The 57,671-nt window shown below is 60.9% G+C and carries 42 protein-coding genes, 3 tRNA genes and 1 pseudogene (2 of these 46 cut by a window edge); 28 read left to right on the forward strand and 18 right to left on the reverse strand.

Translation table 11 applies throughout. The features are described 5' to 3' along the window. Positions 1–1,596 carry the 3' portion of a bifunctional acyl-ACP--phospholipid O-acyltransferase/long-chain-fatty-acid--ACP ligase gene (aas, locus tag J0X03_RS04225; RefSeq protein ID WP_160204536.1) on the forward strand. It extends 558 nt beyond the left edge of the window, so only the last 1,596 of its 2,154 coding nucleotides appear in the window; the start codon falls outside the window, past its left edge; it ends in the stop codon at positions 1,594–1,596. After that, positions 1,596–2,780, forward strand: coding sequence for a lysophospholipid transporter LplT (gene lplT / locus J0X03_RS04230; protein WP_033644843.1), 1,185 nt, complete (start codon positions 1,596–1,598; stop codon positions 2,778–2,780). Before aas ends, lplT begins: the two co-directional genes overlap by 1 nt. Before the next feature lie 33 nt (positions 2,781–2,813). Here lplT and J0X03_RS04235 read toward each other — a convergent pair whose 3' ends face one another. The 4 genes from J0X03_RS04235 to mutH all read right to left on the reverse strand — a co-directional run bounded on the left by J0X03_RS04235 (position 2,814) and on the right by mutH (position 5,938). Further along, positions 2,814–3,854, reverse strand: a complete 1,041-nt coding sequence (locus J0X03_RS04235) for an NADP(H)-dependent aldo-keto reductase (protein WP_033644844.1) — start codon at positions 3,852–3,854, stop codon at positions 2,814–2,816. Positions 3,855–4,059: 205 nt separating this feature from the next. Continuing rightward, positions 4,060–4,278 (reverse strand): YgdI/YgdR family lipoprotein, encoded by a 219-nt coding sequence (locus J0X03_RS04240; protein ID WP_016929923.1) that lies wholly within the window; start codon positions 4,276–4,278, stop codon positions 4,060–4,062. A 156-nt stretch (positions 4,279–4,434) separates the two neighbouring features. Continuing rightward, complete coding sequence (locus J0X03_RS04245) at positions 4,435–5,151, reverse strand: TerC family protein (protein WP_042785275.1); 717 nt, start codon at positions 5,149–5,151, stop codon at positions 4,435–4,437. 100 nt (positions 5,152–5,251) lie between these two features. Continuing rightward, complete coding sequence (gene mutH / locus J0X03_RS04250) at positions 5,252–5,938, reverse strand: DNA mismatch repair endonuclease MutH (protein ID WP_033644848.1); 687 nt, start codon at positions 5,936–5,938, stop codon at positions 5,252–5,254. Between the two features lie 696 nt (positions 5,939–6,634). On the opposite strand from mutH, the gene rppH reads away from it, so the two are divergent. From rppH to recD, 12 genes and pseudogenes are all read left to right on the forward strand, one after another. Then, positions 6,635–7,162: an RNA pyrophosphohydrolase gene (gene rppH / locus J0X03_RS04255; RefSeq protein ID WP_004931849.1), complete on the forward strand. Its 528-nt coding sequence runs from the start codon at positions 6,635–6,637 to the stop codon at positions 7,160–7,162. A 12-nt stretch (positions 7,163–7,174) separates the two neighbouring features. After that, on the forward strand, positions 7,175–9,421 hold the full coding sequence (gene ptsP / locus J0X03_RS04260; RefSeq protein ID WP_033644849.1) for a phosphoenolpyruvate--protein phosphotransferase: 2,247 nt from the start codon (positions 7,175–7,177) through the stop codon (positions 9,419–9,421). Between the two features lie 222 nt (positions 9,422–9,643). Next, on the forward strand, positions 9,644–10,516 hold the full coding sequence (gene lgt, locus J0X03_RS04265) for a prolipoprotein diacylglyceryl transferase (RefSeq protein WP_160204535.1): 873 nt from the start codon (positions 9,644–9,646) through the stop codon (positions 10,514–10,516). 7 nt (positions 10,517–10,523) lie between these two features. Beyond that, complete coding sequence (gene thyA / locus J0X03_RS04270) at positions 10,524–11,318, forward strand: thymidylate synthase (RefSeq protein WP_015378919.1); 795 nt, start codon at positions 10,524–10,526, stop codon at positions 11,316–11,318. Positions 11,319–11,492: 174 nt separating this feature from the next. After that, entirely contained in the window at positions 11,493–11,996 is a 504-nt protein-coding gene (locus tag J0X03_RS04275) for a prepilin peptidase-dependent protein (protein ID WP_160204534.1), read from the forward strand. Next, positions 11,990–12,568: a prepilin peptidase-dependent protein gene (locus J0X03_RS04280; protein ID WP_047573881.1), complete on the forward strand. Its 579-nt coding sequence runs from the start codon at positions 11,990–11,992 to the stop codon at positions 12,566–12,568. The genes J0X03_RS04275 and J0X03_RS04280 overlap by 7 nt, the downstream gene beginning before the upstream one ends. Further along, a pseudogene (locus tag J0X03_RS04285) lies at positions 12,565–12,988 on the forward strand (YgdB family protein). The gene J0X03_RS04280 and the pseudogene J0X03_RS04285 overlap by 4 nt, the downstream one beginning before the upstream one ends. Next, the gene (locus tag J0X03_RS04290; protein ID WP_015378915.1) at positions 12,978–13,334 is read left to right on the forward strand and encodes a prepilin-type N-terminal cleavage/methylation domain-containing protein; all 357 of its coding nucleotides are present in this window, start codon (positions 12,978–12,980) and stop codon (positions 13,332–13,334) included. Before J0X03_RS04285 ends, J0X03_RS04290 begins: the two are co-directional and overlap by 11 nt. 32 nt (positions 13,335–13,366) lie before the next feature. After that, positions 13,367–16,738, forward strand: a complete 3,372-nt coding sequence (recC, locus tag J0X03_RS04295) for an exodeoxyribonuclease V subunit gamma (RefSeq protein ID WP_160204533.1) — start codon at positions 13,367–13,369, stop codon at positions 16,736–16,738. A gap of 232 nt (positions 16,739–16,970) precedes the next feature. Then, positions 16,971–19,859 carry a pitrilysin gene (gene ptrA / locus J0X03_RS04300; RefSeq protein WP_129993595.1) on the forward strand — a complete coding sequence of 963 codons (2,889 nt, stop codon included), beginning with the start codon at positions 16,971–16,973 and terminating at the stop codon, positions 19,857–19,859. After that, positions 19,856–23,407: an exodeoxyribonuclease V subunit beta gene (gene recB / locus J0X03_RS04305; protein ID WP_033644855.1), complete on the forward strand. Its 3,552-nt coding sequence runs from the start codon at positions 19,856–19,858 to the stop codon at positions 23,405–23,407. Before ptrA ends, recB begins: the two co-directional genes overlap by 4 nt. Next, positions 23,404–25,254, forward strand: coding sequence for an exodeoxyribonuclease V subunit alpha (gene recD, locus J0X03_RS04310; protein ID WP_160204532.1), 1,851 nt, complete (start codon positions 23,404–23,406; stop codon positions 25,252–25,254). The genes recB and recD overlap by 4 nt, the downstream gene beginning before the upstream one ends. A 38-nt stretch (positions 25,255–25,292) precedes the next feature. On the opposite strand, the gene argA is transcribed toward recD, so the two are convergent. After that, complete coding sequence (gene argA, locus J0X03_RS04315) at positions 25,293–26,618, reverse strand: amino-acid N-acetyltransferase (protein WP_015378910.1); 1,326 nt, start codon at positions 26,616–26,618, stop codon at positions 25,293–25,295. Between the two features lie 239 nt (positions 26,619–26,857). Here argA and amiC point away from each other — a divergent pair, with 239 nt between their 5' ends. Next, on the forward strand, positions 26,858–28,111 hold the full coding sequence (amiC, locus tag J0X03_RS04320) for an N-acetylmuramoyl-L-alanine amidase AmiC (RefSeq protein ID WP_033644859.1): 1,254 nt from the start codon (positions 26,858–26,860) through the stop codon (positions 28,109–28,111). 90 nt (positions 28,112–28,201) lie between these two features. On the opposite strand, the gene J0X03_RS04325 is transcribed toward amiC, so the two are convergent. The 3 genes from J0X03_RS04325 to J0X03_RS04335 form a co-directional block, all read right to left on the reverse strand. Beyond that, a tRNA-Met gene (locus J0X03_RS04325) sits at positions 28,202–28,278 on the reverse strand. Between the two features lie 65 nt (positions 28,279–28,343). Continuing rightward, positions 28,344–28,420: transfer RNA gene (locus J0X03_RS04330), tRNA-Met, on the reverse strand. Between the two features lie 58 nt (positions 28,421–28,478). Beyond that, a tRNA-Met gene (locus J0X03_RS04335) sits at positions 28,479–28,555 on the reverse strand. A gap of 216 nt (positions 28,556–28,771) precedes the next feature. Between J0X03_RS04335 and mltA the strand changes: the two genes are divergently transcribed. After that, positions 28,772–29,908, forward strand: coding sequence for a murein transglycosylase A (gene mltA, locus J0X03_RS04340; RefSeq protein ID WP_033644860.1), 1,137 nt, complete (start codon positions 28,772–28,774; stop codon positions 29,906–29,908). 84 nt (positions 29,909–29,992) lie between these two features. Beyond that, positions 29,993–30,799: a tRNA cyclic N6-threonylcarbamoyladenosine(37) synthase TcdA gene (gene tcdA, locus J0X03_RS04345; RefSeq protein WP_004931886.1), complete on the forward strand. Its 807-nt coding sequence runs from the start codon at positions 29,993–29,995 to the stop codon at positions 30,797–30,799. Here the strand turns inward: tcdA and csdE are convergent. Together csdE and csdA are read right to left on the reverse strand one after the other, a co-directional pair. Continuing rightward, entirely contained in the window at positions 30,790–31,224 is a 435-nt protein-coding gene (gene csdE, locus J0X03_RS04350; RefSeq protein WP_046687719.1) for a cysteine desulfurase sulfur acceptor subunit CsdE, read from the reverse strand. The two genes, tcdA and csdE, sit on opposite strands and share 10 nt — an antisense overlap. A 19-nt stretch (positions 31,225–31,243) precedes the next feature. Continuing rightward, on the reverse strand, positions 31,244–32,449 hold the full coding sequence (gene csdA / locus J0X03_RS04355; protein ID WP_103101964.1) for a cysteine desulfurase CsdA: 1,206 nt from the start codon (positions 32,447–32,449) through the stop codon (positions 31,244–31,246). A 196-nt stretch (positions 32,450–32,645) separates the two neighbouring features. Between csdA and J0X03_RS04360 the strand changes: the two genes are divergently transcribed. The 4 genes from J0X03_RS04360 (at position 32,646) to rlmM (ending at position 35,717) form a co-directional block, all read left to right on the forward strand. After that, positions 32,646–32,870, forward strand: a complete 225-nt coding sequence (locus J0X03_RS04360) for a YgdI/YgdR family lipoprotein (protein ID WP_025304050.1) — start codon at positions 32,646–32,648, stop codon at positions 32,868–32,870. Positions 32,871–33,256: 386 nt separating this feature from the next. Next, positions 33,257–34,174 (forward strand): transcriptional regulator GcvA, encoded by a 918-nt coding sequence (locus J0X03_RS04365; RefSeq protein WP_004931894.1) that lies wholly within the window; start codon positions 33,257–33,259, stop codon positions 34,172–34,174. A gap of 51 nt (positions 34,175–34,225) precedes the next feature. Next, positions 34,226–34,621 (forward strand): DUF423 domain-containing protein, encoded by a 396-nt coding sequence (locus J0X03_RS04370; protein ID WP_004931896.1) that lies wholly within the window; start codon positions 34,226–34,228, stop codon positions 34,619–34,621. Next, positions 34,614–35,717 carry a 23S rRNA (cytidine(2498)-2'-O)-methyltransferase RlmM gene (rlmM, locus tag J0X03_RS04375; RefSeq protein WP_033652492.1) on the forward strand — a complete coding sequence of 368 codons (1,104 nt, stop codon included), beginning with the start codon at positions 34,614–34,616 and terminating at the stop codon, positions 35,715–35,717. The genes J0X03_RS04370 and rlmM overlap by 8 nt, the downstream gene beginning before the upstream one ends. 39 nt (positions 35,718–35,756) lie before the next feature. Here the strand turns inward: rlmM and xni are convergent, their stop codons facing one another. From xni to queF, 3 genes are all read right to left on the reverse strand, one after another. Continuing rightward, positions 35,757–36,515, reverse strand: a complete 759-nt coding sequence (xni, locus tag J0X03_RS04380; RefSeq protein WP_033644942.1) for a flap endonuclease Xni — start codon at positions 36,513–36,515, stop codon at positions 35,757–35,759. A 54-nt stretch (positions 36,516–36,569) separates the two neighbouring features. Further along, on the reverse strand, positions 36,570–37,934 hold the full coding sequence (ppnN, locus tag J0X03_RS04385; protein ID WP_019455737.1) for a nucleotide 5'-monophosphate nucleosidase PpnN: 1,365 nt from the start codon (positions 37,932–37,934) through the stop codon (positions 36,570–36,572). 192 nt (positions 37,935–38,126) lie between these two features. After that, positions 38,127–38,972: an NADPH-dependent 7-cyano-7-deazaguanine reductase QueF gene (gene queF / locus J0X03_RS04390; protein WP_069100476.1), complete on the reverse strand. Its 846-nt coding sequence runs from the start codon at positions 38,970–38,972 to the stop codon at positions 38,127–38,129. Positions 38,973–39,035: 63 nt separating this feature from the next. Here queF and syd point away from each other — a divergent pair, with 63 nt between their 5' ends. Beyond that, positions 39,036–39,584, forward strand: a complete 549-nt coding sequence (gene syd / locus J0X03_RS04395; protein ID WP_033644866.1) for a SecY-interacting protein — start codon at positions 39,036–39,038, stop codon at positions 39,582–39,584. A gap of 609 nt (positions 39,585–40,193) precedes the next feature. Here syd and J0X03_RS04400 read toward each other — a convergent pair. Continuing rightward, entirely contained in the window at positions 40,194–41,432 is a 1,239-nt protein-coding gene (locus J0X03_RS04400; protein ID WP_033644867.1) for an MFS transporter, read from the reverse strand. Between the two features lie 178 nt (positions 41,433–41,610). Here J0X03_RS04400 and J0X03_RS04405 point away from each other — a divergent pair, with 178 nt between their 5' ends. From J0X03_RS04405 to J0X03_RS04425, 5 genes are all read left to right on the forward strand, one after another. After that, positions 41,611–41,937 carry a YqcC family protein gene (locus tag J0X03_RS04405; RefSeq protein ID WP_033644943.1) on the forward strand — a complete coding sequence of 109 codons (327 nt, stop codon included), beginning with the start codon at positions 41,611–41,613 and terminating at the stop codon, positions 41,935–41,937. A gap of 146 nt (positions 41,938–42,083) precedes the next feature. Then, positions 42,084–48,059: an alpha-2-macroglobulin gene (locus J0X03_RS04410; RefSeq protein ID WP_206975683.1), complete on the forward strand. Its 5,976-nt coding sequence runs from the start codon at positions 42,084–42,086 to the stop codon at positions 48,057–48,059. A 49-nt stretch (positions 48,060–48,108) separates the two neighbouring features. Beyond that, complete coding sequence (gene pbpC / locus J0X03_RS04415; protein WP_033644869.1) at positions 48,109–50,457, forward strand: penicillin-binding protein 1C; 2,349 nt, start codon at positions 48,109–48,111, stop codon at positions 50,455–50,457. A 60-nt stretch (positions 50,458–50,517) separates the two neighbouring features. Continuing rightward, positions 50,518–51,288 (forward strand): tRNA pseudouridine(65) synthase TruC, encoded by a 771-nt coding sequence (truC, locus tag J0X03_RS04420; protein WP_042785783.1) that lies wholly within the window; start codon positions 50,518–50,520, stop codon positions 51,286–51,288. A gap of 33 nt (positions 51,289–51,321) precedes the next feature. Further along, positions 51,322–51,774 (forward strand): flavodoxin, encoded by a 453-nt coding sequence (locus J0X03_RS04425; protein WP_033644870.1) that lies wholly within the window; start codon positions 51,322–51,324, stop codon positions 51,772–51,774. Between the two features lie 57 nt (positions 51,775–51,831). Here the strand turns inward: J0X03_RS04425 and J0X03_RS04430 are convergent, their stop codons facing one another. The 4 genes from J0X03_RS04430 to map form a co-directional block, all read right to left on the reverse strand. Continuing rightward, the gene (locus tag J0X03_RS04430; protein WP_004931929.1) at positions 51,832–52,221 is read right to left on the reverse strand and encodes a DUF3461 family protein; all 390 of its coding nucleotides are present in this window, start codon (positions 52,219–52,221) and stop codon (positions 51,832–51,834) included. Positions 52,222–52,350: 129 nt separating this feature from the next. Next, positions 52,351–53,175: a 2,3,4,5-tetrahydropyridine-2,6-dicarboxylate N-succinyltransferase gene (gene dapD / locus J0X03_RS04435; protein ID WP_004931932.1), complete on the reverse strand. Its 825-nt coding sequence runs from the start codon at positions 53,173–53,175 to the stop codon at positions 52,351–52,353. Between the two features lie 42 nt (positions 53,176–53,217). Then, a complete protein-coding gene (gene glnD, locus J0X03_RS04440) occupies positions 53,218–55,881 on the reverse strand; it encodes a bifunctional uridylyltransferase/uridylyl-removing protein GlnD (RefSeq protein WP_042785782.1) in 2,664 nt (887 codons plus the stop codon). 73 nt (positions 55,882–55,954) lie between these two features. Continuing rightward, a complete protein-coding gene (map, locus tag J0X03_RS04445; RefSeq protein ID WP_028127527.1) occupies positions 55,955–56,749 on the reverse strand; it encodes a type I methionyl aminopeptidase in 795 nt (264 codons plus the stop codon). A gap of 345 nt (positions 56,750–57,094) precedes the next feature. Here map and rpsB point away from each other — a divergent pair, with 345 nt between their 5' ends. Beyond that, positions 57,095–57,671, forward strand: the 5' portion of a protein-coding gene (gene rpsB, locus J0X03_RS04450) for a 30S ribosomal protein S2 (RefSeq protein WP_016929891.1). Its footprint extends 149 nt past the window's final position; the window shows 577 of its 726 coding nt (coding positions 1–577); its start codon is at positions 57,095–57,097; the stop codon falls past the right edge of the window.

Below are 57,671 nucleotides of genomic sequence, written 5' to 3' on the forward strand. Positions count from 1 at the left end.
GATCGGCTGATGCAGATCATGATGCGGGCGCGGATGGAGACGCGCGAGCCGCAAACGCTGTTCCATGCTTTGCTGGCGGCGCAGCACCGCTATGGGCGCCGCAAGCCTTGCATCGAAGACATCGCTTTCAAAGAGGACAGTTACCAGACGCTAGTCAAGAAATCGCTGGGCGTCAGCCGCATTTTGCAGCGCTTTACCGCCGAGGGGGAGCACGTTGGGCTGCTGTTGCCCAACGCCACCATTACCGCGGCGGCAATCTTCGGCGCTTCGCTGCGCAATCGCATCCCGGCGATGCTCAACTACACCGCAGGCGCCAACGGCCTGAACAGCGCGATGACGGCCGCCGGCATCAAGACCATCGTCACCTCGCGCCAGTTTCTGGAGAAAGGCAAGCTGACCCACCTGCCGGAACAGGTGCCGCAGGCTAACTGGGTGTATCTGGAAGATCTGAAAGAGACGGTCACGCTGGCGGATAAGCTGTGGATCCTGCGTCACTTGCTGCAGCCGCAGCGCGCGGCGTTGCCGCAACGTCCGGAGGATCCGGCGCTGATCCTGTTCACGTCCGGATCCGAAGGCCATCCCAAGGGCGTGGTGCATTCGCACGCCAGCCTGCTGGCCAACGTAGAACAAATCCGCACCATCGCCGATTTCACGCCGCGCGACCGCTTCATGTCGTCGCTGCCGCTGTTCCACTCGTTCGGCCTGACGGTGGGGCTGCTTACGCCGCTGATCACCGGCAGCCGCATTTTCCTCTACCCCAGCCCGCTGCACTATCGCGTGGTGCCGGAGCTGGTGTATGACCGTAACTGCACGGTGCTGTTCGGCACGGCGACCTTCCTTAACAACTATGCGCGCTTCGCGCATCCGTATGATTTTGCCCGCCTGCGCTATGTCGTGGCCGGCGCGGAGAAACTGGCGGACAGCACCAAACAGATCTACCAGGACAAATACGGTATCCGCATTCTGGAAGGCTATGGCGTGACCGAGTGCGCGCCGGTGGTCTCGATCAACGTGCCGCTGGCGACCAAGGTGGGCACCGTCGGCCGCATCATGCCGCAGATGGAGGCGCGTCTGATCGCGGTGCCGGGTATTGATAACGGCGGCCGTCTGCAGCTGAAGGGGCCGAATATCATGAAAGGTTATCTGCGGGTTGAACGCCCCGGCGAACTGGAGCCGCCGGCGGCGGAAGATGCGAACGGCGTGCTGCAGCCGGGCTGGTATGACACCGGCGATATCGTCAGCCTGGATGAGCAGGGTTACTGCACCATTCGCGGGCGCGTGAAGCGCTTCGCCAAGCTCGCGGGCGAGATGGTGTCGCTGGAGAGCGTCGAACTGCTGGCGCAACGGCTGTCGCCGGATAAACTGCATGCCGCCACGGTCAAAAGCGACAGCAGCAAAGGCGAGGCGTTGGTGCTGTTTACCACCGATTCCGCCATTACCCGCGAGGCATTGCTGCGGGTGGCGCGCGAACTGGGCAGCCCGGAGCTGGCGGTGCCGCGCGATATTCGCCTGTTGAAAACGCTGCCGGTGCTCGGCAGCGGCAAACCTGATTTCGTCACCCTGCGTCATATGGCCGAACAGCCGGAGAGTGCCTGATGAATCCTTCGACCGAATCCCCTTTGTTGTCACGCGGCATGATCGCGGTGATCAGCGCGCAGTTCCTTTCGGCGTTCGGCGACAATGCGTTGCTGTTCGCCACGCTGGCGTTGATCAAGCAGCAGCTGTATCCGGACTGGAGCCAGCCGATCCTGCAGATGGCCTTTGTCGCCACCTATATCATTCTGGCTCCGTTCGTCGGCCAGATCGCCGACAGCTTTGCCAAAGGGCGGGTGATGATGTTCGCCAACGCCCTGAAATTGGCGGGGGCATTGGTGATCTGTTTTGGGGGTAATCCGTTTCTGGGTTACAGCCTGGTCGGCGTGGGAGCCGCCGCGTATTCACCGGCTAAATACGGCATTCTGGGCGAGATCACCAGCGGCGAGAAACTGGTCAAGGCTAACGGCCTGATCGAGGCTTCGACCATTGCGGCCATTCTGACCGGTTCGGTGGCCGGTGGTATTCTGGCGGACTGGCACGTGGCGGCGGCGCTGGCGGCCTGCGCGTTGGTTTACGCGGGAGCGGTGGTCGCCAACCTGTATATTCCGCGTTTGGCGGCGGCGCGTCCTGGCGCTTCGTGGCGTCCGCAGGCCATGACGCACAGCTTCTTTGCTGCCTGCGTTACGCTGTGGCGCGATGGACAGACGCGTTTCTCATTGATTGGCACCAGCCTGTTTTGGGGGGCCGGCGTGACGCTGCGTTTTCTGCTGGTGCTGTGGGTACCGGTGGCGCTCGGCATCGCCGATAACGCCACGCCAACGCTGCTGAACGCCATGGTGGCCGTCGGCATCGTGGTGGGCGCGGGTGCCGCCGCGCGCTTCGTCACGCTTAAAACGGTGAAACGCTGTATGCCGGCCGGGATCCTGATCGGCGTCGCGGTCGCGGTGTTTGCGCTGCAAACGACCATGCTCAATGCCTACGTCTTGCTGGCGCTCATCGGCATGCTGGGGGGCTTCTTCGTCGTGCCGCTCAATGCGTTGCTGCAGGAGCGGGGCAAACATTCGGTCGGCGCCGGCAATGCGATCGCAGTGCAAAACCTGGGTGAAAACGCCGCGATGTTACTGATGCTGGGCCTGTATTCTTTGGTCGTGAAGCTGGGCGTGCCGGTGGTGGGCGTCGGCGTAGGGTTTGGCGTGGTGTTTGCGCTGGCGATTAGCGCGTTGTGGTGGTCGCAGCGGCGGTGAAACGGGGCGCAGCCAGGCTGCGCCCTCAGGCTATCAAGGCGCCGGAATGGTAAACCGGGTGTGGATTTCTTCGAGCGCCTGTAGCACGTCCTCATCCAGAATCACGTCGAGGCTGTCGAGGTTGATTTTCAACTGCTCCACCGAGGTGGCGCCCAGCAGGGTGCTGGCGACGAACGGCTGCTGACGCACGAAGGCCAACGCCATCTGCGAAGGATCCAGCCCGTGTTTTTTGGCCAGCGCCACGTATTCGGCGATCGCCCGTTGGGTTTGCTGCCCTGAATAACGGTTGAAGCGGGTGAACAGCGTATTGCGCGCACCGGCCGGTTTAGCGCCGTTGAGGTATTTACCGCTCAGCGTGCCGAACGCCAGGCTGGAATAGGCCAGCAGTTCTACCCCTTCGTGCTGGCTGATTTCGGCCAGGCCAATCTCAAAGCTGCGGTTCAGCAGGCTGTACGGGTTTTGAATCGACACGATGCGCGGCAGCTCGTGTTTCTCCGCCAGTTGCAGATAGCGCATCACGCCCCAGGGCGTTTCGTTGGAGACCCCGATATAGCGAATTTTACCGGCGCGCACCTGCTCGGTCAGCGCCTCCAGGGTTTCCAGCAGCGTGACCGTGGCTTTGTCATCGGTATATTGATAGTTGAGTTTGCCAAAGCAGTTGGTGGCGCGCTGCGGCCAGTGCAATTGGTAAAGATCGAGATAATCGGTGTTCAGCCGCTTGAGGCTGGCGTCCAGAGCGGCGCGGATGTTTTTGCGATCGAGCGCCTGCTGCGGGCGGATGCTGCTGTCAGTGCCGCGCACCGGGCCCGAGACTTTGCTGGCCAGGACGATTTTTTCGCGATTGCCGCGCGCTTTGATCCAACTGCCGATATAGCTTTCGGTCAGGCCCTGGGTTTCCGGGCGGGGCGGCACCGGGTACAGTTCGGCGGTATCTATCAGGTTCACGCCTGCGGCCAATGCATAGTCCAGTTGCGCATGGGCGTCGGCTTCGCTGTTCTGTTCGCCAAAGGTCATGGTGCCCAGTCCCAGCACGCTCACTTCTAAAGAACTGTGGGGAATACGGTGGTATTGCATTAACGGCCTTCCTTTCTTGTTAGCGCTGACGGACCGTGCGGCCCGGTGAAACAGGAGCCCAATTCAGAAGACGGCGCAAAGTCCGTCGGGCGGCGATGTCGCCTTTCCTGACTATAACCAAGCGGTGAAGATGGGGGAAGCGGATTCCGTGCGGACACGAATGAGGGCTACCGCGCTCGAGCGGGCGATAGCCGGCGTGCGGTGATTAGCGTTCGATAACCTGGGAAACCTGATCGCCGTTGATCTGGCGGTGATTGCCTTTCTCATCTTTATAACTGATGAGCCCGGTGTCTGTGTCGATCTCCGGTTTGCCTTGCGTCAGGATCATGTTGCCGTCTTTGGTCGCCATGACGTAGTCGCTGGAACATCCCGCCAAACCGGCGGCCATAACCAGCGCAGACACTGCCATTACCCACTTTTTCATCCTGCGGATCCTCGATTATGCAGAAAACAATGTTCTTTCAAGATTAGCAAACTCTTGGCAGAGAGCGTCTCAGATAAGTCTTTATCTGATAAGAAAAACTGAAATGAGGGGGGCAACGAAACGGCGGAAGCCGCCGATGGCGGCCTCCGCGTAGGGTTATTCCGGCGAACGGTTTTTCTTGCTGCGCATCAGATTGAGCGCCTCTACCGACATGGAGAAGAACATGGCGAAGTAGATGTAGCCTTTCGGCACGTGCACCTGGAAACTTTCCAGCATCAGCGTGAAGCCCACCAGGATCAGGAACGCCAGCGCCAGCATTTTCACCGACGGATGGCGATTGACGAACTCGCCGATCGGCCGTGCGGCGAACATCATCACGCCGACGGCAATCACCACCGCCGCCATCATGATGAACAGGTGATCGGAAAGGCCTACGGCGGTAATCACCGAATCCAGACTGAAGATGATATCCAACAGCATGATCTGTACGATCGCGCCGAAGAAGCTGTGCACCTTGGTGTGGTGCTCTTCTTCCGTGCCTTCGATGGTTTCGTGGATCTCTTTGCTGGCTTTCCAGATCAGGAACAATCCACCGAGCAGCAGGATCAGATCGCGGGCGGAAATGGCGTGATCCAGCACGGTGAACAGCGGGTGCGTCAAGCGGATCACCCAGGCGATGGAGGCCAGCAGCGCCAGACGCATAATCATGGCGGCGGCCAGCCCGAGCCGGCGAGCTTTGTTCTGTTGCGCTTTGGGCAGCTTGGCCACCACCAGCGACAGAAAAATGATGTTATCAATACCCAGTACGATCTCAAGAATGGTTAGCGTACCTAACGCTAACCAGGCATTGGGATCCATAATCCATTCGAACATTGCCCGACACACCTTAATACTTAATAAATGCAAAGCGTGAATTATACGCGTTTATCGTGGCGCTGACAGGGTTAGCTAAACCAGAGTTAAACGAAATCGCTTAGATTGAGAAATGTCTTGCCAGCAGCGCGCCGGTAAAACCCTTTTTCAGATAGAAACCGCGCGGCAGCGTCATGATAGGTTGCCCCTGTTCGCCGATGGCTTCGGTGAGCGCCTTGTTGTTGGCCGCTTTGGGGCGCAGTTGCAGCACTTCGCCGTGGCGTGCGGTGATGCGTTCTACGTGACCGAGCACAATCAGATCCATCAGCTCTTCCCAATCGCGGCGCAGCATCTCTTCTTCTGCAGCGCTCGGGCTCCACAGCAGCGGCGAACCGACGCGGCGCTGCGCCAGCGGGATTTGCCGTTCGCCCTCTACCGGTATCCACAACACGCGCGCCAGCTTGTGGCGAACGTGGCTGCTGGCCCAGGTGACGCCGCTGTTGCCGGTGAGCGGGGCCACGCAGACGAAAGTGGTCTCCAGCGGTTTGCCGGCGGCGTCGACAGGAATGGTTTTCAGCTCAATGCCCAGCTCAGGAAAATCCTGTTCCGGTTTGCTGCCGGCCATGGCACCGAGGTACAGCTCCAGCAGCATGCCCACCCAGCCTTTATCGCGTTTCAGATCCTTGGGGATCGGCAACTGCGCGCGGGCGGCCAGTTCGCCAAAACTGAAGCCGGCCAGCGCCTGAGCGCGCTCGAACAGCTGCCGTTCATTTTCCGGCGGGGGTGGCAGAGGGGATAAAAACGCCATAAATCAAGCCTGTCGAATTTGGTTGAAAAACGTACTGCAAAGATACACGGGAAACGGTAACCCCAGTCGCCTGGGGAAAAGAATAATAGTAGCATGATTTTACATGACTTTTTTTCTTTCCTTGCGCGGGCGACAATGCTCCCGCGAGGCTTGTTCACCTGAAGCCACCGACAATAAACAGGATCTTACACCTATTTATCCACAGATTTATGGGATAACCCAAATTTTTACCGATTACTGGTTCAATTTACAGCCTTGACTCGGGCGGTTTTTTACGAATTTGTCCGTTTTGTGCGTAACTTGCCCGGATAATCTGTGGATAAAAACGGCGTTGGTGGATCTTTCGCCAGGGTAAGATCCTTACCGTGCATAGATCACATTTTTGCCCTGTACATAACTGTGGGATATTGGTTAATTATATGTTTTTAGGAGTAATATTGTTTTTTCGGTGTGAGGAGGGATTTTCGGGGACGAGAGTTTTACCGGCTTATCCCTCGAGTTCTACACACACCTATCCACAGAAAAAGTGAATAAAACCGGTCTGAAATGCCGATGCATGTTTATAACTTTGCCTATATCTGTGAGTTATCCCAATGTTATCCGGCCCGCAGCGCCGTAAAGCAGTGGTTTACCGCCTGTAGCTTGTGTGAAACAATCAGGGCATCTATGCGAATTTAAGCTTATCGAGGTAGTCCGGTGATCGATGATGATGGCTACCGCCCGAATGTTGGTATCGTAATCTGTAATCGTCAGGGGCAGGTCTTATGGGCCCGCCGTTACGGTCAGCACTCCTGGCAGTTTCCCCAAGGTGGGATTAACCCTGGCGAAACTGCGGAGCAGGCGATGTACCGTGAGCTGTTCGAAGAAGTGGGGCTGAGTAAAAAGGATGTGCGCATCCTGGCTTCGACCCGCAACTGGTTGCGCTATAAATTGCCGAAACGTTTGGTGCGTTGGGACACAAAGCCGGTTTGTATCGGCCAAAAGCAAAAATGGTTTTTGTTGCAGCTACTGTGCAATGACGCTGATATCAACATGCAGCGCAGCAGCACACCGGAGTTCGACGGTTGGCGCTGGGTGAGCTTCTGGTATCCGGTGCGCCAGGTGGTGTCGTTTAAACGCGACGTCTACCGCCGGGTGATGAAAGAATTCGCCGTGACCGTGATGCCGATGCAAGAGCAGGCGGCGCCGCGGCAGGCCCCCGCTTATCGCCGAAAGAGAGGTTAAGTTAAGCCGACTATGCTCACGCGCTTGCGAGAAATTGTAGAGAAGGTGGCCGCGGCGGCCAGTCTGACGGATGCGCTGGATCTGCTGGTCAATGAAACCTGTCTGGCGATGGACACCGAAGTGTGCTCCATTTACCTGGCGGACAACGATCGCCGCTGTTACTACTTGATGGCCACGCGCGGGCTGAAAAAGCCGCGCGGGCGCACTATCGCATTGGCGTTTGACGAAGGTGTCGTCGGGTTGGTCGGCCGCCGGGCCGAACCCATCAACCTGGCCGATGCCCAAAGCCATCCCAGCTTCAAGTACGTTCCGCAGGTCAAAGAGGATCGTTTCCGATCCTTCCTCGGGGTACCGATCATTCACCGGCGCCAGCTGTTGGGGGTGTTGGTGGTGCAGCAGCGCGAGCTGCGCCAGTTCGACGAAAGCGAAGAGTCGTTCATGGTCACCCTGGCCACGCAGATGGCCGGGATCCTTTCACAGTCGCAGCTTAATGCCATTTTCGGCCAGTATCGCCAAACGCGCGTGCGCGCGCTGGCGGCCTCGCCCGGCGTAGCGGTGGCGGAAGGGTGGCAGGACAGCAGCCAGCCTTCGCTCGATCAGGTTTACCGCGCGTCGACGCTGGACACCGCCAGCGAGCGCGAGCGCCTGACGTTGGCGTTGGAAGAGGCCGGCGCGGAATTTCGCCGCTTCAGCAAGCGTTTTGCCGCCAGCTCGCAAAAAGAGAGCGCGGCGATCTTCGATCTTTATTCTCACCTGCTAAACGACGCCCGCCTCAAGCGCGAATTGTTCGCCGAAATTGACAACGGCTCGGTGGCGGAATGGGCGGTGAAGCAGGTGATAGAAGCCTTTGCCGAACAGTTCGCCAAACTGCAGGACACCTATATGCGCGAGCGCGGCAGCGATCTGCGCGCGCTGGGTCAGCGCCTGCTGTTCCACCTCGACGACACCACTCAGGGCGCCACCCAGTGGCCGGCGCGTTTTGTGCTGGTGGCGGATGAACTGACCGCGACATTGCTGGCCGAAGTGCCGCAGGATCGCCTGGTCGGCGTGGTCGTGCGCGACGGCGCCGCCAACTCGCATGCGGCGATTTTGGTGCGGGCGATGGGGGTGCCGACGGTGATGGGCGCCGACATCCAGCCTTCTCTGCTCAGCCAGCGGCTGCTGATCGTTGATGGGTATCGCGGCGAACTGCTGGTCGATCCTGAGCCGGTGCTGGTGCAGGAATACCAACGGCTGATCAGCGAAGAACAGGAACTGAGCAAGCTGGCGGAAGACGACGTCGAACAGCCGGCGCAGTTGAAAAGCGGCGAACGCGTTCAGGTGATGTTGAACGCTGGCCTCAGCCCGGAACATGAACAGCTGTTGGGCGGCCGGGTGGACGGCGTGGGGTTGTACCGCACTGAAATTCCGTTCATGTTGCAAAGCGGTTTCCCTTCTGAAGAAGAACAGGTCGCGCAGTATCAAGGCATGCTGCAGCTTTACCCCAACAAACCGGTCACGCTGCGCACGCTGGACATCGGCGCCGACAAGCAACTGCCCTACATGCCGATCAGCGAAGAAAATCCCTGCCTGGGCTGGCGCGGCATTCGCATCACTCTGGACCAGCCGGAGATTTTTTTGATACAGGTGCGCGCCATGCTGCGCGCCAATGCCGGCACCGGCAACCTGGGCATTTTGCTGCCGATGGTCACCAGCCTGGAAGAGGTCGATGAGGCCAAGCGCTTGATTGACCGCGCCGGGCGCGAGGTGGAAGAGGTGCTTGGCTACGCGATCCCGAAACCGAAAATCGGCGTGATGCTGGAAGTGCCGTCGATGATTTTCCTGATCCCGCATTTGGCCGGGCGCGTCGACTTCATCTCGGTAGGCACCAACGATTTGACCCAGTACCTGCTGGCGGTGGATCGCAACAACACGCGGGTAGCCTCGCTGTACGACAGCCTGCATCCCGCGATGCTGCAGGTGCTGAAGCTGATCGCCGAACAGGGGAAAGCGGCCGGGCTGCAGCTTAGCCTGTGCGGTGAACTGGCCGGCGATCCGATGGGCGCGCTGTTGCTGGTAGGCATGGGCTATCGCAATCTGAGCATGAACGGACGCAGCGTGGCGCGCATCAAATACCTGCTGCGGCATATCGATCTTGCCGACGCCGAAGTGTTGGCGCACCGAGTGTTGAACACCCAAATGACCACGGAAGTGCGCCATTTGGTGGCGGCGTTTATGGAGCGACGCGGCATGGGCGGGTTGATTCGCGGCGGCAGATAATCGCCGCGCGATGTGATTTTTTTACAGAACTTTTCCCGCGCTGCCGGCCCGGACCGCGCTAAGCCTATGTTATGATGCGCAACCTCAGCGCGACGCATGTTCGTCGTCTTGCAAACCGCAGTGGCCAACGCTGCCGTTTGAAAGGCGTGTGACAACCTGCGCCGACGTTTGGCACCTGCCGCCCCCGCATGGGGAAAAATAACAGACATGTTGTGGTGATAGATGAGCAATAGCTATCTGGCGTTTCCTAAATTTGATCCGGTCATTTTCTCCATTGGCCCGGTTTCTTTGCATTGGTACGGCCTGATGTATCTGGTCGGCTTCGTTTTTGCCATGTGGCTGGCGGTGCGCCGCGCCAACAAGCCGGGCAGCGGCTGGACCAAAGACGAAGTGGAAAACCTGCTCTACGCCGGTTTCCTGGGCGTATTCGTCGGCGGCCGCGTGGGCTATGTGCTGTTCTACAACCTGCCGTTGTTCCTGGATAATCCGCTATATCTGTTTAAAGTCTGGGATGGCGGCATGTCGTTCCACGGCGGATTGATGGGGGTGATTCTGGTGATGTTCTGGTTCGCTCGCCGCACCAAACGCACCTTCTTCCAGGTTTCCGATTTTATCGCGCCATTGATCCCGTTCGGTTTGGGCGCCGGCCGCCTCGGCAACTTCATCAACGGTGAACTGTGGGGCCGCGTGGCCACCGACACCCCTTGGGCGATGCTGTTCCCAAGCTCGCGCAGCGAAGACGTGGCGCTCGCCGCCGCCGATCCTTCTCTGCTGCCGCTGCTGAATCAGTATGGCGTGCTGCCGCGTCACCCGTCCCAGCTGTATGAACTGCTGCTTGAAGGCGTGGTGCTGTTTATCATTCTGAACCTGTTCATCCGCAAGCCGCGGCCGATGGGTGCCGTATCGGGCCTGTTCCTGATCGGTTATGGCGCATTCCGCATCATCGTTGAAGCGTTCCGCCAGCCGGATGCCCAGCTTGGCCTGTTCGACGGCGTGATCAGCATGGGGCAGATCCTGTCCATCCCGATGGTGGTGGCCGGTGTTATTATGATGATTTGGGCGTACCGTCGTCGCCCGCAGCAACAACTGTCGTGAGGGACAAATGAAACAGTATCTGGATTTGATGAACAAGGTGCTCGCCGAGGGCACTCCTAAAGCCGACCGTACCGGCACTGGCACGTTGTCGATTTTCGGCCACCAGATGCGTTTCAATTTGCAGGAAGGCTTCCCGTTGGTGACCACCAAGAAATGTCATCTGCGTTCGATCATTCATGAGCTGTTGTGGTTCCTGAACGGCGATACCAACATCGCCTATCTGCGTGACAACAAGGTCACCATTTGGGACGAGTGGGCCGATGAAAACGGCGATCTCGGCCCGGTGTACGGCAAGCAGTGGCGAGCCTGGGGGGCGGCGGACGGTCGTCAGATCGATCAGCTGAGCAACGTACTCCAGCAACTGAAACAAGATCCGGATTCGCGCCGCATCATCGTTTCCGCCTGGAACGTCGGTGAGCTGGACCAGATGGCGCTGGCGCCGTGCCACGCGTTCTTCCAGTTCTACGTGGCGGACGGCAAGCTCTCTTGCCAGCTGTACCAGCGTTCCTGCGACGTGTTCCTCGGCCTGCCGTTCAACATCGCCAGCTACGCGCTGTTGGTGCATATGATGGCGCAGCAGTGCGATTTGGACGTTGGCGACTTCGTCTGGACCGGTGGCGATACCCATCTGTACAGCAATCATATGGAACAGACGAAGCTGCAGCTGACGCGTGAACCCCGTCCGTTGCCGAAGCTGGTGATCAAACGCAAGCCGGCTTCGCTGTTCGATTACCGTTTCGAAGACTTCGAGATCGAAGGTTACGATCCGCACCCGGCCATCAAGGCGCCGGTCGCGATCTGACCTTAACCGCATCACACCAGGGGCGCAGCGATTGCGCCCCTTTTTTTATCCGCATTGCGCGCCGCGCCGCATTTTATTGTCGCCACTTGTCGCTATAGGGAAAACATTGCGCAGCTTGCCGCAAGGCTTGCGCATGCGGCTTTACCGCCTTGTTACGGCCCTTAAACTGGCCGCATGAAAGAAAATACGCTCTCGAACATCGATGACCGCCAGCGTGGCATGACGCTGATTGAGCTGTTGGCGGCGCTCCTGATCGCCGGCATGCTCACCGGCTGGGGCGTCGGTCAATGGCGCCACCATCAGCAAACGTTGCGCCTGGAACATACTGCCCAGCAGCTGCTGGCGTTTTTACTGCGACTGCAGGCGGACGCCAACTGGCGCAACCGCACGACGCTGCTGTGGTTCAAGAACGGCACGCCCTGGTGCCTGGGCGGCGGTGTGCCGCCGCCGGATTGCGCTTCCGCCGAGGGTTCCGTTTTCTCACCGTCTTACCGCGACGTCGTTTTGAGCGGCTACACCGACAAAGAGATCGGGTTTTACGGTTTGCGCAATACCGCGCAGGCGGGGCACATCCTGCTCAGCAACGAGGCAGGCGGCCTGCGGCTGGTGCTGTCCACCCGAGGGCGGCTGCGTTTGTGCAGCGAAGGGCTCCGGATAAGGGGGATCGCGCCATGCTGACTGTCGAACGCGGTTTTACCTTGCCGGAGGTGATGTTGGCGCTGGTGTTCGGCAGCGTGATCGCGCTCGGCGCCGCGAAAACCTACCCGCTGTTGCGCCAGCAAAACGTGGCCGTCGGCCAGCATTTTCGGCTGGAGTCAACGCTGCGGCAACTGGCGTTCGGCATCGAGAAGGACCTGCGCCGCGCCGGTTTCTGTGCCGGGCAGTGCGCCGGCCGCCCGCTGCTGATCGGCCAGGCGGCGGGAGAAGCGGCGGGCAGCTGCGTTATCGTCGCTTACGACATCACCCGCAGCGGGCAATGGCTCACCTCGGGCGAGGATGCAGGTTATTTCGGTTATCGGCTGCGCAATGGCGGCTTGGAAGGGCAGCGCGGCGTAAGCCAATGCGACGGCGGCGGCTGGGAGCGGCTGCTCGATCGTGACGAAGTGCAGATTGAGCGGTTTCATGTGGCGATAGAGCGCGGGGAGCATGGCGGTGCGCTGGCCCGTTTGACTCTGGCGGGGCGCTCTGTCGGCGATGCGCGTATCAGGCGCAGCCTGAGCGGGAACGTCGAAATGGCGGCGTTGCCATGAACCGGTGGAGCCAGCGAGGCGGCAGTACTTTGGCGGCGGTAATGTTGCTGTTGGCGTTGGGGTTGATGTTGCTCAATGCCCAGCACCGGCAATTGGATAACGCGCTGTTACTGGCCGCCGATCAGCAGCGCTACCTCCAGGCTTACAATCAGGCCGCTTCGGCGCTGAGTTGGGGCATGCTCCAGCGTTGGCCGCGCGCCGAGCTGAGTGCGGCGTCCTGGTTATGCAGGCAGCGCGCGGAACTGACGGCCTGCGCCCGGCTGTCTGCCAGAGCGGGCGTCGTGACGGGGCGGTGAGCCGCTTTGGCTGTATCAATGGGGCGCGTTTGACGGTGCGGAATCGGTCGGCAGGGTGCAAGCGCAGCCGGGCGGCCGGCTGGATTTTTGCCCCGAGAAAAGGCCGGCCGACTGTGAGGGTTAACGCTCGCGCAGGGCGGTTATCCCGCAACGGCTTCAGCCTGCCGGAAGTGTTGGTGGCGGCATTGTTGTTCTCGGTGTCGCTGCTGGGCTTGTTACAGTATCATCAGGTGCTGTTGCAGTCGTTCCAGCGCCAGTGGCACTACCGGCAAGCCTGGGTGATGGCGCATCAGCAGTTGGAGGCATTCGCCGTCACCGGTCGGCTCGATGCCGAACCGCTGCCGGAAGGCTGGCGACGCGAGACGGCGTTCGACGGCGCGGATGCGGATTGCCGCCGATTGACGGTCAGAGTACAAACTCCGCAACGGCAGTGGGCGACGCTGAGCCGCTGGTATTGCACCCGTTTTTGAGCCGGTACGTATCTTGTTTTAAAGGAGCCATCATGTTCACGGTTTATCATTCCAATCAGCTGGATTTATTGAAAACGCTGACCAGCGCGCTGATAGCCAGAGATCCGTTGGCCGATCCTTTTCAACAGGAAGTGGTGCTGGTTCAGAGCCCCGGTATGGCGCAATGGCTGCAAATGCAGCTGGCGGAGCAGTTCGGCATCGCCGCCAATGTCGCGTTTCCGCTGCCGGCGACCTTCATTTGGGACATGTTCACCCGAGTGTTGCCGGATATCCCGAAAGAGAGCGCCTTCAGCAAGGACGCCATGACCTGGAAGCTGATGTGGCTGCTGCCGGAGATGCTGACCCAGCCGGCGTTCGCGCCACTGCAGCACTATCTCACCGATGACGGCGACAAGCGCAAAATCCACCAATTGGCCGGCCGGGTTGCCGACCTTTTCGACCAGTATTTGGTTTATCGCCCGCAGTGGCTGGAGAGCTGGCAGCGCGGCGAACGCATCGACGGTCTGCCCGAGGCTCAGCAGTGGCAGGCGCCGCTCTGGGCGCGGCTGGTGGAGTACACGCGCGAATTGGGGCAGCCGGAATGGCACCGCGCCAATCTGTACAGCCGCTTTATCCACGCGCTGGAGCAGGCAACAACGTGTCCGCCCGGTTTGCCGCCGCGGGTGTTTATCTGCGGCATCTCGGCGTTGCCGCCGGTCTATCTGGAGGCGCTGCAGGCGCTGGGGCGGCATATCGATATCCACCTGATGTTCACCAACCCTTGTCGTTATTACTGGGGCGACATTCAGGATTACGCTTTCCTGGCCCGCTTGCAGAGCCGCAAGCGCCGTCACTATCATCAGGCGCGCGAGCAAGGGCTGTTTCGCGAACCGGCTGACGCGGCGCGTCTGTTTGACGCTGAAGGGCAGCAGCAGCTCAGTAACCCGCTGCTGGCCTCCTGGGGCAAGCTCGGGCGCGATCACCTCTATTTGCTGTCGCAGATGGAAGGGGCGCAAGAGGTCGACGCCTTTGTCGATATCCCGGCGGATACCATGCTGCACGCCGTTCAACGCGATATGCTGGAGCTGGAAGATCACGCGGTGATCGGCATCACGGCGGAAACGCTGGAAAGCAGTTTCAGCAAGCGCAGGCTCGATCCGCAAGATCGTTCCCTCAGCCTGCACGCCTGCCACAGCCCACAGCGGGAAGTGGAGGTGCTGCACGATCAACTGCTGACCATGCTCGCGCAGGATCCCGCGTTGACGTCGCGCGACATCATCGTGATGGTGGCGGATATCGACAGCTATACGCCTTATATTCAGGCCGTGTTCGGCAATGCTCCCGCCGAGCGCTACCTGCCGTTCGCCATTTCTGACCGTAAAGCGCGACAGGCGCATCCGGCTTTGCAGGCGTTCATCTCCCTGCTCGATCTGCCGCAAAGCCGCTTTACGTCGGAACAGGTGCTGGCGCTGTTGGAAGTGCCGGCCCTGGCCGCCCGTTTCGCCATTGGCGAAGAGGGGCTGCGCCTGTTGCGTCACTGGGTCGGTGAATCCGGCGTGCGCTGGGGGCTGGACGACGATAACGTGCGAGAACTGGATCTGCCCGCCACGGGCCAGCACACCTGGCGATTCGGCATTACGCGCATGCTGCTCGGTTACGCGATGGACAGCAACGCCGGCGATTGGCAGGGCATTTTGCCTTACGACGAGTCGAGCGGGTTGGTCGCCGAACTGGCGGGGCAGTTGGCGGATCTGCTGGCCCAATTGAGCCATTGGCGGCAAGTCTTGAGCGAAGCGCGCTCGCTCGAGGCATGGCTACCGCTGTGCCGACAGCTGCTGGATGCCTTCTTCGAAGCGGATAGCGATACCGAAGTGGTGCTGGCATTGATCGAGCAGCAGTGGCAACAGGCCATCAATTTTGGCCTGGCGGCGCGCTATCCGGATGACGTGCCCTTGACGATTCTGCGCGACGATTTGGCGGCGCGCCTCGATCAGGAGCGCATCAGCCAGCGCTTCCTCGCCGGGCAAATCAACTTCTGTACGCTGATGCCGATGCGCTCGATTCCGTTCAAGGTGGTGTGCCTGCTGGGCATGAACGACGGCGTGTATCCGCGCACGTTGCCGCCATTGGGTTTTGATCTGATGGCGCAGCAGGTCAAGCGCGGCGACCGCAGCCGGCGCGATGACGACCGCTATCTGTTCCTGGAGGCGATTCTGTCCGCGCAACAACGGCTGTATATCAGCTTCATTGGCCGTTCCATTCAGGACAACAGCCCGCGCTATCCTTCGGTGCTGGTTACCGAGCTGCTGGAGTATCTGGAGCAAAGCTATTGCCTGCCGGGAGACGAGGCGTGCACCGCAGACGACAGCGCCCGGCGAGTGGGCGAGCATTTGCTGAAGTGGCATGCGCGCATGCCGTTCGCCGCCGAGAATTTCTTGCCGGGCTCGGAAGCGCAAAGCTATGCCGCCGAGTGGCTGCCCGCCGCCGACGGGCGCGGGGCGGCGCACCCGGCCTTCAACCAGCTGCTGCCCGCCGAAACGCTGCAGCAAATATCGTTGGATGAGCTGCTGCGGTTTTACCGCCATCCTATTCGCGCCTTCTTCCAGCTGCGGTTGGGCGTCAGCTTTATCCTGGAAGAGACCGAGCTGCCGGACGAAGAGCCCTTCACGCTGGATAACCTCAGCCGCTACCAGTTCAACAGCCAACTGCTGAATACCCTGATTGACGGCGACGATCCCGAACGGTTGTTCCAACGGGTGCGCGCCGCCGGGGGGTTGCCCTATGGCGCCTTCGGCGAGATCTATTGGCAAAAGCAGCAGGAAGAGATGAGCGAACTGGCCGAGCAGGTGCGTGCGGAACGCGCGCAGAGCCACAGCCTGGAATTGGATATCGATATCGCCGGCGTACGTCTCAGCGGCTGGCTGCATCAGGTGCAGGATGACGGCCTGTTGCGCTGGCGGCCCGCCACGTTGTCGGCGGTGGACGGCATATTGCTGTGGCTGGAGCACCTGGTGTACTGCTGCGCCGGCGGCACCGGCGAGAGCCGCATGTACGGTCGCAAGAACTCCGCCTGGCGCTTTGCCGCGCTTGCGCCTGAAGAGGCGCAGGCGCAGCTGGCGGAACTGCTGGCGGGCTATCAGCGCGGTCTGTGTCAGCCGCTGCTGTTGCTGAACAAGAGCGGCTGGGCGTGGCTGAGTCAGTGCTATCAGCCGGAAACGCAGCAAATCGACTGGGAAGAAGAAGCGCAAACAAAGGCTCGCGCCAAATTGCTGCAGGCTTGGCAGGGCGATCAGCGCATTCCCGGAGAAGGGGAAGATCCCTATGTTCAGCGAGTGTTCCGCCAATTGGACAATGACTACCTGGCGCAAATACTGGCCGAAACAGAGCGTTATCTGCTGCCGGTGGCGTGTCATAACCTGGGGTAACAATCCCCCGGTGGTGCTGTGCGGCGGGAGGTGGTAAAAATAACGAAGGTTATATTCAACCATTGGGGTAATTCCCGGTCTTACATAACGTACAGGCATATACCCGCCGCGTTTTGGGGCGCCACATTGGCGAAGAACCCGGCGAGTACAGATTTGGTTATGTGGTTTTGATGTACGTCGCCAGCGTCAGGGAGTGGGCGTGGCGATGTCAGAATAGGGGTTTATTTTGGATATGCGCAGACAGTTGGCCCGCGTCACCGGGCTGGTATTATTGGCTATGTGTTGGGCGCCGTTGAGCTGGGCCGCACAAGGATGGCAACCGCTGGCGGAGAAGATCAATAAGAGCGAGCACGATCCGCGTCAGTACGAGGCGATCAAGTTGGCTAACGGCATGACGGTGCTGCTGGTGTCCGATGTCCAGGCGCCGAAATCGCTGGCGGCGCTGGCATTGCCGGTCGGGTCGCTCGAAGATCCGAACAGCCAACTGGGCTTGGCGCACTATCTGGAACATATGGTGCTGATGGGCTCCAAACGTTATCCCGAGCCGGAAAACCTGTCCGAATTCCTGAAAAAGCACGGCGGCAGCCACAACGCCAGCACGGCTTCTTATCGCACCGCCTTCTATCTGGAAGTGGAGAATGACGCGCTGGAGCCGGCGGTCGATCGCATGGCCGACGCCATTGCGGAGCCGTTGCTGGATCCGGGCAATGCCGATCGCGAGCGCAACGCGGTGAATGCAGAATTGACGATGGCGCGTTCGCGCGACGGCATGCGTATGGCGCAGGTCGGTGCGGAAACCCTCAACCCGGCGCACCCGAGCGCGCGCTTCTCCGGCGGTAATCTGGACACGCTGAAAGACAAGCCGGGCAGCAAGTTGCACGATGAGCTGACGGGGTTCTATAAGCGCTACTACTCCGCCAATCTGATGATGGGGGTGCTGTACGGCAATCAGCCGCTGCCGCAGCTGGCTGACATTGCCGCAAAAACCTTTGGCCGCGTGCCGAATCATGACGCCAGCGTGCCGCCGATCACCGTACCGGCCGTCACGCCGGAGCAGCAGGGCATCATCATTCACTATGTGCCGGCGCAGCCGCGCAAGCAGCTGAAGGTTGAGTTCCGTATCGATAACAACAGCGCCGCGTTTCGCAGCAAAACCGATACCTACATCGGTTACCTGATCGGCAACCGCAGTAAAAATACCCTGTCCGACTGGTTGCAGAAGCAGGGATTGGCGGACGCCATCAATGCCGGCGCCGATCCGATGGTGGATCGCAACGGCGGCGTCTTCGCCATCAGTGTCTCGCTGACTGACAAAGGCTTGGCCCAGCGCGACCAAGTCGTCGCCGCCATTTTCAACTACCTGAAAATGCTGCGCAGCGAAGGCATCAAGCAGAGCTACTTCGACGAAATCTCGCATGTTCTGAACCTGGACTTCCGCTATCCGTCGATCACGCGCGACATGGACTACATCGAATGGCTGGTGGACACTATGCTGCGCGTGCCGGTTGAGCATGCGCTGGACGCGCCTTACCTGGCCGACCGCTATGATCCTAAGGCGATCGCTGAACGTCTGGACGCCATGACGCCGCAAAATGCGCGCATCTGGTTCGTCAGCCCCGATGAGCCGCACAACAAGACGGCCTATTTCGTCAATGCGCCTTACCAGGTCGACAAAATCACGCCACAGCGCTTTACGCAGTGGCAGCAGTTGGGCAGCGGCATTTCCCTGTCATTGCCGGCGCTCAACCCGTACATTCCGGATGATTTCACCCTGACCAAACCGTCGCATGAATTCAAAAAGCCGGAAATGGTGGTGGATAAGCCCGGCCTGCGCGTGCTGTATATGCCGAGCCGTTACTTCGCCGATGAGCCGAAGGCCGACGTCACCGTCGCTTTCCGCAACGCCAAGACCATGGATTCCGCGCGCAACCAGGTGCTGTTCTCGCTGACGGATTATCTGGCCGGCCTGGCGCTGGATCAGCTGAGCTATCAGGCTTCGGTCGGCGGTTTGAGTTTCTCGACGTCGCCGAACAACGGCCTGATGTTTAACGCCAACGGCTTTACCCAGCGCTTGCCGCAGTTGCTGACGGCGCTGATCGAGGGCTATTCCAGCTTCACGCCGACGGAAGATCAGCTGGCGCAGGCCAAGTCCTGGTACCTGGAGCAGTTGGACGCCGCCGAGAAGGGCAAGGCGTTTGAACTGGCCATTCAGCCGGTGCAGATGGTTTCCCGCGTGCCGTATTCCGAACGCAGCGAGCGCCGCGAAGTGCTGAAAACGCTGACGCTGAAAGACGTGCTGGCGTATCGCGACAGCCTGCTGGCCGAGGCCACGCCGGAGCTGCTGGTGGTGGGCAACATGAGCAAGCAACAGGTCGATACGCTGGCGTCGACGCTGAAGCACCGTCTGGGCTGTACCGGTATTGAGTGGTGGCACGGCGAAGACGTGGTGGTGGACAAGAATCAGCTGGCCAACCTGCAACAGGTAGGCAGCAGCACCGACTCGGCGCTGGCGGCGGTCTATGTACCGACCGGTTACGACGAAGTGACCGGCATGGCCTACAGCTCGCTGTTGGGGCAGATTATTCAGCCGTGGTTCTACAGCCAGCTGCGCACTCAGGAACAATTGGGGTATGCGGTCTTTGCCTTCCCGATGTCGGTGGGCCGCCAGTGGGGCGTAGGCTTCCTGTTGCAGAGCAACAGCAAACAGCCGGCCTACCTGTACCAGCGCTATCAGGATTTCTATCCGAAAACCGAGAAACGCCTGCGTGAAATGAGCGAGGCCGATTTTGAACAGTACAAACAGGCGCTGATCAACGAACTCAAACAGCGGCCGCAAACCCTCAGCGAGGAGGCCAGCCGGTTCGCCAATGATTTCGATCGCGGCAACTTCGCCTTTGATACTCGCCAGAAGCTGATCGCGCAGGTGCAACAGCTGACGCCGACCAAACTGGCGGATTATTTCCACCAGGCGGTGATCCAGCCGCAGGGGCTGGCGGTGCTGTCGCAGGTCAGCGGCAGCGGGCAAGACAAAGCGGATTACGCGGCGCCTAAGGATTGGGTCACCTATCCGAACGCGTCGGCATTGCAGCAGATCCTGCCGCGCAAAGTGGCGACGCCATGACGGAAGTCGCCCCGCAGAGGCTAGAGCCGCTGACGCTGCCGCTGTTTGGCGAACGCCTGATCGAGGCGTCGGCGGGCACCGGCAAAACTTTTACCATCGGCGCGCTGTATCTGCGCTTGCTGCTGGGATTGGGGGGGGAAGCGGCGTTTCCCCGCCCGTTGACGGTCGAAGAAATCCTGGTGGTGACCTTTACCGAGGCCGCCACCGAGGAGCTGCGCGGGCGTATCCGTGACAATATCCACGGGCTGCGCATCGCCTGCGTGCGCGGCATCAGCGCTAACCCGCTGTTTTCGGCGCTGATGGAAGAAATTGACGATTTGTCTGACGCCGCTGCGCAGCTGCTGGCGGCGGAGCGGCAGATGGACGAAGCGGCGATTTACACTATCCACGGCTTTTGCCAACGGATGTTGACCCACAACGCCTTCGAGTCCGGCATGCTGTTTGAACAAACGCTGGTGCAGGACGAACTGCCGCTGCGGCGGCAGGCCTGCGCCGATTTCTGGCGCCGTCATTGCTATCCGTTGCCGCTGGGCGTGGCGCGTGCGATCAGCCAGGAGTGGAGCGGCCCGGAAGCGTTGCTGGCCGACCTTTCCGGTTATCTGCACGGTGAAGCGCCGGCGCTGCGGCGGCCGCCGAAGGACGAAGAAACCGTTCTGATGCGCCACGAGCAGATTGTCGCGCGCATCGACGCCATCAAGGCGCAATGGCGGGCGGCGGCGGGCGATCTTGAGGCGTTAATCGCCCAGTCCGGCGTCGATAAGCGCAGCTACAGCAGCAAACACCTGCCGAACTGGTTGAACAAGGTCGGCGAATGGAGCGGGCAGGAGACCCAGGATTACCAACTGCCGAAGGAGCTGGACAAGTTTCGCCAGTCGGTGCTGCTGGAGAAGACCAAGAAGGGCGAGCCGCCGCGTCATGCGCTGTTCACGGCGATAGACGAACTGTTCGATGAACCCTTGACGTTGCGCGACCTGATCATGGCGCGCGCGCTCAGCGAGATCCGCACCTCCATTCAGCAGGAAAAGCGCCAGCGCGCCGAGCTGGGGTTTGACGACCTGCTCAGCCGTTTGGACAGCGCCCTGCAAAGCGGCGGCGGCGAACAGTTGGCGCAGGCGATCCGCCAGCGCTATCCGGTGGCGATGATCGATGAATTCCAGGATACCGATCCGCAGCAATACCGTATTTTCCAAAAACTTTACGTCGGCCGGCCTGATTGCGGCCTGCTGCTGATCGGCGATCCCAAGCAGGCGATTTACGCCTTTCGCGGCGCCGACATCTTTACCTACATGCGCGCGCGTTCAGAGGTGAGCGCCCACTATACGCTGGAGACCAACTGGCGCTCGTCGCCGTCGATGGTCGCCAGCGTCAATCACCTGTTTTCTCAGGTAGAAAAACCTTTCCTGTTCGGCCAAATCCCCTTTATTGAGGTTAACGCGGCGGAAAAGAACCAAGGGCTGGCGTTTGAATTGCACGGCAAGCCGCAGCCGGCGATGCAATTCTGGCTGCAGCAGGGGGAAGGCGCGGGTGTAAGTGATTACCAACAGCTAATGGCGCGCCTGTGCGCCACGCAAATTCGCGACTGGCTCAGCGCCGGGCAGCAGGGCCTGGCGCGGCTGCAGAGCGGCAAGGCGTCACGGCCGGTGCAAGCCTCTGATATCACGGTGCTGGTGCGCAGCCGCAACGAGGCGGCGTTGGTGCGCGATGCGCTCAGCGCGCTGTCTATTCCGTCGGTCTACCTGTCCAACCGCGACAGCGTGTTTGACACCCCGGAGGCCAAAGACCTACTGTGGTTGCTGCAGGCGGTGTTGGCGCCGGAGCAGGAGCGCACGCTGCGCAGCGCCATGGCCACCGGGCTGATGGGGCTGGACGCGCCGACGCTGGACGGCCTGAGCCGCGATGAGCGCGCCTGGGACGCGCTGGTTAATGAATTCGACAATTACCGCACGCTCTGGCTGCGCCGCGGCGTGTTGCCGATGCTGAGCGAGGTGATGAAAACGCGCCAATTGGCGGAGAACCTGCTGGCCAGCGCCGGCGGCGAGCGTCGCTTGACCGACGTGCTGCATCTGGGGGAGCTGTTGCAAGAAGCGGCGGCGCAGCTCGACAGCGAGCATGCGCTGGTGCGCTGGCTGGCGCAGCAGATCGCTCAGCCTAATCGCCAGTCCGACAATCAGCAACTGCGGCTGGAGAGCGACCGGCATCTGGTGCAGGTGATCACGATCCACAAGTCCAAGGGGCTGGAGTTCGATCTGGTGTGGCTGCCGTTCGTCGGCAACTTCCGCCAGCAGCAGCAGGCGCTGTATCACGATCGCCACAGTTTCCAGGCGTTGCTGGACCTCGACGCCAATGAAGAGAGCCAGGCCTGGGCGGAGGAGGAGCGGTTGGCGGAGGATCTGCGTCTGCTGTATGTGGCGCTGACCCGCTCGGTGTACCACTGCAGTATCGGCATTGCGCCGCTGTTCCAGGGCACGCGCAAGAAACAGGGCGATACCGACCTGCACCGCAGCGCATTGGGCTATCTGGTGCAGGGCGGGCAGCCCGGCGACGCCGTGTATCTGCAGGAGCGGCTGCAGCAATTGGTGGGTGGCGGTATCGCGCTGTCGCTGGTTGAACCGCCGGATGCAGAACCCTGGCAACCCCAGGCGTCGCTGGCCGAAGCGTTGGCGGCGAAAAGCTTTACCCGGCGGATCCAGGATTTTTGGCGGGTGACCAGCTATACCGGTTTGCAACAGCACGGCGCGAGCCTGATGCAGGATCTGCTGCCGCGTCTGGATGTCGACGCGGCCGGTGAGCGCGGGGAAGAAAGTGAGCCAGCGCTTACACCGCATACCTTCCCGCGCGGCGCAACGCCCGGCACCTTCCTGCACAGCCTGTTTGAAACGCTGGACTTCACCCAGCCGCTCGACGAACAGTGGCTGCTGGAACAGCTGCAGCAGCAAGGGTTTGCCGAACACTGGCAACCGATACTGCTGGCGTGGATGCAGGTGCTGCTCAATACGCCGCTCGATGACAGCGGCGTGACGTTGGCGGCGCTGACGCCGCAGCATAAGCAGGCAGAGCTGCAGTTCTATTTACCGATTAACCGGCTGTTGCAGGCGAAGGAGCTCGATGCTCTGGTGAAGCGTTACGATCCGCTTTCCGCCCGCTGCCCGGCGCTGGATTTCCATCAGGTGCAGGGCATGCTGAAAGGCTTTATCGACCTGGTGTTCTGCTGGCAAGGCAAATACTACCTGCTGGACTACAAGTCCAACTGGCTGGGGGAGGACAGCAGCGCCTATACCCGGCCGGCGATGGAGCAGGCGATGGCGGAGCATCGTTATGATCTGCAATACCAGCTGTATACGCTGGCGTTGCATCGTTATTTGCGCCATCGGTTGCCGGATTATGATTACCGGCGCCATTTCGGCGGGGTGATTTATCTGTTCCTGCGCGGCGTGGATGCGGCGCACCCGGGCAACGGCATTTACACCTGTCTCCCCGCGTTTGAGCTGGTGGCGGGAATGGATAGCTTGTTCAGCGGCGAAGCTGCGGCGACGGAGGAAAAATCATGATCGCACTGCTGGAGCAGGCGGTGGCGCTTGGCGCGCTGCGCCCGCTGGACGTGCAGTTCGCCCGCGTGGTGGCGAGCGAAGACGAGCCTGATATTTTACTGGCCGCCGCCTGTCTGAGCGCTGAGGCGGGGGCGGGGCATGTTTGCCTGATGCTGGAGCAGCTGCAGGCGGACACGCTGTTTGAAGGGCGCCAACCGGCGCTGGCGCTGGCGCTGTGGGAGGCGGCCGGGCGACCGGATAGCGCACGTTGGCAGCAGCGCCTGGCGAGCAGCGCGGCGGTTGGGGACGGCAGCGGCGCTACGCCGCTGGTGCTGCGTGGGCAGCGCTTATATCTGCAACGCATGTGGCAAAACGAAGGTGAAGTGGCGGCGTTTATCGGCGGTGAAGGTGAATCGCTGACGGTGCCGGAGGAGGCGTTGCGCGCCATTCTCGACCGCTTGTTCGGCGCGGCGAGCGATGAACCCGACTGGCAGAAGATCGCTGCTGCGGTGGCTGCCACGCGGCGCATCGCGGTGATTTCCGGCGGACCGGGCACCGGTAAAACCACCACCGTCGCTAAACTGCTGGCGGCGTTGGTGCAGCTGGATGAAAGCGCGCGCTTGCGGATTCAGCTGGCGGCGCCAACCGGCAAGGCGGCGGCGCGCCTGACGGAGTCGCTTGGCAGCGCCAGCCGTCAGCTGGCGTTGACCCCGGCGCAGCAGGCGTTGTTCCCCACGGAGGCGGCGACGTTACACCGTCTGTTGGGGGCGCAACCCAACAGTCAGCGCATGCGCTATCACCGCGGTAACCGTCTGCATTTGGATGTGTTGGTGGTGGATGAGGCCTCGATGGTCGATCTGCCGATGATGGCGCGCCTGATTGCGGCGTTGCCCGATCGGGCCCGGGTGATTTTCCTCGGCGACCGCGATCAGCTGGCCTCGGTGGAGGCCGGCGCGGTGTTGGGGGATATTTGCCGTTTTGCCGAGCAGGGATACAGCGAGGCGCGCGCCGCAGAGCTGAGCCGCCTGACCGGTTGTTCGATCGAAGGACAGCGGGCCGACGCGCAAGCGGCGGTGCGCGACAGCCTGTGCCTGTTGCGCAAGAGCTATCGCTTCGACGCCCGTTCCGGCATCGGTCAACTGGCGTTGGCGGTCAACGCCGGTGCGGGGGATGGTGCGCTGGCGGCATTAAACGGCCGTTTCGGCGATGTCGCGGGCTATGCGCTGGCGACGAGCGAAGAGTATCAGGCGCTGCTGGACGCGTGCGTGGCGGGCTATCGCGACTATCTGCGGCTGACTGCCGAAGGCGCGGATGCGGCGGCGGTGCTGGCCGCCTTTAGCCGCTTCCAGGTGCTGTGCGCGCTGCGTGAAGGGCCGTTCGGCGTCGCCGGCCTGAATGAACGTATTGAACTCGGGCTGCAGCGCGCCGGCCTGATCGACCGCAAACCGGGTGTGCTCGGCCGCTGGTATCGGGGGCGGCCGGTGATGATCGGCCGCAACGACAGCGCGCTGGGGTTATTCAATGGGGATATCGGCATTACTCTGCCGGATGAGCGCGGCGAGCTGCGCGTGCATTTCCAACTGCCGGACGGCAGCATCAAGTCGGTGCAGCCGAGCCGTTTGCCGGCGCATGAAACCGCTTACGCCATGACGGTGCACAAGTCCCAGGGATCGGAGTTTGAGCATACGGTTCTGGTGTTGCCGAACCATTTCCTGCCGGTGCTGACGCGTGAGCTGGTCTATACCGCGATCACCCGTGCGCGTCAGCAGCTCTCGCTGTACGCCACGGACGCGGTGCTGCTGCGGGCCATTCGCACGCCGACCCAGCGTCGCAGCGGATTGGCTGAACGGCTGCAGACGACGGAATAAGCGATGAAGGGGCGCGGTAGCGGCCGCGCCCACAGGGATTACAGATCCGCCAGCAGAATTTTGGAGCGGCGTTGGTAGTTGTACAACGCCTGTTTCTGCATCGGCAGCACGTCGACCTCCGCCGGGGTGAAACCACGCTCCTGAAACCAGTGGATGCTGCGGGTGGTCAGCACGAACAGCTTCTTCAATCCCATCTGCCGCGCCTGATTTTCTACCCGCTGCAGCAGCATCTCGCCGCGCGAAGAGCTGCGGTAATCGGGATGCACCGCCACGCAGGCCATCTCGCCGATTTTTTCCTCCGGGAACGGGTACAGCGCCGCGCAGGCGATGGTCAGGTTATCGCGTTCGATAATGGTGAACTTGTCGATCTCCATCTCCAGCTGTTCACGCGAACGGCGCACCAGAATACCCTGCTGTTCGAGCGGCCGGATGAGCTCCAGAATACCGCCGATGTCGTTGATCGTCGCCCGGCGCACCTGTTCGGCGCTTTCCATCACGATTTGGGTGCCGATGCCGTCGCGTGAGAACAGTTCTTGCACCAGCGCGCCGTCCTCCTGATAGCTGATCAGGTGGCTGCGGCGCACGCCGCTGCGGCAGCCTTTCACCGCGCCGCGCAGGAAGCGCACGGTGCCGGAATGGTAATCACCGCCTTCCTCCAGCTCTTCAAGACGCTTTTGCGCGTCGTTGGGGAACAGCTCGGAAAGGATGTTGCCTTCCGCGTCGGTCACGCCCTGCGAGGAGCAGAAACCGATCATTTTTTCCGCTTTCAGTTTGATCGCCAGCTGAGTCGCGACTTCCTCCGAAGTCAGGTTGAAGCTCTCGCCGGTCACCGAGACGGCGACCGGGCCGATCAGCACGATGGCGTTGCTGTCGAGCTGACGATGGATCGCTTCTTCATCGATGCGGCGAATGCGGCCGCTGTGGCAGTAGTCGATGCCGTCATCGACGCCCAGCGGCTGCGCGATGATGAAGTTGCCGCTGACCACGTTAATGTGCGCGCCCTGCAGCGGCGTGTTGTTGAGGCTCATCGACAGCCGGGCGGTGATGTCCAGCTGCAATAAACCGGCCGCCTGCTTGACCAACTCAAGCGTATGGGCGTCGGTCACGCGCGTATGCTTGTGGTAGATCGGTTCATAGTTGTGCTGCGCCAGATTGGCGTCGATCTGCGGCCGTGCGCCGTAAACCACCACCAGGCGAATGCCCAGGCTATGCAGCAGCCCGATATCATTGACGATGTTGGAAAAATTCTCGTGTTCGATGGCTTCCCCACCGAGCATGATGACAAACGTCTTGCCGCGGTGGGCGTTGATATAGGGGACGGAGTGACGGAATCCTTGCACCAGCTCTGTACTACGTTCCTTCACGGGCAAACCTCTTTGCATATTTATACGATATTTTTGTATTTTTATTCTTTTATTGCGCCAATGGCAAGTGGGAAATCGTCATGAAGAGCGAGCTAAGGGCGCTAAATCGTTAATAAATTGAAAAACCATAAAAAGATTTTCTGATGACAGGGCTGGAATGATTGGTTAAAGTTTTCGGCATTCCCAAGTCATTGGTGTTTTTTTCATCTGTTGTAAACAGTTATTACTGCCGGAGCCGCATGCCAAACGCTAATCACAATCTGGGCCGCCGTCGTTTATTACAGGGCGTTGCCGCCAGCTGGTTGCTGAGTGTGAGTCGCACGGGCTTCGCCGCGTCATCGCACGTGATTGCCGTGCGCGTCTGGCCGTCCTCCACTTATACCCGCGTCACGCTGGAATCCAACGTCGAACTGAAATACAAGCAGTTCGCCCTGACCAATCCCGATCGCGTGGTGGTGGATATCGAAGGCGTGCATCTCAACAGCGTGCTGAAGGGCATCGCCGGGCAGGTGCGCGCCGACGATCCTTATCTCAAGCAGGCGCGCGTCGGCCAGTTCGATCAGAATACCGTGCGGCTGGTGCTGGAGCTCAAGCAAAGCGTCAGCCCGCACATGTTCTCGCTGGCGCCGGTGCCGGAGTATCGCAACCGTCTGGTGATGGATCTCTACCCGACCAAGGGCGGCAGCGGCGGCGAGGAGTATGATCCGCTACTGGCGTTACTGGAAGATTACAACAAAGGCGATCTGGAGCGCACGCTGCCGCCCGAAGCGCCGCAGGCCGGCAAGGCGGGGCGCGATCGGCCGATCGTCATCATGCTGGATCCTGGCCACGGGGGCGAAGATCCCGGTGCGATCGGCAAGTATAAGACGCGCGAGAAAGACATCGTGCTGCAGATTGCCCGCAAGCTGAGCGCCATGATCAAGCGCGAGCCGAACATGAAGGTGTTCATGACGCGCAATGAAGACGTGTTTATCCCGCTCAAGGTGCGCGTCGCCAAGGCGCGCAAGCAACGCGCCGATTTGTTCGTTTCGATTCACGCCGACGCCTTCACCAGCCGCGCCGCGCGCGGGTCATCGGTGTTCGCGTTGTCCACCAAAGGCGCCACCAGCTCGGCGGCCAAGTTCCTGGCGCAGACGCAGAACGCTTCGGACCAAATCGGCGGCGTCAGCAAGAGCGGCGATCGCTATCTCGACCACACCATGTTCGATTTGATCCAGACCGCAACCATCAACGATAGCCTGAAGTTCGGCAAGGAAGTGTTGAACCGGATGGGTAAAATCAACCGGTTGCACAAGAATCGCGTCGATCAGGCCGGTTTTGCGGTGTTGAAGGCGCCGGATATCCCGTCGATCCTGGTGGAAACGGCGTTTATCAGCAATATTGAAGAGGAGCGCAAGCTGCGCACCAGCCATTTCCAGCAGCAGGTGGCGGAGTCGATTCTGGCGGGCATCAAGGCTTATTTCGCCAACGGCGGCGCGTTAGCGAGCCGATAGCGGCAGGGCCGGGCGCAAGTCCGGCTGTTTTTGCGGATTGCAGATACAAAAAAACACCCGTCAGGGTGCTTATCTGTTGTCATCAAGAGTTGGTTGCGGGGGCCGGATTTGAACCGACGACCTTCGGGTTATGAGCCCGACGAGCTACCAGGCTGCTCCACCCCGCGTCCGTCTTGATGCGGTATTACGACGAAACCACCGTTCATGTTATGCCGCTGGTACGGCATTCGGTTGGTTGCGGGGGCCGGATTTGAACCGACGACCTTCGGGTTATGAGCCCGACGAGCTACCAGGCTGCTCCACCCCGCGTCCGTGTAATACTTTGTTATCGAACCCAAACGCAAAATACCGCCACTGCGGCATCGGTTGGTTGCGGGGGCCGGATTTGAACCGACGACCTTCGGGTTATGAGCCCGACGAGCTACCAGGCTGCTCCACCCCGCGTCCGATGGATGCGCACTATACTCTCCATGCGTTTTGTTGCAAACCCTTTTTGCATTTTATTGGCCTAAACCCGTTTTTCTGCTGAATTTGCCCGCAATTTGCCTTCTTTTTCATCACCATCCTCCGTGCGGCTTTTTTTATTTGCAGCGATTCCTTTATCAATGAGCGTTTGTTATCGTTCAGCCGGTAGATCATATCAGTTTGAGAGTGTGCGCGATGAAAGGACGTTGGGGCAAATACCTGCTGGGCGGGTTGATGGTGGCGGTATTGGCGGGCTGTTCGTCCAAGCCGACCGATCGGGGTCAGCAATATAAGGACGGCCGTCTGGATCAATCGCTGGAGCTGGTCAATCAGCCCAACGCCAAAGGTTCGCCGGTCAACGCCAAGGATTATTCGGATCAGCTGATGGAGATCAAGTACGCGTCGCCTTCGCTGTTTAACCGCAACAACAGCACCTATCAGGCGGTGCAAAACTGGATGGCGTCCGGCGCCGACACGCGCATGCTGAGCCAGTACGGCCTCAGCGCTTACCAGATGGAAGGCGTCGACAATTACGGCAACGTGCAGTTTACCGGCTACTACACGCCGGTGGTGCAGGCGCGCTATACCCAACAGGGCGAGTTCCGTTATCCGCTGTACCGCATGCCGCCGAAGGGTAGGGGCCGCTTGCCGGATCGCGCGGGCATTTATTCTGGCGCGCTCGACGATCGCTATATCATCGCTTACACCAACTCGCTGATGGACAACTTCATGATGGAAGTCCAGGGCAGCGGCTACGTCGACTACGGCAACGGTCAGCCGCTGGTGTTCTTCGGCTACGGCGGCAAGAACGGCCACGCCTACCGCAGCATCGGCAAAGTGCTGATCGATCGCGGTGAAGTGGCCAAGGCGGACATGTCGATGCAGGCGATCCGTCAGTGGGCGGATACCCACAGCGCCGCAGAGGTGCGCGAGCTGCTGGAGCAGAACCCGTCGTTCGTGTTCTTCCGCCCGGAAGCTTTTGCGCCGGTGAAAGGCGCCAGCGCGGTGCCGCTGATCGCCAAAGCGTCGGTGGCCTCCGACCGTTCACTGATCCCGGCAGGCACCACGCTGCTGGCCGAAGTGCCGCTGCTGGACAACAAGGGTAAATTCACGGGAAAATACGAGATGCGTCTGATGGTCGCGCTCGACGTGGGCGGCGCCATCAAGGGCCAGCATTTTGACATGTATCAGGGCATCGGGCCGGAAGCCGGCCACTCGGCGGGCTACTACAACCACTATGGCCGCGTCTGGGTGCTGAAGAACAACGGCGGCGGCCAGCTGTTCAGCGCCAATCAGTCAAACGGCGGCGGTTCGTTGCTGGTCACCCGCTAAACGCGCACGGCGTGAAAAGATTGACCCGCAAGGGCCGGATTTTCCGGCCCTTATCATTTGCATTACGAAGGTAATTAAAGCGTTATGAGCACAGCTTATTCGGAAGCCTATCTGCAGCGTTTCGGCGGCACGGCGCGGTTATACGGCCAGCAGGCGCTGGCGGTGTTCGCGCAGGCGCACGTCTGCGTGATCGGCATCGGCGGCGTGGGTTCCTGGGCGGCTGAGGCGCTGGCGCGCACCGGCATCGGCGCCATCACTCTGATCGACATGGATGATGTTTGCGTCACCAATACCAACCGTCAGATCCACGCGCTGCGTCAGCATGTCGGGCAATCGAAAACCGAGGTAATGGCGGAGCGTATCCTGGCGATCAACCCGGAATGCCGGGTGACCTGCATTGACGATTTCATTACCCCGGACAACGTCGCCGAGCTGCTGGACCATAACTTCAGCTACGTCATCGACGCAATCGACAGCGTACGGCCGAAAGCGGCGCTGCTGTCATACTGCCGCCGCTTCAAGATCCCGGTGGTGACCACCGGCGGCGCCGGCGGGCAGATAGATCCGACCAAAATCGAAGTGGCCGATCTGGCGAAAACCATTCAGGATCCGCTGGCCGCCAAGCTGCGCGAGCGGCTGAAGCACGATTTTAACGTGGTGAAAAACGGCAAGGGCAAGCTGGGCATCGACTGCGTCTTTTCCAGCGAGCCGCTGGTTTATCCGCAGCCGGACGGTTCGGTATGCGCTTCGCGCAGTACGGCGGAGGGGCCGAAAAGAATGGATTGCAGCGCAGGTTTCGGCGCGGCGACCATGGTCACCGCCACCTTCGGCTTCGTCGCCGTGTCGCACGCGCTGAAAAAGATGGTGGCGAAGGCGGCGCGTCAGGCGTAACGGGCGGCGATCGCCTGCACGGCGGCGGCTAACGCCGCCAGCCCGCTGGCGCGAGTGGCGCTCAGCTGAGCGCGCAGCGCCAGGCGGTCGAACAGCGCCAGCGGATCCAATTCGGCGATCTGCTGCGGCGTTTTCCCTTCCACTTCGGTCAGCAGCACCGCCAACAGGCCACGCACGATGCGGCCTTCGCTGTCGCCATAAAAGTGCAGCGTGCCGTCTTCCAGCAACTGGTGCCCCAACCAGACGCGGTTTTCACACCCGCTTAACGCCATTTCTTCACTGCGCAAGGCCTCCGGCAGCGACGGCAGCCGTTTTGCGAGCATAATCAGCTGGCGGTAGCGGTCTTCCCACTGTTTCAGCGCGCTGAAGGTGGCGATTAACGCTTCGGCGGTGATCTCTCGGCCAAAAGGATGGGGGGCGAGCATAGCGTCTCCGGGAATCAAGTCAGTCGGCCAGCAGGTCGAGGGCGTGGGTCAACGCGCTGACCAGCGTATCGACGTCCTGTTGAGTATTGTAGGGGGCGAACGACGCGCGCAACGTACCGCTGACGCCTAACGCCGCCATCAGCGGCTGCGCGCAGTGCTGGCCGGCGCGCAGCGCAATGCCTTGCTCCGCCAGCAGCGTGACGATGTCGCTGTGGTGTACGCCGGCGATATCGAACGCCAGCAGGCTGGAACCGGAACTGCGGAAGCTGCGAAAGCCCGGCAGCTGCGCCAACCGCTGTTCTGCCCGATCCGCCAGCTCGCGACTGTAGCGCTCCGCCGCCGCCATGTCCTGTTCGCGAAGCCAGGTGAGCGCGGCGGCCAACCCCAGCACGCCGGCGATGTTTGGCGTGCCGGCTTCGAAGCAGTGCGGCGGTTTTTGCGGGATAAAACCGTCGAACGACGCCTGGGTCAACATCTTTCCCCCTCCTTGCCACGGCGCCATCTGCGCCAGCAGCTCGGATTTGCCGTACAGCGCGCCGATGCCGGTCGGGCCATACAGTTTGTGGCCGGAGAAGGCGTAGAAATCGATATCGAGCCGCTGTACGTCGGCCGGGTCGTGAACCACGCCCTGTGCGCCGTCGATCATCACGCGCGCGCCGGCGGCATGGACCAGCGCGATCGCCGGCGCCAGATCCGGGCAGCCGCCGGTGACGTTGGACATTTGCCCCAGCGCCAACAGGCGGGTTCTATCGTTGAGCAGGGCGGGCAGCTGCGCCAGGTCCGGCAGACGGTCGGCGCCGATCGGCAGTTTCACTACCCGCGCGCCGGTTTGATCCGCCACCATCAGCCAGGGGATCAGGTTGGCGTGGTGCTCCGCTTCGCTCACCAGAATTTCATCACCCGGCTGCAGACGCGGACGCAGATAACTCTGCGCCACCAGGTTGATCGCCTCGGTGGTGCCGCGCGTCCAGACGATGTCGTCGGCCGACGGCGCATGGATAAGTTGCGCGACCTGGCCGCGCGCCTGCTCGAAACGGGCGGTCAGATCCTGCGCCGCCCGATGCTGGCTGCGGTGCACGGTGGCGGCGTCGTCGCGATAAAACTGCTGCGTGGCGTCGATCACCGCCTGCGGCTTCAACGCGGTGGCGGCGCTGTCCAGATAGATGCCGTCCTGCGCGAGCGCGGGAAACTGTTGGCGAAAAAGGCTGGGGTTAAAAGGCGTCATACCCTGATTGTCACTGGCTTGAGTCGATGGGTGATCCTGTCCTATTTTGCCGCCGGAGACAAGCGTTCGCGCCGATTAGGACTTATCGCCTGGCAAAATTGGGAAAGTTTGTTATGCTATTAAACGTGCGCTTGTTAATCGCATCTATACGCATAAAAGGTATTTATCAGCATTTAAAACTAAAAAGGAGTCCTCAATGAAGAAAACAGCCGCAGTTCTCTCTGCCCTGATGCTTACGTTCACCCTGGCCGCCTGTTCCAGCAACTACGTGATGCATACCAATGACGGACGCACCATTGTCGCTGACGGCAAGCCTAAAGTGGATAACGATACCGGCATGATCAGCTATAAAGACGCCAACGGCGTCGAACAGCAGATCAACCGCGCCGATGTGAAAGAGATGGTTGAAAGCAACCAGTAACCGTCAGGCAAAAAAAAAGCACCGCAAGTTTTGCGGTGCTGCATAAAATCACTATGGACAGACAGGGTAAATGTACAGGAAGTGAAAAAACAGTAGCCTAGCTACCATGTCCGGAATCGCCGGACAATTTGCAAACACAACATCACAACCACAAGCCAAAAGTTCATCGGCGTCCTCGACACCCACTCCCTTTTCGTTCCGGCCCGGGAAGTGCCGCCACTATAGGTATTTGCTGGCGCATCCTCAACGGACAAATTATAATGGCTCGGATTAAAAAAACTAATGGCAATGCGCCGTTAGCGTTTGTCCATGGCTTGCCACACAAAGCCGCCCGATTTTCGGCGCCGAATCATTCGGATTAATGTTACACAAAAGTAGCTAATTTAATGTCTAAACGCTTACCTCCCCTCAATGCGCTGCGCGTGTTCGATGCGGCCGCTCGCCACCTGAGTTTCACCAAGGCGGCGGAAGAGCTGTTCGTGACTCAGGCCGCGGTGAGCCACCAGATCAAGTCGCTGGAGGACTTCCTCGGGCTGAAGCTGTTTCGCCGGCGCAATCGCTCGCTGCTGCTGACCGAAGAGGGGCAAAGTTACTACCTTGATATCAAGGAGATCTTCTCTTCGATCAACGAGGCGACGCGCAAGCTGCAGGCGCGCAGCGCCAAGGGGGCATTGACCGTCAGTTTGCCGCCGAGCTTCGCCATTCAGTGGCTGGTGCCGCGTCTGTCCGGCTTTAACTCAGCTTATCCGGGCATCGACGTGCGCATCCAGGCGGTGGACCGTGAAGAGGACAAGCTGGCGGACGACGTCGACGTGGCGATTTTCTATGGCCGCGGCAATTGGCCGGGGCTGCGCGCCGAGCGCCTGTATGCGGAATATTTGCTGCCGGTTTGTTCGCCGAGCCTGCTGACCGGCGATCATCCGCTGAAAACCGCAGACGATCTGGCTTATCATACGCTGCTGCATGACGTTTCACGTCGCGACTGGCTGGCCTATACGCGCCAGCTGGGGTTGCAGCACATCAACGTGCAGCAGGGGCCAATCTTCAGCCACAGCGCCATGGTGGTGCAGGCGGCGGTGCACGGTCAGGGCGTGGCGCTGGTGAACAACGTGATGGCGCAAACCGAGATTGAAGCCGGTCGTCTGGTGTGCCCGTTCAACGATGTGTTGGTCAGTAAAAATGCTTTTTATCTGGTATGTCATGACAGCCAGGCAGAACTGGGTAAAATAGCCGCCTTCCGGCAGTGGATCCTGGCGCGTGCCGCCAGCGAACAAGAGAAGTTCCGCTTCCGCTACGAACAATAAGGCCGGCCGCCGCCTTGCCGCGGCCGGTGATTTTTAATGGGATAGATCACGATGAGCAGCCGTTCCATGCTGGTTTTCGCCGCTATCAGCGGCTTTGTGTTTGTCGCGCTGGGCGCATTCGGCGCGCATGTGTTAAGCGGCACGCTGGGCGCCAACGAAATGGCCTGGATCCGCACCGGGCTGGAGTATCAGGGGTTCCACACCCTGGCCATCCTGGCGCTGGCGGTCGCGATGCAGCGCCGCGTGAGCCTGTGGTTTTACTGGAGCGGAGCGCTGTTGGCGTTCGGCACCGTGTTGTTCAGCGGCAGCCTCTATTGTCTGGCGCTGTCGCACCTGAAGGTCTGGGTATATATCACGCCGGTTGGCGGCGTGTGCTTCTTGATCGGCTGGATATTGATGTTGATTGGCGCTTTGCGTCTGAGGAAAAAGGCCGAGCGCCATGAATAAGATTGCGTTGTACTGCCGCCCCGGCTTCGAAAAAGAGTGTGCGGCGGAGATCACCGATAAAGCCGCCCAGCTGGAGATTTACGGCTTTGCGCGGGTAAAAGAGCACAGCGGTTACGTGTTGTTCGAATGCTATCAGCCGGACGATGCCGACCGCCTGGCGCGGGAGATTCCGTTCCGCGAACTGATTTTCGCCCGCCAAATGCTCGTGGTGGGTGAGCTGCTGCGCGATCTGCCGCCGGAAGATCGGGTATCGCCGATCGTCGGCATGCTGATCGGCGTGGTTGATCGCGGCGGCGAGCTGCGGGTGGAAGTGCCGGACACCAACGAAAGCAAAGAGCTGATGAAATTCTGCCGCAAGCTGACGGTGCCGCTGCGCGCCGCGATGCGTGAGCAGAAGGTGCTGATGGCGCGGGAGAACCCGACTCGCCCGGTGGTGCACGTGTTCTTCATCGCGCCGGGCTGCTGCTATGTCGGTTACTCCTACAGCAACAACAACTCGCCGTTCTACATGGGTATTCCGCGTCTGCGCTTCCCGGCCGATGCGCCGAGCCGTTCGACGCTGAAACTGGAAGAAGCGTTCCATGTGTTCATCCCCGCCGACGAGTGGGACGAGCGCCTGGCCAGCGGCATGCATGCGGTCGATCTGGGGGCCTGCCCGGGCGGCTGGACCTATCAGCTGGTGAAGCGCAGCATGATGGTGCATTCGGTGGATAATGGCCCGATGGCGCCGAGCCTGATGGAAACCGGCCAGGTAACGCATCACCGCGCCGACGGCTTCAAGTTCGAGCCGAACAGCAGCAAGATCTATTGGTTGGTGTGCGACATGGTGGAAAAACCGGCGAAGGTGACCAGCCTGATGATTCAGTGGCTGGTGAAAGGCTGGTGCCGCGAAGCGATCTTTAACCTCAAACTGCCGATGAAAAAACGCTACGAGGAAGTGTCGCAAAACCTGATGAGCATCCGCGAAGCGCTGAGCGCCGCCGGCATCAGCGCCGAAGTGCACGCCAAACAGCTGTATCACGACCGCGAAGAGATCACCGTACACGTGCGCCGCATGTGGTCGGCGGTGCCGGGCCGCCGCGACGAGCGCGATTAATCGCGTTAAACCTGATGAAGGGCGCTGCTTGCAGCGCCCTTATTGTATCGGCAGTCGCAGCTGCTGCAGGTTGCCGTCCAGCGACAGATCGGTGCGCAGCGTGGCGACTTGTTTGCTGACGTAGGCCAGCTCGCGGTGCTGCTCCAGCTTGCCGCGCCATTTCTCCGGCACCTGCTCCAGGTGCTGATAGATCCCGTCCAGACTGCCCGACTGCTGCAACAGCAGCACGGCGGTTTTCGGCCCGATGCCGGCCACGCCGGGGATCTTGCTGCTGCCGATCCCCGCTAACCCCCAGTAGTCCGGCAGTTGCTGCGGCTGCACGCCGAATTCCTGCTGCACGAAAGGCATATCCAACCAGCGTTTCTGGAAGTAATCGCGGATCTGTACGTTCGGCGCCAGCAGCTGGCAATAGCCTTTGTCGGTGGAGACGATGGTCACCTGGTGGCCGCCGCCGGCGACCTTCGCCGCCAGCGTGGCCGCCAGATCGTCTGCCTCGTTGCCGGGTGAATGCCAGCTGGCGACGCCCAGTTCGGCGAAGGCTTCACGCAGCTGCGGCATCTCCTGTTGCAGGTTTTCAGGCATCGGCGAGCGCCCGGCCTTGTAGTCCGGCAGAATTTGGTGGCGCCAGCTTTCGCTGCGGTCGTCCTCGTCAAATACCGCCACCGCGTGAGTCGGGCGGCTGTGCTGAAGCAACTGCTGCAGCGCGTGGCGGCAGGCGTTGACGCAAGGGGAGCCCTGTACGGCGTGAATGCGGCGGATGAGGTTCAGGGCGTCGACAATCAGTAGGTGTATCATCATGGGCGGCAAGGTCAGAAAAAACAGGGCGGCCGTTACGCCGCCCGGGATTGAGGGTCAGGCGACGATTTCGTAGCAGGGCACATAGGCGCTGCCCGGCAGTTTCATGCGGTGCTGGGCGACAAAGCCCTGCAGCAGGCTGTCCATCTGCTTCATCATCTGCGGTTCGCCGTGCAGCTTGTACGGGCCGAACTGCTCAATGGCGTGGATGCCGTTTTCCTTCACGTTGCCGGCCACGATGCCGGAGAAGGCGCGGCGCAGCGCGGCGGCCAATTGCTCCGGCGGCTGGTTCGGATACAGATTGAGGTTCGCCATGTTCTCGTGGGTCGGCTCGAACGGCAGCTGCAGATCCGGCGCGATGCGGATCGACCAGTTGAAACTGTAGGCGTCGCCGGTGTTGCGGCGGTTTTCCTTCACCAGCGGCATGGCTTTTTTCATCTGCCGGGCCACTTCCGCCGGATCGTCGATGATGATGGTGTAGTGACGGCGCGCGGCGTCGCCCAGCGTGTTCATGATGAACTCGTCCAGCACGCGGAAGTAATCGGCGCTCTCTTTTGGCCCGGTCAGGATCAGCGGCAGCACCTGTTCGCTGTTCTCCGGGTTCATCAGGATACCCAGCAGGTACAGCAGCTCTTCGGCGGTGCCGACGCCGCCCGGGAAGATGATGATGCCGTGCGCGATGCGCACGAACGCTTCCAGACGTTTTTCGATGTCCGGCATGATCACCAGCTCGTTCACCAGCGGGTTAGGCGGCTCGGCGGCGATGATTGACGGTTCGGTCATGCCGATGAAGCGGCTGTTGCGGTAACGCTGCTGCGCGTGACCGACCGCCGCGCCTTTCATCGGCGCTTCCATGGCGCCCGGCCCGCAGCCGGTGCAGATGTTCAACTCGCGCAGGCCCAGCTGGCTGCCGACCTTGCGCGCGTACAGGTATTCGTTCTCGTTGATCGAGTGCCCGCCCCAGCACACCACCATGTTGGGATCCTCATCCAGATGCAGCGTGCGCGCATTGCGCAGGATCGAGAACACCAGGTTGGTGATGTGGGCCGAGTTTTCCAGGTTCAGGTGTTGGAAACGGCCGGCGCTGGCGATTTGGCCGTGCACGAACAGAATGTCGCGCAACACGGCGAACAGGTTGGCCTGCAGTGAACGGATGATGCGGCCGTCGACGAACGCCTCTTCCGGCGGATTGACCAGCTCCAGCTTCACGCCACGCTCGCGGCGCAGCACGTTGATATCGAAGGTTTCATAGCGCGACAGCAGCTGTTTGCTGTTGTCGGTTTGGCTGCCGGAGTTCAACACGGCCAGCGAACAGTTGCGAAACAGGCGGTACAGGTCGCTGCTGGCGGTGCGCTTAAGCATGTCTACTTCCAGCTGCGACAATAAATCCATAGAGCCAAGCGGGCTGATGTGTGTAATCAAGGTAACTCCTTTGCACCCGGTGCGGGGCGGTAGTAATCCATACGCAGCAAAACAGCATCTCGTTATGGTTGGCGTGCTGCGGCGAAGCGGGCGCTCTGCCCGGCCGCAGCCTCGTTTTAACCTTACCGCCGTCCCTGCGCTTTTACCAACACAAACCGCTCGTTAGCTCAGTTGTTGAGCAATGTTTCGCACTTATTGGCGCGCCAGGCGGCCGTGCTCGGGAGCGAACGCGACGTTGCTGCGCCACGGGTTGATATCCAGTCCGCCGCGGCGGGTATAGCGGGCGTAAACCGTCAGGCTTTGCGGCCGGCAATAGCGCATCAGATCGTTGAAGATGCGCTCGACGCATTGCTCGTGGAATTCGTTGTGGTGGCGGAAGGAAACCAGATAGCGCAGCAGCGCTTCGCGATCGATCTTACCGCCGCGGTAGCTTATCTGCACCGAGCCCCAGTCCGGCTGATGGGTGATCAGGCAGTTGGACTTCAGCAGGTGGCTGACCAATTGCTCTTCCACTACCTCTTCACCGGCGGCGTTCTGCAGGTAGTCGGCGTTGAACTCATAATTGTCGATGCGAATATCCTGCTGGTCGATGCAGTCGCCGGCCAGACGAGCGATCGGGCTGCCTTCCAGTTGGTTGACGCTGAACAGGGTGACGCTCACCTCGCCTTGGGCGCAGGCGGACAGATCGCGTTGCAGCGTGCTGCGCACCGTTTCCCAATCGGCGAACGGCGTTTGGTTGAAGCTGTTGAGATACAGCTTGAAGCTTTTCGATTCGATCAGGTTCAGGCTGTCGGCGTTGAGGCCGATCTCGCCAACCGCCACCTGCGGCAGCCCGTTGGCGTTCAGCCAGGAGAGTTCGTACAGCGTCCAGATGTCCGCGCCGTGGAAGGGCAGGTTGTCGGGATACAGCCCCAGCGGCTCGCGGTTCATGCTGCGCGGCACCGCCTGCAGCAGCGTGGCGTCGTAGCGATCGCGATAGGCGGTGGGTTTGCCCAGCGTCAGCCCTGACAGGGCCTGGTGGTCTTGATATGAGGACATCTGCTGTCACCTCGGTCAGAGATAGGTACAATGGCCGTCAGTTTAACGTATGCGAGAAAGAATATGGACCATGATGTATCGCACGCTCTGCGTGAATTCACTCAACGCTATGTCGAGTTGTGGCAGCAAGAGCGCGGCCACGCGCCGGCCAGCGAGGCGCTGTACGGCGTGCCGTCGCCCTGCATCGTGGAGAATCGCGAGGACGACGTGCTGTGGTTGCCGCAGCCTTTCGAACCGGCGGCGACGCTGGAGAAGGTAGAGGCCGCGCTGGAGCTGCGTTTGCAGCCGGATGCGCACCGTTTCTACACGCAGCAATACGCCGGTGACATGAGCGCGCAATTTGGGGAGCATCGCCTGAGCCTGCTGCAGGTATGGAGCGAAGAGGATTTCATCCGCCTGCAGGAGAATCTGATCGGCCATCTGGTGACGCAAAAGCGCCTCAAATTGTCACCGACCCTCTTCCTGGCGACCACCGAATCCGAGATGACGATGGTGTCGCTGTGCAACGTCAGCGGCAACGTGGTGCTGGAGCAGTTCGGCAGCGATAAGCGCACCTTGTTGGCGGCGACGCTGGGGAATTTCCTCGATGCGCTGCGCCCAGTGCTGGACTGAAGCGCGGCGGATTCGCCGTCGGTCGTGTAAGAGATCTCTCACACGGGCTGTGAGAGATCGCTCTTAATTTTTTTCACCTCTCTTTGGACCATGAGATTATTGTTATCCAGATCAATTGGTTAGAATTTCTTTAGGATAACTCTTAGTCTTAATTTAGTGTGAGACACCTCTCAAACCCTTGTGATTCCGGGAAATTTGAGCGATCTTATCATTACCGGCACGGACCCGGCGGAGCAGGAAAGCATCAGGATGATGCAGCTTCAGGAAGAAGAAAGGGATGCGCTCAGGCAAGAGCGAGGGATGGCGTCAGGAGATGCCCAGGATGTTTCAGGATTGAAACCAAGGACACCTCCAGGACGGAGATTGAGAGCCGGCGCAGGACTGTCGGCGGGTCAGGAAGGCTGAGGAACCGCGTCAGGACGATGCTGCAGGATGATGCAAGGACCACTTGGTCAGGATGGCCGCAGGAAAAGTTTTCAAGGATTGAGCAGGGAGCATGCTGTGTAGCGGGATGGCTATAAAACGAACCGGGGGCACTGTTAACGCAGTGCCCCCAACTTTTTGTTCTATTCCGCCGCGCGTGCGCCCCGTCTCAATCCTTCTTCCGCGTTAACCAATCGCGCCCAGCGTATCGCCTGCGCCCTGTTTTTTCGGCAGCAGGAACAGCGTGGCGTAGATATCCAGCAGGTAAATCGCCGCCAACAGGCTGATGGCGGCGGTAAACGACACCTGCGTCACCAGCGCGCCGATCACCAATGGCCCCAGGCCGCCGACGCCGCGTCCCAGATTGAACAGGATGTTTTGCGCGGTGGCGCGTGCTTGCACCGGGTAGGTATCGGAAATCAACGCGCCGTAACCGCCGATCATGCCGTTGACGAACATGCCCATCACTGCGCCGGCGAACAGCATCAGCATCGGATCGCTCAACTGGGCGTAGCCGATCACCATCACCACCGCGCCGACCTGATACAGCACGAAAATCTTCCAGCGGGCGAAGCGGTCGGCCAGGACGCCGAACAGCCAGATGCCGAACGTCATGCCGACCACCGTCACCGCCGTCCACAGGCCGGACTTGGTGAGCGAGAAGCCGAAGTTTTTCGCCAGATAAGTCGGCATCCAGATCATCAGCCCGTAGTAGCCGAAGTTCTGCACCGAACAGAGAATGAAGATGCCGATGCTGGCCTTGCTGGTGGCGCGATCCTTAAACAGCAGGCGCAAACGCTGAAGGAAGGAGAGCGGCTGCCCGGCGTCTTTCTGCCGCACGAATTCCTCCGGTTCGCCCAGCGTGCGGCGGATCAGGAATGACGCCAGCGCCGGCAGCAGGCCGACCAGGAACATGCCGCGCCAGCCGATATGTTCCAGCAGCAGCGGCGTCAGGAAAGCGGCCGCCAGCACCCCCAACTGCCAGCCCATGCCGACGTAGGCCGAAGCGCGGTTGCGTTTCTCCGCCGGCCAGGCTTCGGCGATCAGCGCCATGCCGATGCCGAACTCGCCGCCCAGCCCGATGCCCGCCAGCGTGCGATAGGCGAGTAGATCCCAATAGCCTTGCGCCACGGCGCACAGGCCGGTGAACAGGGAAAACATCAGGATGGTGATAGTCAGCACCCGGATGCGGCCGAAGCGATCGCTGAGATGGCCGAAGATCACGCCGCCCAGCACCGCGCCGATCAGCGTCCAGGTGACCAGCGAACCGGCGGCCGATGAGGTTAATCCTAATTCGATGCTGATGGCCGGCAGCATAAAGCCGAGGATCAGCAGGTCAAACCCGTCCATGGCGTAACCGGTGACCGAGGCCAGCATGGCCTTACCGGGCGTCGCGTGATTTTTTTTCTCTGTTATTACGGACATGAATCTTTATCTGTGTGGTGAATTCGGTGGGCCTATTGTGCCGCGCGGCGGCGCACGCCACCAGATAAAAACGGCAGCCGGTCTCGGGCGCGCCAAATTTGGGCTATAAAAATGCTATGCTTTGCCGCCTTTCAGCCAGCGAGCTGAATATCATGATGAAAAGAGATCGGGAATGCAGATGAGTATACATAATCAGGTTCGCCGCAGTTTGCAGGCGATTGAACAATCCATGCGCGATTTGGCCTTGTGGCAGGCCGCGCCGCCCGAGCCTGAGGCTTTCTCCAGCACCGAGCCGTTCTGCATCGACAGCATGTCGGCCGAGGCTTGGCTGCAGTGGGTGTTTCTGCCGCGCATGTATGCGCTGTTGGACGCCGAAGCGCCGCTGCCGACGCGTTTTGCCATCACGCCTTACTTCGAGGAGGCGTTGAAGGAGCGTGAGCCGAGCAGTCTGCCGCTGTTGGTGCTGCTGCAGCAGTTGGATTTGATGTTGAATAAAGAGCCGTAATTCGCCGGCGGCGCGCAGATTTTTGCCGCCCGGCAGTGTAGAGTACTCGCGCGGATGCCGGGCAGGAGAGCCGACGGCGTCTTTCGGCTCGGTTAAACCGCGGCGGTTGACCGGGGGCTGCATTAGGATGATGAGGTGCTGCAATAATGGATTTATTAAGGTTTATCCTTCGTTTGCCTTTTACCCTGGTTAAGGGCGTTTGCCGCCTGTTGGGTGGGGTCTTGTCGCTGTTGGGGCGGTTGCTGAGACCGCTGGTCGGCAACCTCAGCTGGCGCGCGCCGGCCTGGTGGGCTGCGCTGCCGCGCGGTTTTCTGCGGCTGGAAAGCGGCGTGGATAAACATCCGAAAGCGATCGGTCTGGGCCTGCTGCTGCTGGCAGGCGCCGCGGGCGGCGCGTTTTACGGTTGGCACTGGTGGCAAAATCGGCCTCAGCCGATCGAACCGGCGCCGATGGTGGTTCAGGAGGTCAGCGCATCGCTGGCTAACCCCGCGCCGATAGATTACACCGCCGCCCGGCAAGCGCCACAAACGGTGAGTCTGGCCTTCAGCGGCTCGGTCGCGCCGATCGCCGCGGTGGGCAAAACCGTGAGCGCCGGCATCACCCTCAAACCGACGGCGGAAGGGCAGTGGGCGTGGAACAATGAATCGACGCTGGTGTTCACGCCGAAAAAGCCGCTGCCGATGGGCGCGAAATATGACGTGACCCTCGAGCCCGCTACCTTGCTGGCGCCGCAGGTCAAACTCGCCAAAACCCGCTATGCCTTCACCGTGCCTGCGTTCGGCTACCGTCTGGGGCAGGCCGAGTACTACCGCGATCCGCAGAATGCGCAGAAACGCAGCGCGATTTTCAATCTGCAGTTCAACGCGCCGGTCGACGTCGCCAGCTTTGAAAAACAGATTTCGCTGGGATTGAAAGAAGGCAGCGCCACCTCCGAGAAGAAGCTGAATTTCTCTCTGGTATATGACGAGAAAAAACTGAACGCCTGGGTGCATTCCGAGCCGCTGCAGGCGCTGGATCAGGGCGGCGCGGTACATCTGACCGTCGGCAAGGGCGTTAAATCGACGGCGGCCGGCAACGCGGTCGAAGAGGCGAAAAGCAACTGGGTCAAGGTTCCTACCCTGTACAGCCTGGCGCTGAGCGACGTCAGCGCCCAGGTGGTGGACACCGACGGCGGCAAAGGGCAGCGTGCGCTGGTGGTTGGTTTCAGCGATGCGGTGAAGGATAAAGAGCTGGCGCGAGCCGCGAAAGCCTGGCTGCTGCCGCAGCACGATCCGAGCGATGCCGAGGCCGCCAATGATGCTGAAGACTTTTACCCATGGACGGTAGACAGCGTCGGCAAGAACGTGCTGGCGCAGGCGACGCCGCTGCCGTTGACGCTTAACGAGGCGGAAGAGGCCTATCAGCCGCAGTTCAGCTTCCGTTTTGACGCCCCGGCGCACCGCTTTATGCTGCTCGAGATCGATAACCAGCTGATCTCCGCCGGCGGTTACAAAATGCCGAAGAAGGTTTATCGGGTGGTCGAAGTGCCGGAGTTCCCGAAATCGCTGCAGTTCATGTCGCAGGGCTCGCTGCTGTCGGTCAACGGCGACAAGCAGATCAGCGTGGCGGCGCGTAACGTGGCGGGCCTGCGGCTGGACATCAAGCGGGTGATCCCGAGTCAGCTGCAGCACATTGTTTCCTTCAAAAGCCGGGAATACTCGTCCACGGAATTCAACCGGCTCAACGATGAGTATTTCACCGAGCATTTCAAATACCAGACGGCGCTCAACAACGAGCGGCCGGGGGAAGTGAACTATCAGGGCATCGATCTTTCCCGCTATCTCTCCACCAACGCCAGTTCCCATCGTGGGGTGTTTCTGTTGACGCTGTCGGAATGGCAGCCGAATCGCAAACCGGCGGCGGAAGAGGCGGGTGCCGAGCAGGAGCAGGAACAAGATGAAAGCGAAGGGGAAGAGCAGCCCGACGTCGGCGATTCGCGTTTTGTGGTGGTGACCGATCTGGGCATCGTCGCCAAGAGCTCGCAGGATAAGACGCGCGACGTCTTCGTGCAGTCGATCCAAAGCGGTGCGCCGGTCAGCGGCGCCAACGTATCGGTGGTGGCCAAAAACGGCGTGACGCTGCTCAGCCAAACCACCGGCGCCGACGGCCACGTGCGTTTCCCGGCGCTGGATGTGTACACCAACGAGCGCCAGCCGGTGATGTTCCTGGTGGAGAAAGAAGGGGATGTCTCCTTCCTGCCGACCGGCAGCTATAACGATCGCGGGCTGGATTTCTCGCGCTTCGACGTTGCCGGTGAACAAACGCCGACCGATCCGCGCACGCTCAGCAGCTACCTGTTCTCCGACCGCGGCGTGTATCGGCCGGGAGACACCTTCAATATCGGCCTGATCACTCGCGCCGCCGACTGGCGCGTTGGCCTCGCCGGCGTGCCGGTGCGCGCCGAAATTCGCGATCCGCGCGACAAGCTGATGTCCACCGTGCCGCTGACGCTGGGCGCCAGCGGTTTCAACGAACTGAGCTATACCACCGATGAAAACTCGCCCACCGGCGAGTGGAACGTTTATCTGTATCTGATCGGCAAAAACAACGACACCTCCACGCTGCTCGGCCATACCGCAGTCAATGTGAAGGAGTTCGAGCCGGATCAACTGAAAGTGAAGCTGGCGTTGACGCCGGACCGCCAGCAAGGCTGGGTCAAGCCGTCTGAGCTGAAGGCCAGCATCGATGTGCAGAACCTGTTCGGCACCCCGGCGCAAGATCGCCGTGTGACCACCAGGCTGACGCTGCGGCCAATGTATCCGAGCTTCGATCGCTTCCCGGATTATGCGTTCTACGAAAACCGACAAAACAGCGACGGGTTCGAAACCGAGCTGGAAGATCGCACCACCGATGAACACGGCGCGGCTGATATTCCGCTCGATCTGAAATCTTACGCCGACGCCACTTATCAGCTGCAGCTGTTGTCGGAGGCGTTCGTTGCCGGCGGCGGTCGCTCGGTGGCGGCTACCGCCCGTACGCTGGTTTCGCCTTACGATTACCTGATTGGGGTGAAGGCCGACGGCGATCTGGGCTACATCAATCGCGATGCGGAGCGGCATCTGAACGTGATCGCCATCGATCCGGCCTTGAAACAGATCGCCATGCCGAACCTGAAGCAGGTGCTGATCGAACAGAAATACATTTCGGTGCTGACCAAACAGGATTCGGGCGTTTACAAATATCAGTCGAAGATGAAGGAAGTGCAGCTCTCGGAACAGCCGCTGGCGCTGGGCGATCAGGGCGCGGATCTGCGGCTGGCGACCGATAAGCCGGGCGACTTCGTGCTGGTGATCGAAGATGCGCAGGGCAAGACGCTCAACCGCGTCGCCTACAGCGTGGCCGGCAACGCCAACCTGAGCCGTTCGCTGGATCGCAACGCCGAACTGAAGCTAAAACTCAACCAGGCGGAATACCAGCCCGGTGAAGAGATCGAGGTGGCGATTAACGCGCCCTATACCGGCAGCGGCTTGATCACCATCGAGAAGGACAAGGTTTACGCCTGGCAGTGGTTCCACACCGACACCACCAGCTCGGTGCAGACGATCCGCGTGCCGGCCGGCATGGAGGGCAACGGCTACATCAACGTGCAGTTCGTGCGCGACATCAACTCCAGCGAGATCTTCATGAGCCCGCTGAGCTATGGCGTGATGCCGTTCAAGATCAGCACCAAGGCGCGCCAAAACAGCCTCGAGGTGACGGCGCCGGAGGTCATCAAACCGGGTGAAAACCTGACGATGACGGTCAAGACCGATGCGCCGCAGCAGGTGGCGCTGTTCGCCGTCGATGAGGGCATTCTGCAGGTGGCGCGTTACCGTCTGAAGGATCCGCTGGAGTTCTTCTTCAGCAAGCGCGAACTGAACGTGAGCAGCTCGCAGATCCTCGATCTGATCCTGCCGGAATTCAGCAAGCTGATGGCGCTGACCGCGGCGCCGGGCGGCGATGCGGGCGAAGGGCTGGATCTCAACCTCAACCCGTTCAAGCGCAAGCGCGATAAGCCGGTGGCCTATTGGTCCGGCATTACCGAGGTCAGCGGCGAGAAACAGTTCGTCTACCCGGTGCCGGACTACTTCAACGGCAAGATCCGCATCATGGCGATTTCGGTGACGCCGGAGAAAATCGGCAAGGCGCAAACCGCCGCTACGGTGCGCGACAGCTTCATCATGACGCCGAACGTGCCGGCGATGGTGGCGCCGGGCGATGAGTTCGACGTCAGCGTGGGCGTCAGCAACAACCTCGAAGGGCTGAACGGCCAGTCGGCAGCCATCAACGTCCTGCTGACGCCGCCGCCGCAATTGGAGGTGGTGGGCAACGCGACGCAAAGCCTGACGCTGGCGGAAAAACGCGAGGGCGTGATCGCCTTCCGTCTGCGCGCCAAAGCCGTTTTGGGCGATGCGCCGCTGGTGTTCGACGCCCGTTACGGCGACCAGGCCAGCCGTCGCACCGTCAGCACCTCGGTGCGGCCGGCGGCGCCGTACCGTACTCAATCGGTGATGGGGCGCATGAGCGGCGGCAGCCAGAACGTCGATGGCCTGCGCCAGATGTTCGACGCTTTCGCGCAGCGCCGGGCGGCAGTGTCGAATTCGCCGCTGGTGCTGACCAGCGGGTTGGCGCAATACCTGGCGGATTATCCGTATTACTGTTCCGAGCAGATCGTCAGCCGTTCCATTCCGCTGATGTTGCAGAGCCGCCATCCAGAGATGAAAGGCAGCCTGAGCCAGGCGGAAGTCAGCAAGCAGCTGCGCAACCTGCTGGGCGTGCTGCGCGCCCGTCAGAACGACAGCGGGGCGATCGGCGCCTGGCGTTCGTCGCCGGATGCCGATCCTTTCGTCACGCCTTATGTGGTGCAATATCTGCTCGAAGCCAAAGCGGCGGGTTACGCCCTGCCGGAAGGCATGCTGGACGAAGCTAACGGCGCGCTGCGCGAGCTGGCGGCCAGCGGTTTCGACGATCTGTATCTGCTGCGCCTGCGCAGCTGGGCGGTCTACCTGCTGACGCTGCAGGGCGAAGTGACCACCAACTCGCTGGCGGCCGTGCAGGATACGCTGCAAAAACGCTATGGCGAAGGGTGGAAAACCGATCTGAGCGCGCTGTATCTGGCCTCTTCCTATCGTTTGTTGAAGATGGACGACGAAGCCGCCGCGCTGTTGCAACCCAGCTGGCAGCAACTGAGCAAAGCCTATGACAGCGCCTGGTGGACGCAGAACTATTTCGATCCGCTGGTGCAGGATGCGACGCGGCTGTATTTGATTACCCGTCACTTCCCTGAGAAGGTGGCGTCGATTCCGCCGCAGGTGCTGGAGAATATGGTCAAGGCACTGAAGGAAGAGCGTTATACCACCTACTCCTCTGCAATGAGCATCCTGGCGCTGGAAAGCTATTCGGCCCAGGTGGCGGCGCAATCCGCCAATGCGGACGCGTTAGGCATCGTGCAGGTGGGCAAAAGCGGCGGCGACCCGCAGCGCATCAGTGAGCTGCAGGGGCTGTTCGTTCAGGGGCAGTTCAACGCCGATGCCACCGCCGTGCGCTTCACCAACGGCGGCAGCGCGCCGGCCTGGTATGTGGTGACGCAGGCCGGTTACGATCTGAACGCGCCGCAAAAAGCGCTGTCGCGCGGGATTGAGATCGTCCGCGAGTACACCGACGAACAGGGCAAACCGGTGACGCAGGTGACGCTGGGGCAGAAGATCAACGTCCATCTGAAGGTGCGCGCCAACTCGAAAGAGGGGCAGAGCAACCTGGCGATTGTCGATCTGCTGCCGGGCGGGTTCGAAGTGGTGCAGCAGACGCCGCCGGAACCGGCCGATGCCGGTGAGGAGAGCGACGATCGCGGCGGCTGGCAGTCGCCGCTGGCCGCCACCGGCTCCACCTGGGCGCCGGATTACAGCGACATCCGTGAAGATCGGGTGATTATCTACGGCAGCGCCGGCACCGAGGTGCAGGAGTTCGTCTATCAGATCAAGGCCACCAATACCGGCAGCTTTATTATTCCACCGGCCTACGGCGAAGCCATGTATGACCGAGAAGTGCAGGCCATGTCGGCCGGCGGCGGCAAGCTGGTGGTGGTGCCGGCGGGCAACGACTAGGCCGTATCCGGCGCCAGGCCAGCGTCTGGCGCCGGAATGCTGAGAACGTATGAAGATCCTGACCGGGCGCGTGCTGCAAAACGGCTTGATGGCGGTGTTTTTACTGGCGCTGCTGTTGACCGCAATTCGGCTGTGGCCGCATCCGCCCCTGTGGCAGGGGCTGCCGCAGTCTTCCGTTTATTACGACAGGCACGGCGCGCTGCTGCGCATTACGCTGGCCAACGACGATCGCTACCGGCTGTGGACCCCGCTGGAGCAAGTGTCGCCGCTGGCGGTGCGCGGGTTGCTGCTGCACGAAGATCGTTGGTTCTACTATAACCCCGGCTTTAACCCTGTCAGCCTGATGCGCGGTTTCTGGCGCAGCTATGTCGCCGGCGGCAAAATGCAGGGCGGTTCGACCATCAGCATGCAGCTGGCGCGGATGCGCTGGCATCTCAATACCCGTACGCCGGGCGGCAAGGTGTTGCAGGTGCTGCGTGCGGTGCAGCTGGAACTGAGCTACTCCAAGCGTGATATCCTGGAAGCCTATTTGAATTACGCGCCCTACGGCCGCAACATTGAAAGCATCGGCGCCGCCAGCCTGATCTATTTCGCCAAGCCGCCGCGGGAGTTGACTCTGCCGGAGGCGCTGACGCTGGCGGTCTTGCCGCAGTCACCCAGCTACCGTCTGGAGCCGAAAACCGGCGTGCTCGGCGCGGCGTTGACGCAGGCGCGCAATCGTCTGTTCCAGCGTTGGCAGCGGGTTTACCCCACCGACGCCAGCCAGCAAACGCTGTTCCGCCTGCCGTTGGCGCTGCGGCAGCCTGAACAAGTGCCTTATATCGCACCGCACTTTATCGAACAGCTGCGCCTGCAGACGCAGCAACTGGTGCAGCGCGATACCCGCGTAGACACGACGCTGGACGCCGGGCTGCAGCGGCTGGTCGAACGGCAGGTCAACGCTTTTATCGCCCGCAACCGCAGCCGCGGCATCCAAAACGCCGCGGTGCTGCTGGTGGACAGCCGCGATATGGGGGTGCGCGCGCTGGTGGGCTCGGCGGACTATTACAATCGTCCGATCCAGGGGCAGGTGAACGGCACCAACGCCAAGCGTTCGCCGGGATCGACGCTGAAGCCGTTCATCTACGCGCTGGGCATGGAGCAGGGCGTGCTGCATCCGATGACCATTCTGAAAGACGTGCCTTCGTCGTTCGGCGCCTATGCGCCGGAAAATTTCGACCGGCGTTTTCTCGGCCCGGTGACCGCCACCGACGCGCTGAATTTCAGCCGTAACATCCCGGCGGTCTATGTCGCCTCACAGCTGCGTCAGCCGACCTTTTATCAGTTTTTGCGCCTGACCGGCGTCGCCAATATGGCCAATGAGAGCCACTACGGACTGTCGCTGGTGCTGGGCGGCGGCGAGGTGACGGCGCAGGAGCTGGCGAAGCTATACGCGTTGCTGGCGAACCGCGGCGAGCTGCGGCCGCTGCGATTGCGGCTGAACGAGGGTGAACCGAGGCCGGTGCGGCTGTTGAGCGAGGAGGCCAGTTTCATCACGCTGGATATGCTGCGCCAGCACCGGCGGCCGGGCGATACGCTGGCGCAGCGTTCTTCGTCGCTGCCGGTGTACTGGAAGACCGGCACCTCATGGGGCTTTCGCGACGCCTGGAGCGTCGGGATTTTCGGCCCTTACGTGCTGGTGGTGTGGGAAGGCAACTTCGATGGGCGCGGCAACAATGCGTTGGTCGGCGCCGAGGCGGCCGCGCCGCTGTTTTTCAATATCATCGACAGCGTCAACGCCAGCTATCCCGCCCTGCGGGAACCGAAACATCCGTTCCCCAAGCGGCTGCGGCGGGTAGACATCTGTCTCGCCAGCGGCGATCTGCCGACGCCGTGGTGCCAGCAAAAGGGCAAGACCTGGTTCATTCCCGGCAAGTCGCCGATCAAGGTAGACAGCGTCTACCGGCCGGTGGTGCTGGATATTCACAGCGGCGAGGTTGTTTGCCCGCCGTATGACGCGGCGCAGACCCGCACCGAAATTTTTGAATTCTGGCCTTCCGATTTGGCCAACGTGTTCGCCCAGGCCGGGCTGCCGAAGCGGGCGCCGCCGGTCAATCGCTGCAAGGACAACGGCATCGCCGTCGGCGGCAACGCGCCGCGCATCACCTCGCCGTTGAAAAACACCACTTATACCCTGCGCCAGTCGCAACAGGGACGGGACAAAATCGCCTTCAATGCGGTGACGGACGCCGACAGCAAGACGGTGTACTGGTTCGTCGACGATATCTATCTCGGCAGCAGCGCCAGCAAAAAACCGATCGACTGGCGGCCGATCAACAACGGGCGCTACCGCATTCGGGCGGTGGACGATCGCGGCCGCGCCGATACGCGCCTGGTGACCATCGAATGGGTGAACTAGCGTTGCGTCTCATGCCTGTTATACTCGCGCCCGAAACGGCTATTGACCTGGGAATGCGATGTGATTGAGATTTTGTATCAGGATGAACACCTGGTGGCGGTGAACAAACCGTCGGGCTGGTTGGTGCACCGCAGTTGGCTGGACCGTCATGAAACTCGCTTTATGATGCAGACGGTGCGCGATCAGCTCGGGAAGCACGTCTTTACCGTGCACCGTCTCGATCGTCCGACGTCCGGCGTGCTGCTGATGGCGCTCTCCAGCGAGGTGGCGCGCCTGCTGTCGCAGCAGTTCGAGCAGCATCAGGTGCAGAAAACCTACCATGCGGTGGTGCGCGGTTACGTGCAGGAGGAGGCGACCCTCGACTACCCGCTGACGGCGGAGCTGGATAAAATCGCCGATAAACATGCCGATGCCGACAAGGGGCCGCAGCCGGCCGTGACGCACTACCGGCCGTTGGCGCAGGTAGAGATGCCGGTGGCCGTCGGCCGCTACGACAGCGCGCGTTACAGTCTGGTGGAACTGCAGCCGGAAACCGGCCGCAAACATCAGCTGCGGCGCCATATGGCGCACCTGCGCCACCCGATCATCGGCGACAGCAAGCACGGCGATCTGCGGCAGAATCGCGGGATGGCGCAGCATTTCGGTTGCCCGCGCCTGATGCTGCACGCCAGCCATCTGCAGCTGACGCACCCGGTGACCGGCGAGCCGCTGCAGGTAACGGCGCGCTGGGACGAGGCCTGGCAAGGGGTGATGGCGCAGTTCGGCTGGGCGGGGGTATTCCCTGAACTTGCCGGGGTTGAGTTTAGCGCGGCTAACGGTCAGGATAGCTGACAATTTTTAAAGGTAATGAAGGGAGTAGGAGCCATGGCTCAGGTTGGTATCTTCGTGGGAACGGTCTACGGCAATTCGCTGCTGGTGGCGGAAGAGGCGCAAAACATCCTCAGCGAGCAGGGCCATGAGGTCAAACTGTTCGAAGAGGGCACGCTGGAGGCCTGGCAGTTTTATCGTCAGCACTACGCGCTGGTGATCACCTCCACCACCGGGCAGGGCGATCTGCCGGACAGCATCGCGCCGCTGTTCCACGCTATCCGCGATCAGGTTGGCTATCAGCCGGAGCTGCGCTATGGGCTGATCGCCCTCGGTGACAGCAGCTATGACCACTTCTGCGGCGCCGGGCGCACGTTCGATGCGCTGCTGCAGGAACAGGGCGCCACCCGCGTTGGCGAAGTGCTGGAAATCGATGCGATGGAACAGCCGGAGCCGGAAGTGGCCGCCTGCCCGTGGGTCGAGCAGTGGGGCACGCTGCTGCAGTCATAACGTAAAAAGGCGCCGCAAAAGGGCGCCTTAACGATGATGCGGGTCAACCGATCCGCATTATTTGCCGCGGGTGAGTTTTTCCAGATCGGCTTCGATCTCGGCAATCTTGTGCGACACCACGCCTTCGAGATGGCGCAGGTCGTCGAGGATTTTACGCTTCAGATCCACTTCCACCTGATCGCGCTGGCACAGCTGATCCAGCTCGTCGATCACGTAACGCAGGTTCGGGTTGATCTCGTGAATTTCCTTGTAGCCCTGGCCGGCGTTGTCCGCCACCACGGTTTTACGCTGGCGCGGATACTTGAACTTCACGCTCTTGGCGAAGAACTCGCCCTTGTCCTTGCGGAAATAGATCTTGAGGATGTCGTTGTTGGCCTCTTGACGCAGGCTATAGCGATCGACGTCTTCCGGTTGATTGATGCCCAAACTCTTCAAGTTATCGTACATACTGCGCCCTCTTTAGATGTGATCGTTATATTCCACGACTGCGATTATGGCGGAAAGCGAGATCTGCGACTGTGACTGCCAGCGAAACGCAGACAAAAAAATAGCGGGTGAATCACCCGCTATTTCAATTTAGTCGATAGTACGCAATAACTCATTAATGCCGACTTTACCGCGCGTTTTGGCGTCGACTTTCTTGACGATCACCGCGCAGTACAGGCTGTAAGAACCGTCTTTCGACGGCAGGTTGCCGGAAACCACCACCGAACCCGCCGGCACACGGCCGTAATGGATTTCGCCGGTCTCGCGGTCATAGATGCGGGTGCTCTGGCCGAGGTAGACGCCCATCGAAATCACCGAGCCTTCTTCCACGATCACGCCTTCCACCACTTCGGAACGCGCGCCGATGAAGCAGTTGTCTTCGATGATGGTCGGGTTGGCCTGCAGCGGCTCCAGCACGCCGCCGATGCCGACGCCGCCGGACAGGTGAACGTTTTTGCCGATCTGCGCGCAAGAACCGACGGTGGCCCAGGTGTCGACCATGGTGCCTTCGTCGACGTAGGCGCCGATGTTAACGTAAGACGGCATCAGCACGGTGTTGCGAGCGATGAACGCGCCCTGGCGCACGGTGGCCGGCGGCACGACGCGGAAGCCTTCCTTCTGGAAGCGTGCTTCGTCGTAGTCGGCGAATTTCATCGGCACTTTGTCGTAGTAGCGGGTTTCCGCGCCGTCCATCACCTTGTTGTCGTTGATGCGGAAAGAGAGCAGCACGGCTTTCTTCAGCCACTGGTGGGTGACCCATTGACCGTCGATCTTCTCGGCGACGCGCAGGGCGCCGCTGTCCAGCAGGCCGATCACCTGGTTTACCGCTTCGCGCGTTACGGTGTCTACGTTCGCCGGGGTGATGTCCGCACGGCGTTCGAAGGCGCTTTCAATAACGTTCTGTAATTGCTGCATGCTGTTCTCTTTCCTGATGTTGTCGGTAAAAAGTTACTTGTATCACATTTTATCGTTTGGGGTGAGGGCCTCTGTCAACCGTTGCTCCAACTTTCTGCGCGTTTCTTGGTCGAGCGCGCGCCGCTCGCCGTCGGCCAGGATAAACAAATCCTCGACCCGCTCGCCGATGGTGGAAATGCGCGCGCCGTGCAGCGACAGCCCCAGATCGGCGAACACTTCGCCCACCCGTGCCAGCAGGCCGGGTTGGTCGAGCGCGGTCAGCTCCAGGTAGCTGCGACGATCGGTGTGGGTCGGCAGGAAGGTGACCTCGGTCGGCACGCTGAAGTGGCGCAGCTTGGAAGAGGGGCGGCGCACGCGCGGCGGCTGGTACTCCCGCTGGGTGATGGCCTGCAGCAGCGCCTGGCGGATCGCCGCGTGGCGATCCTGCGCCAGCGGGCTGCCGTCCGGCTCCAGCACGATAAAGGTGTCCATCGCCATACCGTCGCGGTTGGTGAAGATCTGGGCGTCGTGCACGCTCAGGTTGCGGCGATCCATCTCCCCGGCGACGGCGGCGAACAGATAAGGACGATCCGGGCTCCAGATGAAGATCTCGGTGCCGCCGCGCGTCGCCTGGCGGCTGACCAGCACCAGCGGCTGGGTGGAATCGTGGGCCAGCAGATGGCGGGCGTGCCAGGCCAGCTGATTCGGCGAGTGGCGCAGGAAATAGTCGGCGCGGCAGCGGCTCCAGATGCGGTGCAGCGCCTCTTCGTCGATGTTGTCCATGCGCAGCAGCGCCAACGCCTGCAGCCGGTGGTGGCGCACGCGTTCGCGCAGATCCGGGCTGTTTTGCATGCCGCGGCGCAGCTGTTTCTCGGTGGCGAAATACAGCTCGCGCAACAGGCTCTGCTTCCAGCTGTTCCACAGGGTTTCGTTGGTGGCGCAGATATCCGCCACCGTCAGGCATACCAGGTAGCGCAGGCGAGTTTCGCTCTGCACTTCGCTGCTGAACTGCTGGATCACCGTTGGATCCTGGATATCGCGGCGCTGCGCGGTGACCGACATCAGCAGGTGGCAGCGCACCAGCCAGGCCACCAGTTGGGTTTCTCGCGAATTGAGGCCGTGCAGCTCGGCGAACTCCACCACGTCCTCCGCGCCGAGGATCGAGTGATCGCCGCCGCGCCCTTTGGCGATATCGTGGAACAAGGCCGCCAGCAGCAGCAGTTCCGGGTGCGGCAGGCGCGGATACAGCTCCACGCACAGCGGATGGCGCGGCCGGGTTTGCGGATCGGCGAAGCTCTCCAGCTTCTGCAGCACCCGGATAGTGTGCTCGTCGACGGTATAGGCGTGGAACAGATCGAACTGCATCTGCCCGACGATCTTGCCCCACTGCGGCATATAGGCCCACAGCACGCTGTGACGGTGCATCGGCACCAGCGCGCGCGACACCGCGCCGGGATGGCGCAGGATGGCCATGAACAGATCGCGCGCTTCCGGGATGGTGCACAGCGGCTGTTTCAGGTGGCGGCGCGCGTGGCGCAGCTGGCGCACGGTGGTGGAGTAAATGCCTTTGATCTCGCGGTTGCGCACCATCAGGTAGAACATGCGCATGATGGCTTGCGGCTCGCGGATGAACAGCGTTTCGTCACGCAGATCGATCAGAGCGCCGCGCAGTTGGAAATCGTCGTTCAGCGGACGCGGTTTTTCGGTGGCGTCCAGCGCCAGGATGGCTTCGTCGAACAGCTGCAGCAGCATGTGGTTCAGCTCGCTGACGCGCCGCGTCATGCGGTAGAAGTCTTTCATCATGCGCTCGACCGGCTCGTTGCCTTCGCCTTCATAGCGCAGCAGCTGCGCGACGCTGAGCTGGCGATCGAACAGCAGACGGTTGTCGTAACGCGGCAGCACCAGGTGCAGCGCAAAGCGGATGCGCCACAGGAAGCTCTGGCATTCGTTCAGCTCGTTGCGTTCGGCCTGGGTGAGAAAGCCGAAGCCGACCATTTCGTCCAGCGAGGTGGCGCCGAAGTGGCGGCGCGCCACCCACAGCAGCGTGTGGATGTCGCGCAGGCCGCCGGGGCTGCTTTTGATATCCGGCTCCAGGTTATAGCTGGTGCCGTGGTAGCGCTGATGACGTTCTTGCTGCTCGTTGATCTTGGCGTGGAAAAACTGCGGCGAAGGCCAAAAGCCGTCGCTGAAGATATGTTTTTGCATCTGCAGGAACAGCGCGACGTCGCCGCAGATCATGCGCGATTCGATCAGGTTGGTGGCCACGGTCAGATCCGCCAGCCCTTCCAGCAGACACTCTTCCAGGGTGCGCACGCTGTGGCCCACTTCCAGCTTGAGATCCCACAGCAGGGTGATGAATTCGCCGACCCGCTGCGACTGTTGCTCCGTCAGCCGGCGCTGGCTGAGCACCAGCACGTCGATATCCGACAGCGGGTGCAGCTCGCCGCGGCCGTAGCCGCCGACCGCCACCAGCGCGGTTTCCGGGATATCTTCAAAGCCGTAGAACGTCCACAGCCGGCGCAGCAGGCGATCGATGAAGTCGCTGCGCGCCGCCACCAGGCTTTCGGCGCTGGAGCCGGCGTCGAACGCCGCCGCCAGCCACAGCTGAAACTGTTCCAGCCGCTGTTTCAGCACCGGGCAGGTGAGCTCGTCGTCGCCGTAGGCGCTGGGGGAGGCGGGCGGCATCGGCACGGCCGGGGCCGCCTGTTGAAGAAGATTGTCAGACATAGTGCGCAGCCCATAAAAAAGGCCGGCATAAGCCGGCCTGGTGATATTCTGCACGCGGCGTTCGCCGCGGTGCTTACATCTCGTGCGTAATGATGTTGGGGATGGTGTCATCCTTGCGCAACGTCATTATCTCGCAGCCGTTATCAGTCACCACAATAGTATGCTCATACTGCGCCGACAAGCTGCGATCTTTGGTTTTTACCGTCCAGCCGTCTTTCATGGTGCGGATGCGGTAGTCGCCGGCGTTGACCATCGGTTCGATGGTGAAGGCCATGCCCGGCTGCAGCACCACGCCGCCGTCGTCCGCGTCATAGTGCAGCACCTGCGGCTCTTCGTGGAACACTTCGCCGATGCCGTGGCCGCAGTACTCGCGCACCACGGAGAACTTCTCGGCTTCGACGAATTGCTGGATAGCCTTGCCCAGGGTGCGCAGACGGATGCCCGGTTTGACCATCTTCAGCGCCAGATACAGGCTTTCCTGAGTAACGCGGCACAGGCGCTCGCCCAGAATGGTCGGTTTGCCGACGATGAACATCTTCGAGGTGTCGCCGTGAAAACCGTCTTTAATCACGGTCACGTCGATGTTGACGATGTCGCCGTCTTTCAGCGTTTTGTCGTCGCTCGGGATGCCGTGGCACACCACTTCGTTCACCGAAATGCACACGGATTTCGGGAAGCCGTGATAGCCGAGGCAGGCGGAAATGGCCTGCTGCTCGTTGGTGATGTACTCGTGACAGATACGGTCCAGCTCGCCGGTGGTCACGCCAGGTTTGACGTGCGGCTCGATGATCTCCAGCACTTCGGCGGCCAGGCGGCCGGCCACGCGCATTTTTTGGATGTCATCAGGTGTTTTAATTGAGATTGCCATGAAATTCGTCCGCAGGTGTCGTTATCGTCGACAATAAGAAGCAGTGACTTATGGTATCAGCCCGGCCGGGGGCTGCCAAATTTCATTTCCTGACGCCCGGCGAAACGCAACAAAAGTTGGTGTCGGCGGCGGGTTTATGGTATAAAGCGCGCCGGCGATCCGTGTCTTGGTTCTTGTGACCTGGCGGGAATGAGCCGAAAATACTTTAACTGCACTCATTTTGTGTAAATAACACACACGTATCGGCACATCCGCCGGGGTGCCCTGAGGTGACTTGTCGCCGCCAGGGTCGGCGTTATGGGATACGTGGAGGCATAACCCCAATTAATCTATAGAGGTTTAATCATGGCAACTGTTTCCATGCGCGACATGCTCAAGGCTGGTGTTCACTTTGGTCACCAGACCCGTTACTGGAACCCGAAAATGAAGCCTTTCATCTTCGGCGCTCGTAACAAGGTTCACATCATCAACCTGGAGCAGACTGTACCAATGTTCAACGCCGCTCTGGCTGAACTGAGCAAGATCTCTTCCCGTAAAGGCAAGATCCTGTTCGTTGGTACCAAACGCGCAGCAAGCGAAGCGGTAAAAGACGCTGCGAACAGCTGTGACCAGTTCTTCGTGAACCACCGCTGGTTGGGTGGCATGCTGACTAACTGGAAAACCGTTCGTCAGTCCATCAAGCGTTTGAAAGATCTGGAAATCCAGTCTCAAGACGGCACCCTGGACAAGCTGACCAAGAAAGAAGCGCTGATGCGCACTCGTGAACTGGCCAAGCTGGAAAACTCCCTGGGCGGTATCAAAGATATGGGCGGTCTGCCAGACGCACTGTTCGTTATCGATGCCGATCACGAGCACATCGCGATCAAAGAAGCCAACAACCTGGGTATCCCGGTATTCTCTATCGTTGATACCAACTCCAACC

Source organism: Serratia ureilytica, assembly GCF_017309605.1.
GTDB lineage: Bacteria > Pseudomonadota > Gammaproteobacteria > Enterobacterales > Enterobacteriaceae > Serratia > Serratia ureilytica.

What these genes read in the sequence shown, in the direction of transcription:
- lplT (WP_033644843.1), top strand. Translation starts at nt 1,596, where the DNA reads ATGAATCCTTCGACCGAATCCCCTTTGTTGTCACGCGGCATGATCGCG.
- J0X03_RS04235 (WP_033644844.1), bottom strand. Translation starts at nt 3,854, where the DNA reads ATGCAATACCACCGTATTCCCCACAGTTCTTTAGAAGTGAGCGTGCTG.
- J0X03_RS04240 (WP_016929923.1), bottom strand. Translation starts at nt 4,278, where the DNA reads ATGAAAAAGTGGGTAATGGCAGTGTCTGCGCTGGTTATGGCCGCCGGT.
- J0X03_RS04245 (WP_042785275.1), bottom strand. Translation starts at nt 5,151, where the DNA reads ATGTTCGAATGGATTATGGATCCCAATGCCTGGTTAGCGTTAGGTACG.
- mutH (WP_033644848.1), bottom strand. Translation starts at nt 5,938, where the DNA reads ATGGCGTTTTTATCCCCTCTGCCACCCCCGCCGGAAAATGAACGGCAG.
- ptsP (WP_033644849.1), top strand. Translation starts at nt 7,175, where the DNA reads ATGCTCACGCGCTTGCGAGAAATTGTAGAGAAGGTGGCCGCGGCGGCC.
- lgt (WP_160204535.1), top strand. Translation starts at nt 9,644, where the DNA reads ATGAGCAATAGCTATCTGGCGTTTCCTAAATTTGATCCGGTCATTTTC.
- thyA (WP_015378919.1), top strand. Translation starts at nt 10,524, where the DNA reads ATGAAACAGTATCTGGATTTGATGAACAAGGTGCTCGCCGAGGGCACT.
- J0X03_RS04275 (WP_160204534.1), top strand. Translation starts at nt 11,493, where the DNA reads ATGAAAGAAAATACGCTCTCGAACATCGATGACCGCCAGCGTGGCATG.
- J0X03_RS04280 (WP_047573881.1), top strand. Translation starts at nt 11,990, where the DNA reads ATGCTGACTGTCGAACGCGGTTTTACCTTGCCGGAGGTGATGTTGGCG.
- recC (WP_160204533.1), top strand. Translation starts at nt 13,367, where the DNA reads ATGTTCACGGTTTATCATTCCAATCAGCTGGATTTATTGAAAACGCTG.
- ptrA (WP_129993595.1), top strand. Translation starts at nt 16,971, where the DNA reads ATGCGCAGACAGTTGGCCCGCGTCACCGGGCTGGTATTATTGGCTATG.
- recB (WP_033644855.1), top strand. Translation starts at nt 19,856, where the DNA reads ATGACGGAAGTCGCCCCGCAGAGGCTAGAGCCGCTGACGCTGCCGCTG.
- recD (WP_160204532.1), top strand. Translation starts at nt 23,404, where the DNA reads ATGATCGCACTGCTGGAGCAGGCGGTGGCGCTTGGCGCGCTGCGCCCG.
- amiC (WP_033644859.1), top strand. Translation starts at nt 26,858, where the DNA reads ATGCCAAACGCTAATCACAATCTGGGCCGCCGTCGTTTATTACAGGGC.
- mltA (WP_033644860.1), top strand. Translation starts at nt 28,772, where the DNA reads ATGAAAGGACGTTGGGGCAAATACCTGCTGGGCGGGTTGATGGTGGCG.
- tcdA (WP_004931886.1), top strand. Translation starts at nt 29,993, where the DNA reads ATGAGCACAGCTTATTCGGAAGCCTATCTGCAGCGTTTCGGCGGCACG.
- csdE (WP_046687719.1), bottom strand. Translation starts at nt 31,224, where the DNA reads ATGCTCGCCCCCCATCCTTTTGGCCGAGAGATCACCGCCGAAGCGTTA.
- csdA (WP_103101964.1), bottom strand. Translation starts at nt 32,449, where the DNA reads ATGACGCCTTTTAACCCCAGCCTTTTTCGCCAACAGTTTCCCGCGCTC.
- J0X03_RS04360 (WP_025304050.1), top strand. Translation starts at nt 32,646, where the DNA reads ATGAAGAAAACAGCCGCAGTTCTCTCTGCCCTGATGCTTACGTTCACC.
- J0X03_RS04365 (WP_004931894.1), top strand. Translation starts at nt 33,257, where the DNA reads ATGTCTAAACGCTTACCTCCCCTCAATGCGCTGCGCGTGTTCGATGCG.
- J0X03_RS04370 (WP_004931896.1), top strand. Translation starts at nt 34,226, where the DNA reads ATGAGCAGCCGTTCCATGCTGGTTTTCGCCGCTATCAGCGGCTTTGTG.
- rlmM (WP_033652492.1), top strand. Translation starts at nt 34,614, where the DNA reads ATGAATAAGATTGCGTTGTACTGCCGCCCCGGCTTCGAAAAAGAGTGT.
- xni (WP_033644942.1), bottom strand. Translation starts at nt 36,515, where the DNA reads ATGATGATACACCTACTGATTGTCGACGCCCTGAACCTCATCCGCCGC.
- queF (WP_069100476.1), bottom strand. Translation starts at nt 38,972, where the DNA reads ATGTCCTCATATCAAGACCACCAGGCCCTGTCAGGGCTGACGCTGGGC.
- syd (WP_033644866.1), top strand. Translation starts at nt 39,036, where the DNA reads ATGGACCATGATGTATCGCACGCTCTGCGTGAATTCACTCAACGCTAT.
- J0X03_RS04400 (WP_033644867.1), bottom strand. Translation starts at nt 41,432, where the DNA reads ATGTCCGTAATAACAGAGAAAAAAAATCACGCGACGCCCGGTAAGGCC.
- J0X03_RS04405 (WP_033644943.1), top strand. Translation starts at nt 41,611, where the DNA reads ATGAGTATACATAATCAGGTTCGCCGCAGTTTGCAGGCGATTGAACAA.
- J0X03_RS04410 (WP_206975683.1), top strand. Translation starts at nt 42,084, where the DNA reads ATGGATTTATTAAGGTTTATCCTTCGTTTGCCTTTTACCCTGGTTAAG.
- pbpC (WP_033644869.1), top strand. Translation starts at nt 48,109, where the DNA reads ATGAAGATCCTGACCGGGCGCGTGCTGCAAAACGGCTTGATGGCGGTG.
- J0X03_RS04425 (WP_033644870.1), top strand. Translation starts at nt 51,322, where the DNA reads ATGGCTCAGGTTGGTATCTTCGTGGGAACGGTCTACGGCAATTCGCTG.
- J0X03_RS04430 (WP_004931929.1), bottom strand. Translation starts at nt 52,221, where the DNA reads ATGTACGATAACTTGAAGAGTTTGGGCATCAATCAACCGGAAGACGTC.
- dapD (WP_004931932.1), bottom strand. Translation starts at nt 53,175, where the DNA reads ATGCAGCAATTACAGAACGTTATTGAAAGCGCCTTCGAACGCCGTGCG.
- glnD (WP_042785782.1), bottom strand. Translation starts at nt 55,881, where the DNA reads ATGTCTGACAATCTTCTTCAACAGGCGGCCCCGGCCGTGCCGATGCCG.
- map (WP_028127527.1), bottom strand. Translation starts at nt 56,749, where the DNA reads ATGGCAATCTCAATTAAAACACCTGATGACATCCAAAAAATGCGCGTG.